The sequence below is a fragment of the Rhodovulum sp. DZ06 genome (assembly GCF_050586345.1).
In the GTDB taxonomy this organism is placed as follows: domain Bacteria; phylum Pseudomonadota; class Alphaproteobacteria; order Rhodobacterales; family Rhodobacteraceae; genus JBOCEF01.
This window is the reverse complement of sequence record NZ_JBOCEF010000032.1, coordinates 1-55,706: the sequence shown is the minus strand read 5'-3', so window position 1 is coordinate 55,706 and position 55,706 is coordinate 1. Positions and strand designations below refer to the sequence as shown.

The following is a 55,706-nucleotide window of genomic DNA, read 5'->3' as shown; positions in this document are numbered from 1 at the left end:
GGTGCTGCCGGCGGCGCGGATGCTGGTGCATGACCGCACCGGCTCCCCGGCGCCGCAATCGGACAAGTTCCGGTTCCGGATGCTGGCCGCGCATCCCGGCGTGGTCTGGGCCGATACCGACGCCTATGTGCTGCGCCCGCTGCGGCCCACGGCGGGGCGGCTCTATGGGTGGGAGAGCGCCAGCCGCGTCAATTCCGGCGTGATCGCCCTGCCCCCGGACAGCCCGACGCTGGCGGCGCTGATCGCCTTCACCGACGATCCCGCGCCGATCCCGCCCTGGTTCCCGGAGGAGGAGCAGGCCGCGCTGCGCGCCGCCCGCGACGCGGGCCGCCCGGTTCCGGCCGAGGCGCTGTCCTGGGGCCTCTGGGGCCCGCAGGCGACCACCCATTTCCTGCGCGAGACCGGCGAGATCGCCCATGCCCTGCCGACCGAGGCGCTCTATCCCGTGCCGTTCAAGGACCGGCGGGTGATGCTGAAAGCCGCGCGCAAGACCGAGGCGTTGCTGACCGAGCGGACCATGTCCGTCCACCTCTATGGCCGCCGGATGCGCGCGCGGCTGCGGGAGAAGGAAGGCGGCGTCCCCCCGAAGGGCAGCTGGCTGGCCGGGGCGATGGAGAAGCACGGCATCCGGGCCGAGGACGCGCCGCTGGCCCCGGCGCGGGGGGCGGCGGCGTGAGGGAGGGGGAAGGGGGCGGCGGACGGCCCCGCGGCCCCGCGGCCCCGCGACACAGCGGCGGCGGCCCACAGATCGGCGACAAGGAGCAGGTCTTCTCCTCGAAAGCCGTGTCATGCCCATAAAAGCCCTCAGAGACATTTCCGAGAAAGCAGAATTCGCCCTTCAGGTTGCGCAGGGGCTGGAGTCCACGCAGCTCAGCCGTGCGGCCCTTTGGCGCCATGCCATGGGCCTTCTCAACGCGTTCTACGCGCTCAACGAAGAGCTGAAGAACCGCACTCAGAACACGGGCGACGACACGCTGAAACGGATCATCCAAGCCTGGCGGAGCGCTAATTCGAGCAGGTTGGGGCAGTTTTTCGGAACGGCCCGCAACACGCTGCTCCACCAGGGCGCCGTGCAGCTGACCGCTGCGACCGAGTGGGAAGAGGACGTGTGGCATGACACCGAGCGGCCGATCTCCCGCAGCTTCATCAGCATCCAGTCTTCAGCGATCTCGGACATGCCCGCCGAAGACTTCATGGCGACGTGCCGGGACGCCCTGGAGTTCATGCAGGCCGGCATCGCGGAGATCCACGAGACCTACCGGGCGGCCCGACCGGAGCTGTTTCCCGCGCAGCAGCCCGCGTCCCCCTTCGACGAGCCTCTCTGAGCGCGGCGCCATCCCCGGCGCCCCGGAAGCGCCTCCGCCTGCTCCGGCTGCGCAGGCGCTCCGTTCCCACCGGCGCCCCGCCCGCCGCGCAGCCGCGGCCGGGCGGCGCGGGGGCCTTGCGCCCCCCAAGCCCGGCCGCCCCCCGCGCAACGCCCGCCAAACCCGACCCAAACCAAAACAAGGGGGGTGCAGGGGGTCGCCCCCTGCCAGGGGGGCATCGGGGGGACTGGTCCCCCCGACATCCACGCCCCGAAACCATGCGAAACGCCCGCCCCTCACTCCGGCGGCGGCGGCATTCCCCTCCGATCAAAGCTGATCGACTTGACCAGCGCGAAGACCTCCGCGCCCACGGCCAGCTGCAACTCCGCCGCGGCCTCGCGCGTCACGCGGGCGCGCACGAGCTGCCCGCCGAGGTCCACCGCCAGTTCGGCGAAGGCGGTGTCCTCCTCGACCTCCATCTCCGCCACCCGACCGGCGAGGATGTTGCGGATCGAGACCCCCTCGGGCCGCCGCACCGCCAGCGCCACGTCGCGGGCGCGCACCCGCAGGCGGACCTTCGTCCCGGCCTCGAGCGCGCCCAGCATCGGCATCGAGAGCGGCTGGCCGCAAAGCGTCAGCCGCGTCAGCCGCACCGCGCGGTCATGCCCGGTCACCTCGGCCTCGACCAGGGCGCCGGCCTCGAACCGGCCCGCGGCATGTTCGAAGGCGGGGCCGGAGAGGATCTCGCCCGCCGGGCCCTCGGCGGTCACCCGCCCGTCCTCCATCAACAGCACCCGGCTCGCCAGCTGCGCCACCTCGTCCACCGCGTGGGTCACGTAGAGCACCGGCGCCCCGGACAGCGCCGCGGCCTCGGCGATATGGGGCAGGATCGCCGCCTTGCGCCGCCGGTCGAGGGCCGAGAGCGGCTCGTCCATCAGCAGGAGCCGCGGGCGGGTCAGCAGGGCGCGGGCGATGGCGACGCGCTGGCGCTCGCCCCCCGACAGGCCCCCGGGGCGGCGGCCCAGCAGCGGCCCGAGGTCCAGCGCCTCGACCGCCGCGGCGCGCTCGGGCGCCGAGGCGCGGGACCGGCGGGCGGCGTAATCGAGGTTCCCCTGCACCGACAGGTGATCGAACAGCCGCGCGTCCTGGAACACGTAGCCGACGCCGCGCTTATGGGTCGGGACGGGCCGCGCCCCGCCCAGCCAGGCCTCGGCGCCGAAACGGATATGGCCCTCCGCCGGCTCCAGCCCCGCCAGCGCCCGCAGCAGCGTCGACTTGCCCCCGCCCGAGGGACCGAACACCGCCGTCACCCCCTTCAGCGGCAGGGCGGCGGCGGCGTCGAAGGCGAAGCCCGGGAAGTCCCGGCGCAGGGCGAAATCGAGACGCTCAGACATGCGCGCGCCTCCGGCCCCGCGCCATGTAGACCGCGGCGAGGGCGAGGAAGGAGAAGACCAGCATCCCCGCCGACAGCGCGTGGGCCGAGGCGTAGTCCAGCGCCTCGACATGCTCATAGATGGCGATGGAGATCACCTGGGTGCGCCCCGGGATCGCGCCGCCGACCATCAGCACCACGCCGAACTCCCCCACCGTGTGCGCGAAGGACAGCACCGCGGCGGTCAGGAACCCGCGCCCCGCCAGCGGCGCCGCGACGGTCAGGAAGGCGTCGAGGGGCGAGGCCCCGCAGGTCGCCGCGGCCTCCATCGGCTTCGGCCCCATCGCCTCGAACGCGTCCTGGAGGGGCTGGACCGCGAAGGGCAAGGAATAGAGCATCGACGCGATCACCAGCCCGGTGAAGGAGAAGGTCAGCGTCTCGCCCGTCACCTCGACCCAGAAGCCGCCGAAGGCCGAGGTCGGGGACATCAGCACCAGCAGGTAGAAGCCGAGCACCGTCGGGGGCAGCACCAGCGGCAGCGCGGTGATCGCCTCGACCGCCGGGCGGATCCGCGCGCGCGTGGTCGCCAGCCACCAGGCCAGCGGCGTCGCCAGCAGCAGCAGCAGCACGGTGGTGGTCCCGGCCAGCGCGAAGGTCAGGCGGATGGCCGAGAGGTCGGCGGCGGAGATCATCGCTCGGTCCCGGCGCTCAGCGGCTGGAGCTCGGCGTGCCGTAGCCCGCGTCGCGGATCAACCCGCGGGCATAGCCGAGGTCGAGATAGGCGAGGAACCCCTTCGCCGCCTCGTTCTGCGCGCCGCTCCGGAGCAGCACGGCGTCCTGGCGGATCTCGTCATACATCTCGGGCGGCGGCGCCCAGGCGGAGCCCTTCGGTCCCGCCCCCGCCTGCGCCGCGGCGACGAAGCCCAGCGGCGCGGCGCCCGAGGCGGTCATGGCATAGGCCTGGCCGATATTCTCGCCCCGCGCCAGCTTCGGCTGCAGCGCGTCCCAGAGGCCGAGCTTCTCCAGCACCTGCTGCGCGGCGAGGCCATAGGGCGCGAGGCGCGGGTTGGCGATGGCAAGGCGCGGGTAGTCCTGCGCCGAGAGGGTGGCGGCGCCGTCGGGGCCGATCCGCTCCGGGTCGGCGGACCACAGCACCAGGCGGCCCAGCGCGTAGGTGAAGCGGCTGTCGGGCACGGCGAGGCCCTCTTCGACCAGCAGGCGCGGGCGCTCGGCATCGGCCGAGAGGAAGGCGTGGAACGGCGCCCCGGCCTTGATCTGCGCGTAGATCTTGCCGGTGGAGCCGGAGGCGATGGTGACCTGGTGGCCCGAACGCGCGCCGTATTCGGCGGCGAGGAACCGGGCGGTGTCGGCGAAATTGGCGGCGACGGCGACCAGCGCCTCGGCCGCGAGGGACGGGGCGGGGGCCAGCGCGGCGGGCAGCAGCAGGGTCAGCGCCAGCAGCGCGGCGCCGAGGCGGTGCAGGGATGGCCGGAGGGGGAACGCCCGGCGGCGACCCGCGCGGCGCGGGGCGGCGCGGCCGGCATGGCGGGGGGCGGAGGGGGCGCGCCGGGCGGGGCCGGTCTGAATCGGTCTCTTCATGGGCGCGAGCATCGCCCGCCGGGCCGCGCACAGGCAAGCGCAAGCGGCGGCGCGGGGCGGCGACCTTGGCGCCGGTTGCGCGCCGCGCGGCGGGGCCGCGGCGCCCCGCCGGACCGGGCGCGCCGCGACGCCCCCTTTCCCCTCCCCCCCCTGCCGCGCCTGCCCCGCCTGCCGCTCCCGGCCTTCCCCGCCGGCCCGGAAGCGACGCATCTGCGCGCGTCAATGTCGTTTTCGAACCTTCCCGCGTTCCATTCGGCGCCGCGACCGCGTAGGCTCTGCGCAGTTGCAACAAAGACGGGTGAGAAGATGACGCTGCTGACCAGGGCCGAGGAAGTGTCGGAGGTCGCGTTCGGGTTCATGGGGTCCAAGGCCCTGTTCGCCGCGCTGCACCATGGGCTGTTCACCGCCCTGTCGGGCAAGTCGCTCACCGCCGAGGAGGTCGGCGCCGCCACCGACCTGCACCCCGAGCGCGCGCGCACGCTGCTCACCGCCCTCGCCGGGCTGGGGCTGGTGTCGGTCGAGGACGGCGTCTTCGCCAACGCCCCCGCCGCGGAAGCCTTCCTGGTGAAAGGCGCCAAGTACGATTTCGGCGACTACCTGCGCCTGCAGGTGGACCGGCAGATGTACCCGCTCCTCCACCAGATCGACGACGCGCTGGCCGACCAGCTGCCCGAGGAGGCCACCGCCTCCTATGCCGAGTGGTTCTCGGACCCCAAGGAGGCGGAGCTCTATTCCCGCTCGCAACACGCGGGCAGCCTCGGGCCGGCGCTGGGCCTGGCGCGCTCGATCGACCTGTCGGGGGCGAAGACATTCCTCGATGTCGGCGGCGGCACCGGCGCCTTCGCCATCACCTTGTGCCAGTATTTCCCCGAGCTGACCGCCACCGTGGTCGACTTTCCCAACGTCGCCAGGCTGGGCCGCGAATACGTGGCGGAGGCCGGGCTGTCGGACCGCATCACCTATATCGACGGCGACGCGCTGAAGACCGAGTGGCCGGGCGGGCAGGACGCGATCCTGATGTCCTATCTCTTCTCCGGCGTGCCGGGCGACGAGCACGCGGGCCTGATCGAGGGCGCGTGGAACAAGCTCGCCCCCGGGGGACGGCTGATGATTCACGACTTCGTGGTGGATGCCGACCGCTCGGGGCCGCGGCTCGCCGCGCTCTGGCAGCTCCAGCACACCGCCTTCACCCCGACGGCGCGCTCGCTCGACGACGCCTGGCTTCAGGAAACCCTTGAAAAGGCGGGATTTAGGGACGTCACCGTCGGCCCGATGATCCCCGAGATGACGATGCTCGGGACCGGCGTCAAACCCGCCTGAGCCCCCGGCGGGGGCGCCGCCCGACGCGGCGCCCCCTGCTTTCGCCCCCCTGCTTGCGGCCCCCTGCTTGCGGCCCCTTGCCTACGGGCCCCCTTGCTTTCAGGACCGGGCGGTCCAATATCCATGCCCATGGACCTGACCCGCCCCCTCCGCTGCGCGCCGATCTGCCACGCGCCCGCCGGCCCCGGCCGCCCGCGCGGCTTCGACCGCGACGCCGCCGCCGCGTCCATGGCGGGCGTATTCCAGCGCCGCGGCTACGAGGGCGCGAGCCTGTCGGAGCTGATCGACGCCGCGGGCCTCGCCAAGTCCAGCTTCTACTGCTGTTTCCAGTCCAAGCGCGGGGCGCTGCTCGCCGCGGTCGAGGCGTATTCGAAGGGGTCCATCGCCCGGCTCGAAGCCGTCGCCGGGGACCGGACCGGCCCCGAAGCCGCCCTCGCCATCCTCTCCGCCGTCGCCCGCGCGCCCATCGCCCAGGGCGGCTGCTTCGCCATCAACGCCGCCGCCGAGCTGGCGGGCGACGACCCCGAGACCGCCGCCGCCCTCTCGGCCCATTTCCGCGCGCTGGAGCGGCTGGTGGCCGCGCGCCTGTCCCCGGAAGACCCCGGGGCGGCGATGCCGAAGGCCGCCGCGCTCATGGCGCTCGCCATCGGCGCGCTGACTCTACGCAAGGCGGGGATGGGCGACGGCGCCGCCGACGACGCGATGGAGGCCGCGGCCGCGCTCCTCTCCACCTGATCCCCCCATCCGCGCGCGCCCGCTGATCCCGGCGCGCGCCCATTTACGGACCGAATGGTCCAGAACCTACAGGAGGCTCCCATGTCCGATCCGAAACTCTTCACCCCGCTCGCCGTCGGCGACATCCAGCTCGCCAATCGCGTGGTGATGGCCCCGCTGACCCGCAACCGCGCCGATCACGCCACCGACGCGCCGACCGAGATGACGGCGACCTATTACGAACAGCGCGCCTCGGCGGGGCTCCTGATCACCGAGGCGAGCCAGATCTCCCCCCAGGGCAAGGGCTACGCCTTCACCCCCGGCATCTACTCGGACGAACAGATCGAGGGCTGGCGCAAGGTGGCCGACGCGGTCCACGCGCGGGGCGGCAAGATCGTGATCCAGCTCTGGCACGTGGGCCGCATCTCCCACAACGTGCTGCAGCCGGGCGGGGCCGACCCGGTGGCGCCCTCGGCGATCAACGCCCATGGCAAGACCTTCGACGGGACCGCTTTCGTCGAAACCCCCACGCCCCGCGCGCTGGAGGCGTCCGAGATCCCCGGCATCGTCGCCGACTACGCCCAGGCCGCGAAGAACGCCATCGCGGCGGGCATGGACGGGGTCGAGATCCACGCCGCCAACGGCTACCTGATCGACCAGTTCATGAAGACCGGCGCCAACGCCCGCACGGATGAATATGGCGGCCCGGTCGAGAACCGCGTGCGCTTCCTGGACGAGGTCGTCGGCGCCGTCGCGGGCGCCATCGGGGCCGGGCGCACCGGCATCCGCATCTCGCCCTTCTCGCCCGCCAACAACATCGACGACGCGAACCCGCAGGAGACGGCGGAGGCCGCCGTGGCGGTGATCGAGAAGCACAAGCTCGCCTACCTGCACATGGTCGAAGGCTCCACCGGCGCGAATCGCGACCTGCCGCCGGAGGCCGACATGGACAAGCTGCGCGGCATGTATTCGGGCGCCTGGATGGTCAACAACCTCTACACCCGCGACATGGCGCTGGAGGCGGTCGAGAGCGGCCGCGCCGACCTCGTGGCCTTCGGCCGCAGCTACATCTCCAACCCCGACCTGGTGGAGCGGCTGAAGGCCGACGCGCCGCTGAACAAGGCGAACTCGGCCACCTTCTATGGCGGCGGGGCCGAGGGCTATATCGACTACCCGGCGCTCGAGACGGCCTCCTGAGCCGCGCCGCGCCGCGCCCCCCGGGCCCCGCCGCCCGGGGGGCGCTTGACGCTTTCTTCACCTCGCCCGCGCATCCTGCGCGGCGGTCGGATCGCTTTCCCGCCGACGCCGTGCATGCCCGTCCGGGACGCGCGCGGGCGCAGGGGAAGGGTCCGCCCGTTCGCATGGATTTCGCACGCACGAGGCCCCGCATGACCCTTCCCGCCGCTCTCAGCCGCCGCGCCGCGGCGCTGCTGGTCGCCGCCCTGTCCGTCTCCGCCCTGTCCGCCCCCCTGCCCGCGCTGGCCGAGGACGCCGTCCTGACCGTCACCGGCGCCGTGGAGGGCGGGAGCCGCAGCTTCACCCTGTCGGAGCTCGAGGCGCTGGGCGAGGAGGAGTACCGGACCGCCACCGTCTGGACCGAGGGCGAGCACAGCTTCACCGGCGTGCCGCTGGGCGCGATCCTCGAGGCCGTGGGCGCCGAGGGCGAGACGCTGCACATGGTCGCCATCAACGACTACGCCGTGACCGTCCCGATCGAGGACGCCGCGCCCGGCGCCGCGCTGATCGCCTACCGGCTCGACGGCAAGACCATGTCGGTGCGCGAGAAGGGGCCGCTCTGGCTGGTCTACCCCTATGACGCCGACAGCAAGTGGCGGGCCGAGGCGGTCTACGCCCGCTCGATCTGGCAGCTGAGCCGCATCGAGGTGAAGCGCTGAGCGCCGCGCGGGGCCGGGAATGTCCTGGGGCGGACGACAGGCGGGGCGTCCCCGCGCAGGCTGGAAAAGCTGGGCGAGCTCGGCCCTCGCGCCCGCGGCGCTGTTCGCCGCGGCGCTCGCCGTCGCGTTGCTGGCGACGGAGCTGAACCGGCGGCTCGACGTCATCCGCAGCGCCCCGGCCGACGACGTGCGCTGGACGCTGCTGCAGCTCGAGGTCGACGTGATCGCCCTGCAATCGGCCTCGGCCGAGGCGGTGGCGGCGGCCGCCCGCGCCCGCGCCGACGCCGCCGAGATCCGCCGCCCCGCGGACCTGGAGACGCTGGCCGAGGCGCCGCAGGTGCCCCAGGCCCTGGCCCAGCTGCGCGGCCGCTTCGACATCCTCTGGAGCCGCGCGGACGTCCTGACCAAGGGCCGCGCCTTCGAGGAGATCCGCAAGGTCGAGAACGTGCATGGCGCGCTCTCGACCATCCGCGGCTTCCTGACCGACATGGTGGTGCACGTGGACGGCGACGACGCGCGGCTGCTCGGCGCGCTCGACGACCTGCATGCCCGCGCGCAGGAGCTGCGCCCCGCCGCCCGCGCCGCCTCGGTCGAGGGGGTCGCCTTCTTCGCCGGGTTCTCGGACCAGCGGCGCGAGGATTTCTCGGACCTTCTGCGCACCACCGGCCTCGCCGCGCTGGGGCTGATCGTGGCCCTGGCCGCCGCCCTGGCCGGGCTGCGCCGGCAGCTGCGCATCTCGGCCGAGCAGGGGCGCGAGGCGGCCGAGACCCGGCGCCGCTTCGCCTCGGCGATCAACGCCTCGCTCGACGCCATCGTGGTGGCCGACGCCTCGGGGCGGATCATGGTCTGGAACCACGCGGCCGAGCAGGTGTTCGGCTATTCGCGCTCCACCGCCGTGGGCGCGAACATGGACGAGCTGATCGTGCCCGCCAACCTGCGCGCCTTCCACCGCCGCGGGATCGAGCGTTACGTGAAGACGGGCGAGCGGCGGCTGATCGGCGCCGGGCGGCAGGAGACGCGGGCCCTGCGCGCCGACGGCTCCGAGGCCCCGGTGGAGATCTCGGTGGCCGCCGCGCATGGCGATGACGGGCCGATCTTCATCAGCTACATCCGCGACATCTCCGAACGGATCGAGGCCGACCGCGCCCTGATGCGCGCGCGCGACGAGGCGATGGCCGCCGACAAGGCCAAGTCCGAGTTCATCGCGGTGATGAGCCACGAGATGCGCACGCCCCTGAACGGCGTGCTCGGCACCCTCGACCTGATGGCGCGCACCGCGCTGACCCCGGTGCAGGACCGGTACCTGAAGACCGCCGTCGCCTCTGGCGAGATCCTGCTGCGCCACGTCAACGACGTGCTCGACATCGCCCGGATCGAGGCGAAGCGCTTCGCGCCCGAACCCGCGCCCTTCCTGCCCGAGGAGCTGCTGGACTCGGTCGCCCTGGTCAGCCGCCCGCTGGTCGAGGGCGGCGGCAACCGCTTCCGCGTGGTGACCGACCTGCCCCCGGGCGCGCTGGTCGGCGACGCGCGGCGGATCCAGCAGGTGCTGATCAACCTGCTGGGCAACGCCGCCAAGTTCACCCGCGGCGGAGAGGTCGCGCTGGAAGCCCACGCGCTCGAACACAGCCGCGACTCGGCCCTGGTGGAATTCGCCGTGCGCGACGACGGCCCCGGCGTGTCCGAGGCCGACCAGGCCCGGATCTTCGACGATTTCGTCACCCTCGACGCTTCCTATGACCGCAAGAGCGGGGGGACCGGCCTCGGCCTGGGCATCTGCCGCCGCCTGATCGAGGCGCTGGGCGGCGAGATCGGCGTCGACAGCCGCCCCGAGGAAGGGGCGCGCTTCTGGATCCGGCTCGACATGGGCCGCGCCTCGGCCGACGCCGCCGTGCCGCTGACCGACGCGCCCGAGCTGGACGCGCCCGGGGGCGCGCCGACCCATGCCGGCGGGCTGCGGGTGCTGGTGGTCGAGGACAACGAGACCAACCGCTTCGTCGCCAACGAGATGCTGAGCGCGCATGGCCACCACGTCTCGCTGGCCGAGGACGGCAAGGCCGGGGTCGAGGCGGCGCAGGAGGCGCGCTACGACCTGATCCTGATGGACATCTCCATGCCCGGCATGGACGGCGTGGCCGCGACCCGCGCGATCCGCGCCCGCGGCGGCCCCTCGGCCGCCGCGCCGATCGTTGGGCTGACCGCCCATGCCCTGCCCGAGGAGCAGGAGCGCTTCCGCGCCGCCGGCATGGACGGCTGCCTGACCAAGCCGCTGCGCATGACCACGCTGGTCAGCGCGCTGGACGGGATGGGCCTGACCCCCGGCGTCCCCGCCCCCGCCCCGGAAGCGGAGGAGGAGGCGGAGCTCGCGGCCTGGGAGGAGGACGAGGACGACGAGGACATGCTCGACCCCGAGGTCCTCGCCGACCTGTCGACCGCGCTGGACGGGCCGGACCTGGCGCAGCTTCTGCGCCGCGCCGCCGCCGACCTGGCCGAGGGCGCGGCCGAGGTGCGGCGCCTGGAGCAGGCGGGCGACGTGATCAATTTCTGCCCCACCGCGCATCGCGTGGCCGGGGCGGCGGCGCTGGTCGGGGGCAAGCGGCTGCACGCCGTGCTCGCCGCCGCCGAGGCCGCCTGCAAGCGCGAGGACCCGGAGACGGCGCGCCGGGCGCTCGAGTGCCTCGAGGAGGTGGTGGCCGCGACCCTGCCCGTGCTGGACGAGATCGCCGCCGGGGCCGAGGCCCAGGCCGAGGCGGAGGCCGCCGCCCCCCCGCCCCCCCGCCAGGCCGGCTGAGCGGCCCGGCGCAAGGCGCCGCGGCGGAGGGCGCCGCGGGGCGCTGCGCCGGGGCGAGGCCCCGGGCGGACGGCGCAGCCCCGCGGCGCCGCTTTCAGCCCGCCCGCTCGGGGAAGGCCGCGGCCAGCGCCTCTTTCGTCGCCGCCACCAGGCCGCGCTCGGTCGCAAGGCCGGTGACCAGCCGCGCCGGGGTCACGTCGAAGCCGTGGTTGCGCGCGGGCGCCCCCTCGGGGGTGATGCGCACCGTCGTCTCCACGCCCTCCGGGGTGACGCCGGGGATGTGGGTCACCTCCTCGGGCGCGCGCTCCTCGATCGGGATCTCGTCGCCCGAGGCGAGGGTGAAGTCGATGGTCGGCGAGGGCAGGCAGACATAGAACGGCACGCCATTGTCCGCCGCCGCCAGCGCCTTCAGGTAGGTGCCGATCTTGTTGCACACGTCGCCATTGGCGGTGGTGCGGTCGGTGCCGACGAAGCAGATGTCCACCTCGCCCCGGCGCATCAGGTGGCCGCCGGAATTGTCCGGGATCACCGCGTGCGGGACGCCGTGGCGCCCCAGCTCCCACGCCGTCAGCGCGGCGCCCTGCAGGCGGGGGCGGGTCTCGTCCACCCAGACATGCAGCGGAATGCCCGCGTCATGCGCCATGTAGATCGGCGCCGTGGCGGTGCCCCAGTCGACGGTGGCGAGCCAGCCGGCGTTGCAATGGGTGAGGATGTTGACCGGCGCGCCGCCTTTCGCCTCGGCGATGGCCTCGATCAGCGGCAGCGCGGCCCGGCCGATGGCCTGGTTGATCTCCACGTCCTCGTCGCAGAGCGCGGCGGCCTCGGCCCAGGCGATCTCCGCCCGGTCCCCCGGGGCCGCCCTGGCCAGCTTCGCGCGCATCCGCTCCAGCGCCCACATCAGGTTGATGGCGGTGGGGCGGGTGGCGCCGAGCTGCTCGACCGCCGCCGCAAGCGCCGCGTCCGAGGGATCGCGCGCCATCTCCAGCGCCACGCCATAGGCGGCGGTGGCGCCGATCAGCGGCGCGCCGCGCACCAGCATGGCGCGGATCGCGTGCGCGGCCTGGCCGATATCCATCAGCCGCACCGTGGTCAGCCGATGCGGCAGGCGGGTCTGGTCGATGATCTCCACCCCCTGCCCCGGGCCGTCGCCCGCGGGCCAGATGGTGCGCATGGGAACGCCGTCCACTTTCACCGGAATGCTCCTTGCAGCCTGCGCCGCCTGGCCGCGACATGCGGGGGGGCGGCGAAAGAAACCCCGCCCCCGGGGCGTCCGGGGGCGGGGCGTTTATCCTGGACATGGGCCGGGGCCTTGCAAGCCCAAGCGGTCAATGCGCGCGCAGCGAGGCCTTGGCGCCCTCGGCTTCCGCGGACGCGGCGGCCGCGGCGGCCTCCGCCTCCTCGTCCCACTCGATGGGCTCGGGCGTGCCGGTCAGGGCCACCTTCAGCACCTCCGCCACGGTCTTGACGGGCACGATCTCCAGCCCCTCCTTCACGTTGTCGGGGATGTCGCGCAGGTCCTTCACGTTCTCATCGGGGATGATCACGGTCTTGATGCCGCCGCGATGGGCCGCGAGCATCTTCTCCTTGAGGCCGCCGATGGGCAGCACGTTGCCGCGCAGCGTCACCTCGCCCGTCATCGCCACGTCCTTGCGCACGGGGATGTCGGTCAGGACCGAGACGATCGAGGTCACCATGGCGATGCCGGCCGAGGGCCCGTCCTTGGGGGTCGCGCCCTCGGGGACGTGGACGTGGATGTCGATCTTCTCGAACACCGGCGGCTTCACGCCGAGCTCGGGCGATTTCGAGCGCACGTAGCTCGAGGCCGCCTCGATCGATTCCTTCATCACGTCGCCCAGCTTGCCGGTGGTCTTCATCCGGCCCTTGCCCGGCAGCTTCAGCGCCTCGATGGACAGCAGGTCGCCCCCGACCTCGGTCCAGGCGAGGCCGGTGGTGACGCCGACCTGGTCGGTCTCCTCCGCCAGCCCGTACTTGAACCGCGGCGCGCCGAGGTAATCCTCGAGCTTCGCCTCGTCCACGGTGACCTTCTCCAGCCCGTCCTTGACGATCTCGGTGATCGCCTTGCGGCACAGCTTGGCCAGCTCGCGCTCCAGGTTCCGCACGCCCGCCTCGCGGGTGTAGCGGCGCACGATGGTCTGCAGCGCCTCGGGCGTCAGCTCGAACTCGCCCTTCTTCAGGCCATGCGCCTTCTCCTGCTTGGGCAGCAGGTGACGGCGCGCGATCTCGGCCTTCTCATCCTCGGTGTAGCCGGAGATCGCGATGATCTCCATGCGGTCCAGCAGCGGCCGGGGCATGTTGTAGCTGTTGGCCGTGGTGAAGAAGAGGACGTTGCTGAGGTCGTACTCGACCTCGAGATAGTGGTCCGCGAAGGTCGCGTTCTGCTCGGGGTCCAGAACTTCAAGCATCGCCGAGGCGGGATCGCCGCGGAAATCCTGGCCCATCTTGTCGATTTCATCGAGCAGGACGAGCGGGTTGATCGTCTTGGCCTTCTTCATCGACTGGATGATCTTGCCGGGCATGGAGCCGATATAGGTCCGGCGGTGGCCGCGGATCTCCGCCTCGTCCCGGACGCCGCCGAGCGAGATGCGGATGAACTCACGCCCCGTCGCCTTGGCGACCGACTTGCCGAGCGAGGTCTTGCCGACGCCCGGCGGGCCGACGAGGCAGATGATCGGCCCCTTCAGCTTCGACGAGCGCGCCTGCACCGCGAGGTATTCGACGATGCGTTCCTTGACCTTCTCGAGCCCGAAATGGTCGTCGTCGAGCACCTTCTGCGCGAGGTTCAGGTCCTTCTTGACGCGCGACCGCTTCGACCACGGGATCGCGGTGATCCAGTCGAGATAGTTGCGCACCACCGTCGCCTCGGCCGACATCGGGGCCATCTGGCGCAGTTTCTTGAGCTCCTGGATCGCCTTGTCGCGCGCGTCTTTGGGAAGCTTCGCCTTGGCGATCTTCTCCTCGTATTCCGCGCTCTCGTCCCGGCCGTCCTCGCCTTCGCCAAGTTCACGCTGAATGGCCTTCATCTGCTCATTCAGGTAATACTCGCGCTGCGTCTTCTCCATCTGGGTCTTGACGCGGGACTTGATCTTCTTCTCGACGTTGAGGACCGAGATCTCGCCCTGCATCAGGGCGTAGATCCGCTCCAGCCGCGTCTCGACCGACAGGGTCTCGAGCAGCGACTGCTTCTCGTCGAGCTTGACGCCGAGATGCCCGGCGATGGCGTCGGCCAGGCGCGCCGGGTCCTCGATGTCCGCGATGGCGCTCAGCGCATCATCCGAGACGTTCTTGTTGAGGTTCACGTAGCGCTCGAACTCGTCGCCGATCGAGCGGGTCAGCGCCTCGACCGCCGCCGGGTCGCCCAGCTCTTCCTCGAGCAGCTCGGCCGTCGCTTCGAAATACTCGTCCTCGCGCGTCCACTCGGTGATGCGCGCGCGGCCGGCGCCCTTGACCAGCACCTTCACGGTACCGTCGGGGAGTTTGAGCAGCTGCAGCACGTCGGCGATCACGCCCACGGCGTGCACGTCCTCGGGGCCCGGATCGTCGAGGCCCGGGTCCTTCTGGCTGGCCAGCATGATCTGGCGGTCGGTGTTCATCACCTCTTCGAGCGCGCGCACGGACTTGTCGCGCCCGACGAAGAGGGGCACGGCCATGTGCGGGAACACCACGATGTCGCGCAGCGGCAGGACCGGGAGGGTCGGCCGGGCGGAGGTGTCGGCGTCGGTCATAAGCAATTCCCTTTCAGCAAGGCCCCATGCCCCCTTTCAGGCGGGCGGCGCGGGGCCTCCACGGGGTGTCGGTTCCCATCAACTTGTACCCCGGACCGGCGGGTTTCAAGGCCGCGCGCCTGCTCCCTTGGTCCAGATTTTGCGCCCGACCCCGCGCGGCGCCCGAAATGTCGGCCCGGGCGGCCGACGGGCGGGGCGCGGAATCGAACGGGGCGGCGCAGCCTGGGCCGCGCCGCCCCGGATCATGGGCGCAAGCGTGTCTCGCGCGCGGCGGATCAGGAGGCGCTGGCCCCCGCCTCCTCGCGCTTCTGCTCGGCATAGATCAGCAGCGGCTTGGCGTCGCCGAGCACGGCGTCGTCCTTGACCACGACCTCCTGGATCGACTCGTCGCCCGGCAGCTCGAACATGGTGTCGAGCAGCACGTTCTCGAGGATCGAGCGCAGGCCGCGGGCGCCGGTCTTGCGCTCGATCGCCTTCTGCGCCACGGCCTTCAGCGCCTCGTCGGTGAAGGTCAGCTTCACCTCCTCCATGTCGAAGAGGCGGGCGTACTGCTTGACCAGGGCGTTCTTCGGCTCGGTCAGGATGGTCACCAGCGCGTCCTCGTCGAGGTCGCGCAGCGTGGCGACCACGGGCAGACGGCCGACGAATTCCGGGATCAGGCCGAATTTCAGCAGGTCCTCGGGCTCCAGCGCCTCCAGCAGGTCGCCGATGCCGCGGTCGTCTTCATGCTTCACGTCGGCGCCGAAGCCGATGGCCGACCCCTTGCCGCGCTGGGCGATGATGCGGTCGAGCCCGGCGAAGGCGCCGCCGCAGATGAAGAGGATGTTGGTGGTGTCGACCTGCAGGAATTCCTGCTGCGGATGCTTGCGCCCGCCCTGCGGCGGCACGGAGGCGACGGTGCCTTCCATGATCTTCAGCAGCGCCTGCTGCACGCCCTCGCCCGACACGTCGCGGGTGATCGAGGGGTTGTCCGACTTGCGGCTGATCTTGTCGACCTCGTCGATATAGACGATGCCGCGCTGCGCCCGCTCGACATTGTAGTCGGCGGCCTGGAGCAGCTTGAGGATGATGTTCTCGACATCCTCGCCGACATAGCCCGCCTCGGTCAGCGTGGTGGCGTCGGCCATGGTGAAGGGCACGTCGAGGATGCGGGCGAGCGTCTGCGCGAGCAGCGTCTTGCCGCAGCCGGTCGGGCCGATCAGCAGGATGTTGGATTTGGCCAGCTCCACGTCCGTCTGCTTGGCGGCGTGGTTCAGGCGCTTGTAGTGGTTGTGCACGGCCACCGAGAGCACGCGCTTCGCGCGCGCCTGCCCGATGACGTAATCGTCGAGCACGCCGCAAATCTCCTGCGGGGTCGGCACGCCGTCGGAGGACTTCACCAGCGAGGACTTCGTCTCCTCCCGGATGATGTCCATGCACAGCTCGACGCACTCATCGCAGATGAACACGGTGGGGCCCGCGATCAGCTTGCGCACCTCGTGCTGGCTCTTCCCGCAGAAAGAGCAGTAGAGGGTGTTCTTGCTGTCCGATCCGGTCGTTTTGGTCATTCGCGTCTCCCGCCGCGGCAGGGCATGGGGGGTCACTATTGGACGAGAGGTCTTAACGAACCCTTCCGTCCGCGCGACCCGAATCCGCCGCATGTGTCAATCGTAGGCTCCACAGCGGCGGGTGCAAGTCGCATCTGGCGTCGCGGAGCCTGCGCGCCCCCAACCTTTGAAGGGGGCCGCGCGCTGCGGCAAGGGGCCTCGGCGGGGATTCACCCTGATCGCCTTCGGCCGGGAAAAGGACGAGGGGGCGGCCGCAGCCGGCGCCCCCTCGCGTCATCGTCGTGGCCTTGCGCCGAGGGGCGGCGCGTCAGCTGTCGCCGTCGGTCGGAACCCGGTGGGACACGATCTCGTCGATCAGGCCCCAGTCCTTCGCGGTCTGCGGCGACATGAAGTTGTCGCGCTCCAGCGCCGCCTCGACGGTGTCGTAGTCCTGGCCGGTATGCGTCACGTAGATCTCGTTCAGGCGCTTCTTCAGCGCCTCCGTCTCGCGCGCGTGGATCAGGATGTCGGTGGCCTGGCCCTGGTAGCCGCCCGAGGGCTGGTGGACCATGATGCGGGAGTTCGGCAGCGAGTAGCGCTGGCCCTTGGCGCCCGCGGTCAGCAGCAGCGAGCCCATGGAGGCGGCCTGGCCGACGCAGAGCGTGGCGACGTCGGGGCGGATGTACTGCATCGTGTCGTAGATCGACAGGCCCGAGGTGACGACGCCGCCCGGGCTGTTGATGTACATGAAGATTTCTTTCTTCGGGTTCTCGGCCTCGAGGAACAGCAGCTGCGCCACGATCAGGGTGGACATGCCGTCATGGACGGGGCCGGAGACGAAGATGATCCGCTCCTTCAGGAGGCGGGAGAAGATGTCGTAGGCGCGCTCGCCCCGCGCGGTCTGTTCGACGACCATCGGGACGAGGGTGTTCATGTAGTGCTCGACGGGATCGTGCATGGCGTGCGCCTCTTCTTCGCGCCCGCGCCGCGGTCTGGGCCGGGTCGCGGATATTCTGGTCGGCCGCCGGGGCGGCCCCTGTCGGGTCGGGGCGTCCCTGCCCCGGTCGGAGGCGGGACGGGATGTCCTTCCGGGGCCCGCGAACGGGTCCGTCCCCAAATGAGTAGGGCTTCCCGTCAGGGGCTTCAAGGGACCGCGCGCAAGACGGGGCGGCGACGCGGGCGCGCGCGGCCCCGGGACGCGGGGGGCCGTAAACCCGGCGGCAACCATTCGCCCCCCGTCCCGCGCGCGCCGAGTCGCACACGCAAACGTGAGGCCTTCGAACGCGAACCGCCCGCCGCGCGGGGGCGCGGCGGGCGGCGATGTCTGCCTGCGGGCCCGGGGGCCCGCGGCGCCGGATCAGGCGTCGGCGGTCTCGCCCTCGGCGGCCTTCGAGTCCTCGTCCAGGGCCTCGAGGCGCTTCTGCAGCTCGTCCTTGGTGATGGTCTCGTCGGTCATGTCCACCAGCTCGAGGATGTAGTCGACGACCTTCTCCTCGAACAGCGGGGCGCGGAACTGCTGCAGCGCCTGCGGGTTGTTCTGGATGAACTCGAAGAACTGGCGCTCCTGGCCCGGGTACTTGCGGGCCTCGGCGAAGACGGCCTGCTGCAGCTCCTGCTCGGAGACCTCGATCTCCTGCTTCTGGCCGATCTCGGCCAGCAGCAGGCCAAGGCGCACGCGGCGCTCGGCGAGCGAGTTGTGCTCGTCGGTCGGCTCGATCTCCGGGTGGTCATGGCCGTGCACGTCCGGGTTCTCGTCGTGCCACAGCTGGTGGGCGATCTGCTTCGCCTCCATCTCGACCAGGGTCGGGGGCAGGTCGAACTTGACCGCCGCGTCGATGGCGTCGAGCAGGTCGCGCTTGATCAGGGTGCGCGCGGCGCCCTTGTACTCGGCCTCGAGGCGCTCGGTGACCTGCTTCTTCAGGTCCTCGAGGTTCTCGGCGCCGAATTTCTGCGCCAGCTCGTCGTCGATCTCGGCCTTGGCCGGGGCCTTCACGCCCTTCACGGTGACCGAGAAGACCGCGTCCTTGCCCGCGAGGTGCTCCGCGCCGTACTCGGCCGGGAAGGTCACGTTCACGTCCTTCTCGTCACCCGTCGACACGCCGACCAGCTGGTCCTCGAAGCCCGGGATGAAGGAGTTGGAGCCGAGCTCGAGCGGGTAGTCCTCGGCCGAGCCGCCCTCGAAGGCCTCGCCGTCCACTTTGCCGACGAAGTCGATCACGACCTGGTCGCCGGTCTCGGCGGCGCCGTCCTTGTCGGCGAAGGTCTTGGCGTTCTCGGCCAGGTTGCCCAGCGCCTCGTTCACGTCCTCATCGGCCACGGCGGCGACGGGGCGGGTCAGCTTGATCGCCGCGAAGTCGGCCTCGGGCACGTCGGGGAGCTTCTCGTAGGAGACCTCGACCACCAGGTCCTGGCCTTCCTTGAAGTCCTCGTTGGCGATCTTCACGTCGGGCTGCAGCGCCGGGCGGTCGCCGGTCTGCTCGAAATGCGCGCGCACGGCGCCGTCGACCGACTCCTGCAGCACTTCGCCCAGCAGCGACTGGCCGAACATCTTGCGCAGCAGCGGCAGCGGGGCCTTGCCCTTGCGGAAGCCCTTCATCTGCACGTCGGCGCGCGCGGCCTCGAGCTTCTCGGTCATCTTGGCTTCCAGCGCGTCCGCCGGCAGCGTCATGGTGTAGCCGCGCTTGAGGCCGTCGGAAGTGGTTTCGGTGACCTGCATGCTCATCCTCGCGTCGTCATATGTCCCGATGTGGCCACGGGCTTGATGGTGGTGCGGGCGAAGGGACTCGAACCCCCACGCCTTGCGGCACGAGAACCTAAATCTCGCGTGTCTACCAGTTCCACCACGCCCGCATGGCCGGGCCCGGAGCTGTCCGAACCGCGATCGCGGGACGGTTTCCGGGCCGGAATTCGCGCGCTTCCTAGCAGGGCGGACGCGAGGGCGCGAGTCGAAAAATGCACGGTCAGGGGGGCGGATTCGCAAAAATCCGCCCGCCCCGGCGCGACGGGGCCGGAACGGCGCGCGGATGCTGCGGCGCAGCGCGCCCCGCCCGCCCCTGCGCCGCCCCGGCCCGCCCCGCGTCGTCAGCGGGCGAGGACGCGCGGGATCATCTCGGGCAGGTCCTCGGCCACCAGGCCGGGGCCGAAGGCGCGCGCCGCCTCGGCATGGAGCCATGCGCCCCGGCAGGCCGCGTCATGGGGCGCCGCGCCGCGCGCCAGCAACGCGGCGATGATCCCGGCCAGAACGTCCCCCGCCCCCGCGGTCCCCAGCCAGGGCGCGGCGCGCTCATAGGTGGCGGCATGGACCGAGGCCCGGGTCGCGTCGCCCCCGCGGTGAGTCGCCACCACCGTGTCCGGGCCCTTGAGCAGCACCGTGCAGCCCGCCCGCCGCGCCGCCGCCCGCGCCGCGTCCACGCGGCTGAAGGCCGGGCCCGCGTCGGGCGCGGCCTCGTAACGCTCGGCGATGTCGGGGAAGAGGCGCCGGAACTCGCCCCAGTGCGGGGTCAGCACGCAGCCGGGATGCAGCAGGTCGAACAAAGCCCCCGGCCCGTCGCGCCAGGCGGTCAGCGCGTCGGCGTCCACCACGGCGGCCCGCCCGGCCTTCAGCGCCACCGCGGCCAGCGCCTTCAGCCGCGCCTTGGCGTCGCCGGTGGCCCCGAGACCCATGCCGAGGGCGATGGCGTTGATCCGCGGATCCTCGAGGATCTCCGACAGGTCCTCGGCGTCCTTGCAGCGGCGCAGCATCACCGCGTCGAGCCGCGACGCGTTCTCGATCAACGCGGAAGGCGGCGGCGCGACGGTCACCAGCCCCGCCCCGGTGCGCAAGGCCGCGCGGGCGGCGAGGCGCGCCGCCCCCCCCTTGCCCACGCCCCCCGCCAGCACCAGCGCGTGACCGTGGTCGTACTTGTGCTGGTGGGGCAGCTTGGCGAAGGCGGCGGGCAGCAGCGGGTCCTCCGCCGCCGACAGCACGCCGTCCTCCTCCGGCGGCGGGGCGGCGAGGCCGATATCCGCCACCGCCAGCGCGCCGCAGACGGCCGGCCCCTCGGCCAGGTGATGCCCGAGCTTCGGCCCGTGGAAGCTGACCGCCAGGTCCGCCCGCAGCGCGAGCCCGCCCAGCGCCCGCCCCGAGTCGGCGCAAAGCCCCGAGGGAATGTCGACCGAAAGGACGAAGGGCCGGGCGCCGGGGCCGATGGCGTTCAGCGCCTCGACCAGCGCCGCCGCCTCGCCCGACAGCGGCCGCCCGAGCCCGGTGCCGAACAGCGCGTCGATCACCGCGGTGCGCGCCATGCTCCCGTGCGAGATCTCTCGCAGCGCCCCCCGCGCGGCGCCGAGCGGGACCGCGACGCCCCCGCCTTCGACCCAGGCCGCCCGGTTGGCGGCGGCGTCGGGGGCGGCGGGCGAGTCGGTCATCTCGAACACCTCCGTCATCACGCCCCGCGCGGCCAGCATCCGCGCCGCCGCATAGCCGTCGCCGCCATTGTTCCCCGGCCCGCACAGCACCAGCGCGCGGGCGATTCCCGCCGGGACCTGCGCCGCGACGCCGGCCGCCGCGCGCTCCATCAATTCAAGGCCCGAGACGGCGCCGGACTCGATCTCCGCGCCCTCGATCGCGCGCATCCGCGCCGCGCTCAGAAGCTCCATTCGCGCCTCTCCTTTCATCCATCACGCGCCCTGATTTTGAGCATGCTGCACAAAAAACAGGCTATAATCCGGGAATCGACGACGCCGATCGTCGCCCCCGATGCGGCCACCATTGAAATGCCACGGGCGGCGTGTTTGGCATACACCCTGCAAGGACAGACGCAGGCCGCCCCCACGGGCGCGAGCCGCGCACAGACACGACGGGAGCCGACCGCTCATGAAGAAGATCGAGGCCATCATCAAGCCGTTCAAGCTCGACGAGGTGAAGGAGGCCCTGCAGGAACTGGGCGTCCAGGGCCTGAGCGTGATCGAGGCCAAGGGGTTCGGGCGCCAGAAGGGTCATACCGAGCTCTACCGCGGCGCCGAATACGTCGTGGACTTCCTGCCGAAGATGAAGATCGAGGTGGTCATCGACGACGACCAGGTCGAGGGCGCGGTCGAGGCCATCGTCGGCGCCGCTCGCACCGGCAAGATCGGCGACGGCAAGATCTTCGTGACCAATGTCGAGCAGGCGATCCGCATCCGCACCGGCGAGGACGGCCCCGAGGCGCTCTGACGCCTTCCCCGTTCCCGCCTGAACCCACAAGGTCCTGACCGCGCCGCGCCGGACGGGACCCGCCGCCAGAGAAGCGCGCGCACACCTACCAGAGAGGACAGCCGAATGAGCGATTTCGCATCCGTGCTCAAACTGATGAAAGACGAAGAGGTCGAGTACCTGGACCTGCGCTTCGTCGACCCCCGTGGCCGCCTGCAGCACGTCACCGTCATCGCCGACATCGTCGATGAGGACTTCTTCGAGGACGGCTTCATGTTCGACGGCTCGTCGATCGCCGGCTGGAAGTCGATCGACAAGTCGGACATGAAGCTGGTCTTCGATCCGGAATCGGTCTACCTGGACCCGTTCTACGCGGACAAGACGCTCTGCATCCACTGCTCGGTGGTCGAGCCCGACACCGGCGAGCTCTATGACCGCGACCCGCGCGGCACCGCGATCAAGGCCGAGGCTTACCTGAAGTCCTCCGGCATCGGCGACGCGTCGTTCTGGGGCCCCGAGGCCGAGTTCTTCCTGTTCGACAACGTCAAGTTCTCGAACACCATGAACAAGGTGTCCTTCGAGGTCGACGCGGCCGACGCCGCGTGGAACACCGACGCCGACTTCGAGATGGGCAACATGGGCCATCGTCCGGGCGTCAAGGGCGGCTACTTCCCGGTCAACCCGACCGACGCGGCCCAGGACCTGCGCGCCGAGATGCTCTCGACCATGAAGCGCATCGGCATGAAGGTCGACAAGCACCACCACGAGGTGGCGTCCTGCCAGCACGAGCTGGGCATGATCTTCGGCACGCTGACCGAGCAGGCCGACAACCTGCTGAAGTACAAGTACATCATCCACAACGTCGCGCATGCCTACGGCAAGTCGGCCACCTTCATGCCCAAGCCGATCGCCGGCGACAACGGCACCGGCATGCACGTGAACCAGTCGATCTACAAGGACGGCAAGCCGCTGTTCGCGGGCGGCAAATACGCCGACCTGTCGGATGAGGCGCTGTGGTACATCGGCGGCATCCTGAAGCACGCCAAGTCGCTGAACGCCTTCACCAACCCGTCGACCAACTCCTACAAGCGCCTGATCCCGGGCTTCGAGGCCCCCGTGCTCCTCGCCTACTCGGCGTCGAACCGCTCCGCCTCGATCCGCATCCCGTGGACCGACTCGCCCAAAGCCAAGCGCGTCGAGACCCGCTTCCCGGATCCGGCGGCGAACCCCTACCTGGCGTTCTCGGCCCTGCTGATGGCCGGCCTCGACGGCATCGAGAACAAGATCGATCCGGGCGAAGCGGCCGACAAGGACCTCTACGACCTGCCCCCCGAGGAGCTGGCCGGCATCCCCACCGTCTGCGGCTCGCTGCGCGAGGCCCTGCAGGCGCTGGAGGCCGACCACGAGTACCTCCTGAAGGGCGGCGTGTTCACGAAGGGCCAGCTCGAGGGCTACATGGAGCTCAAGTGGGAAGAAGTGTACGCGTTCGAACACGCGCCGCACCCGGTCGAGTACCAGATGTACTACTCCTGCTGATTTTCAGCGGACGCGTGGAAATTGGGAAGGGCGGCCGAGAGGCCGCCCTTTCTTTCTAGGTCTAGGTGCTTTGCCACTATGGCTTTGCGACGGGCCTTAACTCGAACTGGCTTCGCCGTCCGCATCCCCTACAGGCCCAGCCCCGAGCATCCGCCACTTCATCCAACCAGATAGTCGCGACTTCCGTGCAATCGCTATGCGCGCACTCAAAATGCATGAAGTGGGCAAAAAGCTGGTCGCCTCCCTCGTCAGCAGACCATTTGAGCGTGTATGGAGCGTGACAGCGATCACAGAACACTGAAAACTCACCGCTTCCAGCAATCGGCCGCTTGAAGCGGTTAAGGTGACCGCAGCGCGCGCAATCTCGCTCGTAAACCGATACTGCGACCAGCCCCCAGTTGGGCGACAACAGCACGGCATCTGCCACGGACAGGGCATCTTCAACATACTGACGGATGCTCTCGAGATTTACTGGCTTTAGCGCCCGTCGCCCCGTCGCGCGCTCTGGTGGAGGTACGTGCAAGATTGAACCAAAGCGGTCGTAGGTCTTTTTGAGGTCATTCAGAACCAACGCACGCTCCTCGAAGACGTGTGTTGCCGATCTGGTGCGTAGTCTCATTGTTGCACCTGAGCCTCCCAACGCAGGCGACAGGTCCATTAGAGCTCGCAGGACACGACGTGGCTGCCAATCCGGTATTTGCTCCAAATCCGGAAGCGCGTCGTATGCCGTTGCTAGCCGCTGGCTTGCCATCGCTTCGAGGGCCATCCGCGCATATAGCGCCGCTAAGAGGTGATCAGGTTCATCGCCCTGCGCGAGACATGCGCGCGCCCTTGACACGGCCTCCCGTGCTTGTTGGCGGTACGCGCCTGCCAGCTCCTCAAACGCTCGCCTCACCCCCGCGCCGCCTCCCCGAACGCCCCATAAATCTTCACGCTCACCGGGTCCCGGTCCGCGTTCCACTCGCAGTGCCACTGCACGCCCATCGCAAAACCCTTCGCGCCCGCGATCACCAGCGCCTCCGCCGTGCCGTCCTCGGCCCGGCCCTCGATCCGCACCCGGTCCCCGGCGTCGATCACCCCCTGGCCGTGGAGCGTGTTGGTCATGATCTCCGTCGCGCCCATCAGCTTCGCGAACGCCCCGCCCTCGGACAGGATCACCTTGTGGCGGATGGCGAATTTCTCCTCGAGCGTGCCGTCGGGGGGCATGCGGTGGTTCATGCGGCCCGGAAGCTCGCGGATCTCGGGGTGGAGCGTGCTGCCATAGGCCACCGCCATCTCCTGGAAGCCGCGGCAGATGCCCAGCACCGGCTTGCCCGCGTCCACCGCGCCGCGGATCACCTCCAGCGCCACCGCGTCGCGGTCGAGGTTGAAGGGCCCGTGGGCCTCCGTCTCCTCGTGGCCATAGAAGGACGGGTGCACGTTGGGCCGCCCGCCGGTGAACACGAAGCCGTCGAAGGCGCTCACCAGCTCGGCGGCATCGGCGATCCCGGGCAGCGCCGCGAACATCACCGGCAGGCAGTCCGCCGCCTCGGCCACCGCCCGCATGTTGGTCTCGCCCACCGCCTGCACGGGGTACTGGTCGTTGATGAGCGAGGCGTTGCCGATCACGGCGATGACGGGGCGATGCATGAGCGTGGCGGCCTTTCATGTACGTGGCGGCGCAGCATAAATCCGGAGCGCGGCCGGGTGCAAACCCGGATCCGTTTCGCGCTTGATCCATCTCAAGGACCGGGCGCGAGTCGGGGCGTATTGCTGTCAGGCAAACAGGAGGAAACCCATGTCCCACACCCCGCACGCGCTCGCCGACCAGCTGCCCGACCAGGCCGAGGCCATCTCCGCCCGCAAGCAGTCCGATCCGCATTTCGCGCGCCTCGCCGATGAATATCACGAGCTGAACCGTGAGATTCACCGCGGCGAGACCAATGTCGAACCGATGGACGACATGCACCTGGAGGAGCTGAAGAAGAAGCGGCTGGCGCTGCTCGACCAGATCAAGGGCATGCTCGAGGCCGCCTGAGGTCGACAGCCCCCTTCGCCGCCCGCGCCCACTCGCCCCCCTGCGGGGCGCGGGCGAGGGCGGCGACAGGCCCGCCGCCCCGATGTTTCCCCAGGGGGTCGGGCGGGCCTCTTCCGCGGCCGGATCCGCGCAGTGCATCGGTCTCCCTGCCGGCGCCCTGCGCGGCCCGGCCGCACTACGTTTCGGGGCGGCCCCGGCGCACCGGAGAGACCCCGTGTCCACCATCGTCCACGTCCCTGCAGCGCGGATACGCAGCCGCTCGGGGTGTTCTCGGAGCCGCGCCGCGCGGTCGACCACGCCGTCGCGCGCGGGATCAGCGCCGGCGTCGCCGATTATCGCCTCGATGTCGGCAATATAGAGCGGCACGCCGAGGACGGCATCCGCCTGCCCAGGGCGCAGACCGGCGGCCCGTCCTGGATCGAACGCTTCGCGTCGGAACACGCGCGAATGGTCGAGATCGACGCCGAAGAAGACCGCGTGATCTGTTGGCGGATGCCCGGCCTGACCGGCAGCGCAGGCTTCACCTTCGATGGGCGCGCCGCTATGGGTCCGCGACTGACGCCCCCCGCCCCCAGAAACGCCCACCTGAAACGACAGCGCCCGCGCGCCGGTCCTGCGGCGCGCGGGCGGGTGGGTGGGGCGCCGCCGCGGGGGCGGCGCGCGGGCGCGGGCGACGTACCGTCCCCCGCCTGGCCTCAGCCGGTGACGCCGGCCAGGCCCGCGGCCTCGATCCCGGCGACGCAGGCCGCCTCGTCATTGTCCGAGGAATCCCCCGAGATGCCGACCGCGCCGATCACCGCGCCGCCCGCATCCTTGACCAGCACGCCGCCCGGCACCGGCACCAGCTTGCCGTCGAAGGCGGCGCCCGCGGCGGCGATGAAATAAGCCTGCTGTTCCGCCCGGTTCATCAGCGCGCGAGAGCCCATGCCCAGCATCACCGCGCCATAAGCCTTGCCCGACGCGATCTGGAACCGGCCCGGGGAGGCGCCGTCCTGCCGCTCATACGCCACCAGGTGGCCGCCCGCGTCCAGCACCGCCACGGCCAGCGGGTTCATCCCCGCCTCGGCGCCCTTGGCCAGCGCGCCGTCGATGATCTTGCGGGCCTCGCCCTGGGAAATGTTCGACATCTCTCGTCTCCTTGTCTCGGTCCTGCGAAGGCGCCGGGCCGCTCAGGCCGCTTTCGCCTTCAGCGCCAGGCGGTGCTTGTGCAGCAGCGGCTCGGTATAGCCCGAGGGCTGCGCATGCCCCTCCATCACCAGCGCCACGGCGGCCTTGAACGCCTCGCCGTCGAAACCGGGCGCCATGGGGGTGTAGGCGGCGTCCCCGGCGTTCTGGCGGTCGACCACGGCGGCCATCTTCTTCATGACCTCCATGACCTGTTCCTCGGTCACCACGTCATGATGCAGCCAGTTCGCCATGTGCTGCGAGGAGATGCGGCAGGTCGCGCGGTCCTCCATCAGGCCCACGTCGTTGATGTCCGGCACCTTGGAACAACCGACGCCCTGGTCCACCCAGCGCACGACATAGCCCAGGATCCCCTGCGCGTTGTTCTCCAGCTCGGCCTGGATCTCGTCTTCGGACCAGTTCGCCCCGCGCGCCAGCGGCACGGTCAGGATGTCGTCCAGCGAGGCGCGGCGCCCGCCCGCGACCAGCTCGGCCTGCCGGGCCAGCACGTCGACCTTGTGGTAATGCGTGGCGTGCAGCGTCGCCGCGGTCGGCGAGGGCACCCAGGCGCAGTTGGCGCCCGATTTCGGGTGGCCGATCTTCGCCTCGAGCATGTCCGCCATCAGGTCCGGCATCGCCCACATGCCCTTGCCGATCTGCGCCTTGCCCTGAAGGCCGCAGGCGAGCCCGGTGTCGACGTTCCAGTCCTCATAGGCCGAGATCCAGGGCTGGGCCTTCATGTCCGCCTTGCGGATCATCGGCCCCGCCTCCATCGAGGTGTGGATTTCATCGCCCGTGCGGTCGAGGAAGCCGGTGTTGATGAACACCACCCGCGATTTCGCCGCCCGGATGCATTCCTTGAGGTTCACCGTCGTCCGGCGCTCCTCGTCCATGATGCCCATCTTGACGGTGTTGCGCTTCAGGCCCAGCGCGTCCTCGACCTTGTCGAAGACGGCCGAGACATGCGCGACCTCTTCCGGCCCGTGCATCTTGGGGTTCACGGTGTAGATCGAGCCGGCGCGCGAGTTCGCCCCCCGCCCCGGCGCGCCCTTGTCATGCATGGCGCAGAGGACGGTGATCATGGCGTCGAGCTGCTCTTCCTGGATCTCGCGCCCCTCCTGGTCCAGCACCGCGGGGTTGGTCATCAGCAGGCCCACGTTGCGCGCCAGCATCAGCGCGCGGCCATGCAGCGCGATCTCGCCCTCTGCCGTCATGCAGGTGCGGTCGGCGTTGAGGGTGCGGGTGAAGGTCTTGCCGCCCTTCTCCACGCTCTCCGCCAGGTCGCCCTTCATCAGGCCGAGCCAGTTGCGATAGGCCAGCACCTTGTCCTCCGCATCCACCGCGGCGACGGAGTCCTCGAAATCCATGATCGCCGAGACGGCGGATTCCAGCACCACGTCCGCGACCCCCGCCGGGTCGTCGCGGCCGATCGGGCTTTCGCGGTTCACCACGATGATCGCGTGCAGGCCGTTGTTCTTCAGCACGATCTCGGACGGGGAGCCCGCATCGCCGTTCCAGCCCACGAAGCGGGTCGGATCGGCCAGACCGGTCTCGCCGCCCTCGCGGTCGATGCAGAACAGCACGCCGCCGCGGACCTCGTAGCGCTTGATGTCGGCATGCGAGCCCCCGGCCAGCGGCGCCGCCGCATCGAGGAAGCCCTTGGCCCACTGGATCACCTTCGCGCCATGCTCGGGCGAATAGCCGCCCGCGGGGGCCTGCCCCAGGGCGTCGGTGCCGTAGAGCGCGTCATAGAGCGAGCCCCAGCGCGCATTGGCGGCGTTGAGCGCGTAGCGCGCGTTCATCACCGGCACCACCAGCTGCGGCCCGGGCAGCGTGGCGATCTCGGGGTCCACATCGGCGGTCTCGACGCTGAAATCGGGGCCTTCCGGCAGCAGGTAGCCGATCTCCTCCAGGTGCGCGCGATAAGCGGCGGCGTCCCAGTCCTTGTCCCGGTTCTCCCGGTGCCAGGCGTCGAGATCGGCCTGGATCTCGTCCCGCTTCGCCAGCAGCGCGCGGTTCTTCGGCCCCATCTCGGCCGCGAGGCCCGCAAGCCCCGCCCAGAAGGCGTCCGAGGACACGCCGGTCCCCGGCAGCGCCTCGGTTTCGATGAAAGCGTGCAGCTCGCGCGCGACCTGAAGGCCGGCGACCTCGATGCGGTCGGTCATGGGGCGCCCCTCGTGGCTATGGGTGTGCTTTGGGAAAACGGCCCGCGCGCGGCGCGGCGGACCCTTTCGCTTGGTCTCGAACATAGGGCGCGGGGCGGCAGGCTCCATCAAAATGATTTTCGTTTTCACAAGATGGAAATCGCCCGACGCCTTGCGCAATGATCGAACGGGGATAAGTTCCCGGTAACCGAAAATGACGCAGGACTGCCCGCATGCGCACCGACACCGCCCGCACCGTCAAACTCGCCGAGTACACGCCCCCCGCCTGGATCGCGGAGACGGTGCGGCTGGAGTTCGACCTGGCCCCGACGGCGACCCGCGTGCTGGCGCGCATCCGCTTCCGCAAGGGGACGGGCGGCAAGCTGCGCCTGGACGGCGAGGCGCTGGCGCTCAAATCGGCCTTCGTGGACGGCGAGGACGTGCGCAAGCGGCTGGAGATCGACGGCGAGGGGCTGACCCTGTCCGGCCCCCTGCCCGACGAATTCACCTGGGAGGCCGAGGTCGAGATCGCGCCCGAGGGGAACACCGCGCTCGAAGGCCTGTACCTTTCGAACGGCATGTACTGCACCCAGTGCGAGGCCGAGGGCTTCCGCAAGATCACCTATTTCCCCGACCGCCCCGACGTGATGGCCACCTACGAGGTGCGGATCGAGGCGCCGAAATCCCTGCCCGTGCTGCTCTCGAACGGGGAGAAGATCGACGAGGGCGCGCTTGAAGGCGACCGCCATTTCGCCGAGTGGCGGGACCCCTGGCCCAAGCCCTCTTACCTGTTCGCGCTGGTGGCAGGCGATCTCGTCTCCCATGACGACCAGTTCGTGACCGAGAGCGGCCGCGAGGTGGAGCTGAAGATCTTCGTGCGCCCCGGCGACGAGGACCGCTGCGCCTATGCCATGGACGCGCTGAAACGCTCGATGCGCTGGGATGAGCGGGTGTATGGCCGCGAATACGACCTCTCGATCTTCATGATCGTCGCCGTCGACGACTTCAACATGGGCGCGATGGAGAACAAGGGGCTGAACATCTTCAACTCCAAATACGTTCTCGCATCGCCCGAGACCGCGACCGACCGCGACTACGCACTGATCGAGGGGATCATCGCGCACGAATATTTCCACAACTGGACCGGCAACCGCATCACCTGCCGCGACTGGTTCCAGCTGTGCCTGAAGGAAGGGCTGACGGTTTACCGCGACCAGCAGTTCAGCGCCGACGCGCGCTCCCACGCCGTGCAGCGGATCGAGGACGTCGCCCAGCTGCGCGCCCGCCAGTTCCGTGAGGATGCGGGGCCGCTCGCGCACCCGGTCCGGCCCGAAGAATATATCGAGATCAACAACTTCTATACCGCCACGGTCTATGAGAAGGGGGCCGAGGTGATCGGCATGCTCCGCCGCCTCATCGGCCATGACGAGTACCGCAAGGGCGTCGAGCTCTACTTCAACCGCCATGACGGCCAGGCCTGCACGATCGAGGATTGGCTCGGCGCCTTCCAGGACAGCACCGGGCGCGACCTGTCGCAGTTCGCGCTGTGGTACAGCCAGGCGGGCACGCCGAAGCTGACCGCGACCTCCGCCTGGGATGCGGAAGCGGGCGAGTACAGCCTGACCCTGCGCCAGGACATCCCCGCGACCCCGGGCCAGGACGTGAAGATGCCCATGGTCATCCCCGTCGCCTACGGCCTGCTGGGGTCCGAGGGGCAGGAGCTGGTCCCGCCGGGGCTCCTCGTGCTCGACAAGACCGAGGAGACCTTCACCTTCCGCCTGCCGGAGGAACCCGTCCCCTCGCTGCTGCGCGAATTCTCCGCCCCCGTGATCCTCGAGCGGGAAACGTCGGAGGCGGAGCGCGTGTTCCTGCTGGCCAACGACACCGACGCCTTCAACAAGTGGGAGGCGGGCCGCGCCTGCGCCCGCGCCGCGCTGATGGAGGGGGCCGACCCGGCCGCCTATCTCGACGCGCTCGCCGCCGCGGTGACGGATGACCGCCAGGACCCGGCCTTCCGCGCGCTGCTGCTCGGCTTCCCCTCGGACGAGGAAATGGCCGCCGCGACCCATGCCGCGGGCAAGCCGGTGGATCCCGACGCGATCCACGCGGCGGGCGAGGCGCTGCGCGAGGCCGCGGCCGAACGGCTCGAGGCGCCGCTGCGCGATCTCTACGCGGCGATGGAGGTGACCGAAGCCTATTCCCCGGATGCCGAGCAGGCGGGCCGCCGCGCCCTGCGCGCCGCCGCGCTGCGCCTGCTGGTGCGCCGTCCGGGCGGGGCCGACCTTGCGCGCGCCGCCGCCGCCTCCGGCCCGCTGTCGGAACAGCTTCCGGCGCTGACCGCGCTGGCGCATTCGGGGGCCGAGGGGGCCGACGCGGCGATGGAAGCGTTCCGCGCCGCCTGGGCCCATGACCCGCTGGTGACCGACAAGTGGCTGATGATCCACGCGATGTCGCCGCAGCCGGATGCGCTGGACAAGGTGAAGGCCATCGCGGGGTCCGATGACTTCCCCTGGCGCAACCCCAACCGCTTCCGCTCGCTGATCGGCGCCTTCGCCGCGGGCAACCCGGTGCGCTTCCACGACGCCTCGGGCGCGGGCTACCGGTTCTTCGCCGACTGGGTGCTGAAGATGGACGGGGTGAACCCGCAGACCGCCGCGCGCACCGCCGGCGCGTTCGAGACCTGGCGGCGCTACGACGTCAAGCGCCAGGGCCTGGTGGCGGCCGAGCTGGACCGGATCCTCGCCGCCCCGCGGCTGAGCAAGGATCTCGGGGAGATCGTCGGGCGCATCCGCAAGGCTTGAGCCGCTTGCGGCGGCGGCCCCTGCGCCCCCGCCCGGGGGGAGGGATCGCCGCCGCCCGCGGCGCCCCCGCCGGGGGCCGTGCCGGGCCACGTCCCGCGGACGCGGGGGGGGAAAGAGGGCCGCCGCGGCCATCCCCCTTCGCCCGGACGGGGGCGTCCATGGTCGGGCCCGGCCGGGCGGATGATCCGGGCGACGACAGGCGGCGACGACACGCGGCGACGACACGCGGCAGCCACAGGGCGGCGGCGACAGGGCGGGACGGAAGCAGGCGCGGACGGGGCAGGCGCGGACGGGGCATCGGCGACGCGGCATCGAGGCGCCCGCCCGGACCTCCCCGCCCGCGCCCCCACGCCCTTGCCGCGTCGCCTCCGCCCCGCCGCCTCCGCGATGCCGCCGCAATACCGCCCCGGGGGGCCGCGCACCCTGCCGCCCGGCGCCCCCCCCTCCCGCGCGCAGACGCCCTGTTGCGGCAGGCGCCCGCGCGCTCCTATCCTCGCCGCGGGAGCGCCCGCAGCGGCGCAGCACGAAGGCCCCCGAAAGGCGCATGACACACAGCCCCCGCCCCTCAGAAGCCGCCCCGCGCCGCGCCGCAGCCGCGCTCCTGCTCGGGGCCGCGCTCAGCGCGCTGGCCGCCGCCCTGCCCGCCGCCCCCGCCCGCGCCCAGCAGGCGCCCGCCGCGGCCGCCGCCCCCGGAGACGCGGTCCCCGCCCCCCCGTCGGCCGAGGCCCCGCCCCCCGCCGACCGCAGCGCGCCCGCCTTCCTGCGCGAGCTGCCGCCCTTCGCCCAGGCCCGCCTGCGCGCCCGGCTCGACGCCGTTTCCGCCAATATCCGGCGCGGCGACCAGGCCGGCGGGGCGGCCGAGCTGATCGGCCTCGCCAACAGCTACCCGCACCTGCTCGACCTGCGCCTCTCGGCCGCCGCGCTGCTGCTGCGCTTCGGGGCCGTGGAACAGGCGCTCGACTCGGTCGAGGCGGCGGTCGACGGCGGCTTCTCCAACGCCGGGGCGCTGGAAAGCTCGCCCGAACTCGCCGCCCTCGCCAGCCATCCCCGCTTCCGCGCCGCCATCGCCGCGGCGCGCGAGAACCCGCCCCTCGGGTCCCTGCCCCCGCACCAGGCCACGCCCGCGCCGATCGAGGACGGCGCCGCGCCGATCTCGCTCTCCAACACCGCGTGGTCCGAGCGCGCGGGCGCCCTCGTCAGCCTGTTCGAGCCGCGCGCCCGCCCCGAGGACCCGGGCGAGGTGACCGGGCTCGAGGGACCGGGGGCCGAGCTTCTGACCCGCCTCGTGCAATCGGGACAGGCCGCCGGGCCCTGGGGCGATTTCTACGAGAACCGCGACGCCGGGCACTCGATCCTGCCCATCGCCACGCTGCATGACCTGGCGCGGATCGCCTGGCCGAAGCGCCTCGCGCGCACGCAGCTGGCGCGCGGGGTCAAGGGCGCGCACCTGTTCGGCGGGCCGACCTTCGGCAACGCCTCGGTCGCCATCACCGGGCGCGACAACCCGCTGTGGCGCTCGATGGGGCGGCTGGCGCTGACCTCCCCCGGCGGGCCCGAGCAATTGTTCCGCCAGTACCGGCGCAACCAGCTCTACGTGTACCCCGAGCACAAGGACCACGACCCGTTCTTCGGCGACGTGGCCACGGCGATGACGCCCTATTTCCTGCTCAGCCAGGGGTCGTCCGGGTCCGACCGGCCGCTGCTGGTGGGCCTCGCCATGGCGCTTTCGGCGCTGCGCCCCGAGGTGAAGGCGGCGCTGACCGAGAAGGGGCTGATCGCGCCGACCCTGCAGATGCTGATCCGCCGCTCGATGAAGGGGATCGAGAGCGACGCGGACTACCTCTCGCCCGCCGCGCACAAGGTCGCCTTCCCGGCGGAGGAGCTGGATTTCGAGGCGCTGGTGGCCCGCGCCAACGCGCTGACGCTCGGGGACATCCCCGGCCCCACCACGTTGCGGGTGATCTCGGAGATGCGCCCCGACAAGCGGATCGAGGAGTTCGGCGACGCCTATGACGAGCGCTGGTTCACCACGCCGCACGCGATCTCGCGCATCGCGCGGGGGGCCTATCGCACGCGGGTGTTCCACCTGACCGCCGGCGCGCCGGACCCGAACGGGCGCAAGCTGAAGATCCACTGGACCGTGTTGTCCGGCGGCGCCCGCGGCGTGCGGATCGAGGAGCTGAAGCCCGACGGGTCCGAGGTGAAGGTGCATGTCCCCTGGCAGCGCGGCATGACCGCGCCCGGGCGGCCCGACCTGCGCACCTTCCGGCTCGACGTCATGGCGGTGGCCGACAACGGCGCGCAGCTTTCGGCCCCCGCCTTCCTGTCGGTGCTGTTCCCGGCCCGCCGGGTGGTGGAATTCGACGGGGAGCGGCCGCTCTCGGTCGTCTATGACGCGCGCACGCGGCTCGATGAATACCAGGACCCGATGGTGTTCCCGGTCCGCCGCTGGCGCGACGATTACGCCTGGACCGAGGGGGGGGAGATGCTGGGCTGGACCCGCACCCATGCCGACGGCCGGGTCGAACGCTTCACCCGCCACGGCGCGCTGGTCGAGGAGGCGGACGCGCAGGGCCGCCCGCTGCGCGCCCGGGCGATGTCCTATCCCACCGGGCGCCCCGACGACGGCGCCCGGCTGATCGCCCCCACGCCGCTGGACGCGGTGCTGGTCTACGGCTACGACGGCCCCGAAGACCGGCTGGGCGAGGCCCGGCTGGAACGGTGACGGCCCGCCCCCGGGCCGCGCCCGGCACGGGGAATTGCGCCATGGACCGGACCGAGAACGACGAGTTCGACGACGACGACGCGCCGGGCGGCGAGGCGGAGGAGCGGATCGGCGCCCTCTACAGCCAGGCGCTGGCGCAGGAGAAATCCGGCGATACGGACGCCGCCGCCGCGTCCTGGGAGGCGCTTCTGGCGCTCGACCCCGAGGACCGGGTGGGGGCCGCGATGCGCCTCGCCGCGCTCGGCCGGGCCGAGGCGCCGGGCCGCGCGCCCGACGCCTATGTGGCGCTCCTGTTCGACCAGCACGCGGCGGCGTTCGAGGACATCCTGGCGGGCAAGCTGGGCTACCGCGCCCCGGAGCTTGCGCGCGCGGCGGTCGAGGCGGCGGCGCCGGGCTATCGCGACAAGATGCTGGACCTCGGCTGCGGCACCGGCCTCGCGGCGCGGGCCTTCGACGACATGGTCGGGCGGATCACCGGCGTGGACCTCTCGGAGGGGATGCTGGAGGAGGCCGACGCGGCCGAGCTTTACGACGCGCTGTATCTCGGCGAGGCGGTGTCCTTCCTGCAGGCCGAGGCGACCGAGGGCGAGGAGGACGAGGACGCCGAGTTCGACAGCCCCTGGGACCTGGTCGTGGCGACGGACGTGCTGCCCTATCTCGGCGACCCGGCGCCCCTGTTCGCCGCCTGCGCCAGGCACGCGGTTCCGGGCGGGCTGCTGGTCTTCACCACCGAGACGCTGCCCGAGGAGGCGTTCGGCGGCAAGGACTGGGTCGTCGGCGCCCATCACCGCTATCACCACCGCGGCGCGGGGGTGGCGGCGGCGCTGGAGGCGGCGGGCTGGACGCCCCTGTCGATGGAGATCATCACCGTGCGCACCAACGAGGGACGGCCCGAGCCGGGGCATCTCGTGGTCGCGCGCAAGGCGGGCTGAGGCCGGGCAAGCCGCGCGTCGGGCCAACCGCCCGTGGCGGGCCTTGCGCCCGCGCGGCGCGGCGGGCCGGGACGCTTGCGGCGGGGCGTCTGCGTGGCGGAGGACGGCGCGTCAGGACCCGCCGCGCATGGTCTTCCAGGCCGCCAGCAGCGCGCGGTTGAGGGCGGCGGCCTCCTGCTCGGCCCGCTCGCGGCCCGCGGCCTCGGTCGCGGCGGCGACGCGGGCGGCGCTGATCGCCTGCTGCGCGGCGGAGAGCTTCTCGGTCAGGGCGGCGAGCTCGGCCGCCGACGGCCCGGCGGGCGCGGCGGCGACGGGGGCCATAGCGGGCGCCGGGGCGGGCGCGGGCGCGGCGGCGGCCGGGGCGCGGTCCCAGCACCGCTCCAGCATGCAGCGGATCGCGGCGACGCGGTCTTCCTCGGGCAGCGCGGAGAGCTGCGCCGCGGCCGGGTCGCGCGGCGCGGCCTGCGTCTCGGGCGCGGTCACGCCGCGGGTGGCGGCCAGGCGCTCGCGCGCGCTCACCGCCTCGTCCCGCTCCCGCGCCAGGACCGCCTTCGCTTCTTCAAGCGCGGCGCGCCGGGCCTCGGCGGCCTCCAGCGCGGCCTGCGCGGCGCGGGCGGCGGCCTCGGCCTGCTCCAGCTTCGCGAGCAGCTCCGGGTCCGGGGCGGAGGCGGCGGGGGCGGCGGCGGGCGCGGCCTCGATCTGCGCGCGCAGCTCCTCGGCCCGGGCCCTGGCGCGCTGGTAGCTGCCGGACACGGCGTCGAGCGAGGCGCGCAGGCGGTCCCGCTCGCGCCCCAGGTCCGCGGCCCTTGCGGCGGCGTCCCCGGCCTCGGCCTTCGCGGCGTCGAGGGCGGCCTGAAGCGCGTCCCGGTCGGCCTCCGCGGCGGCGGCGGCCTGCCCGGCCTCGGCCGCCGCGTCGCGCGCATCGGAGAGGGCGGCGAGCTGCGGCGCCGCCTGCTTCTGCGCCGCCATCCAGCCGCCGGCGCCCGCGCCCGCCGCCGCGACAGCAAGGGCCGCGCCCCAGATCACACCATTCGCCATGTTCAGATCCCCGTCAGCCGCGCGTGTTCTCCCGCGCCTTTGCGCAAGGCTCCCATGTCGAGGCCAGGCGGGCAAGCCGCGCCTGCCCCCTGCCGCCCCCGCACGAGGCCAGGCGCGGCGAGGGCGCCACGCCGGGGGGCGGGGGGGAAGGGCCGGAGGCGGGGAAGGCGGCGCCCGGCGGCTCAGCCCTTGCCGCGCAGGATCATCCCCTGCGCATAGGCCACCCCCAGCAGGATCAGAACCAGCGCGAGGCCGAAACGCCAGGACAGCGCCTCGGACAGCAGCAGCGCGCCGAACACCGTGGCCCAGACCGGCACCATGTAGTTCACCAGGCTCAGGAACGGCGGGCCGACCCGGTTGACGATGGTCACCAGCAGCAGCGCCGCGGCGCCGGTGGGAATCGCGCCCAGGTAGGCGGCGGCCAGCCAGGCGTCGAGGCCGGGCGACAGCGGCGCCGGGCTTTCCACCGCGAAGGCGATGGGGGTCAGCACCAGCGCCCCGATCAGCACCGACCCGGCCGAGAACGCGGCCATCGGCGCCGGGGGGCTGAGCCGGGTGACGATGGAGCCGCCCGCGTAGCACAGCGCGGCCCCGAGGCAGGCGAGCCGCGCCCAGCCCTCCATCGGCGCGCCGGTCGCGCCCAGCACCGCCGGGCCGAACAGGATCGCGACGCCGACGAAGCCCATGGCGAAGCCCACGAGGCGGCGGCGGGTCAGCGCCTCGCCCGGCACGAAGACATGCGCCAGCGGGAGCACGAAAAGCGGCATGGCCGCCATCGAGACCCCGGCATAGCCCGCGGTGACATGCTGCTGCGCCCAGGTCAGCAGGGTGAAGGGCACCGCGTTGGACAGCACCGCCAGCCCCGCGATATGCGCCCAGATCCGCCGCTTGAGCGGCGTGTCGACCCCCGGCAGCGGCGCGCGCAGCGCGTAGGCGAGCGGGATCAGCAGCGCCGAGGCCAGCGCCAGCCGCAGCGCCACCAGCAGGAAGGGCGAGAAGCCGCGCAGCGCGAATTCCGAGGCGACGAAGGACCCGCCCCAGATCATGGCGAGCAGGCACAGCATGCCCCAGTCGAGCGGGGCGGCGCGGGGGGCGGACATGGGCAGGCTCCGGGAAGGTCTCCCGGACGGGTTCCGGGGGGCGCGGAAGGCGCCGGGGCGGTATTCCTGCCCCGGCGCGGCGCGGCAGGCAAGGGCGGGGCCGCGCTGGGGCGTCGCGGAGGACGGGCTGGGCGAAAGCGGGTCGGGCGACCGGGCCGGGGCGCTGCGGGCGGGCCGGGGGCGCTGCTAGCGGGGGCGAGGACCAGGACGAAGGGTTGGGCGGGACAAAGGCGTGGCCGGGGCGGAGGCATGGGCGGGGCGGAGGCATGGGCGGGGCCGAGGTGGGGCGAAGGCGGAGGCGTGGACATGGGCGGCCGGATCGCGTGGGTCCGACCCGGGCGCCCGATCCCGAAACCGCGCGGCCCCGCGCCTTGCCCGCCCGCCGGGATGCCTGGATGCGGCGCGACGGGGCCGGGCGCCCCGCCGCGATGGGCCGCCCCCCGCCGCCCGCGCGCGGCGCGGTCCCCGGGGCCGCGGCGCCGACGGGCGCAGGCGGCGGACGCCCCCCTCGCCCGCCCTCGCGCAGGGCGCGCGCAGACCCGCGCCCCGCCGCGCGCCGCTTGCCCGGGCCGCGCCCGCGTGCCATCGCTGCGGGGAGGCGCCGACGACGCGCCGACCTCGCCGCCCCCTCCCAGCCCCGAGCCGCCCATGCCCAGCCTCGAGACCCTGCTCACCTTCATCCCCGTCGCCCTCGCGCTGAACCTCACGCCCGGGGCCGACATGCTGTTCTGCCTTGGACAGGGCGCGCGGTCCGGGCCGCTCGCCGGGATCACCGCCGCCCTCGGGATCGCGCTCGGGGGGATGGGGCACGCGCTGGCGGCGGGTCTCGGCCTCGCCGCCCTGATCGCCGCCAGCCCGGCGGCGTTCGAGGCGCTGCGCTGGGCGGGGGTCGCCTATCTCTCGTGGCTCGGGATCAAGGCCCTGCGCGCCCCTGCCCCGGACCCGCAGGCGGCGACGCGCACCGGCCACGCGCCCTTTCGCCCGCTGCATACCCTGCGCGAGGCGCTGGGGGTGAGCCTTCTGAACCCCAAGGTCGCGGCCTTCATGCTCGCCCTCGTGCCGCAGTTCATCGTGCCCGCCGACGGGCCGGTCTGGAGCCAGTTCCTGGCCTTCGGCGCGGTGATCGGCTGCGGCGGCGTGCTGGTGAACGGGACGGTCGGGGCGATGGCGGGGCGGATCTCGGCCGCGCTCGCCCGGCGCCGCGGCGCGGGCGGGGGGCGCGCGATGCAGCGCCTGTCGGGGGGCGTGTTCCTCGCCCTCGCCGCCACGCTGGCCTTCACCAGGCGCGCCGGGGCCTGAGCCGCCGCGCCCGGCGCACCGCCGCCGCCCGGCGCACCGCCCGGGGGGCGCGGCCGGGCGGGCGAGCGGGGGGCCCCGCGCCCCCCCGAGCCCGCCCGCCCCTTCAACCGGCCGCCGGGGGGGCCCATCAGGCCCGCGGCGCGCCCGGCCGCAGCGGCGCCAGCACCCAGGCGTCGAGCGCCGCGGCCATCGCGCCGCCTACATCCGTCGCCGCAGCCTCCACGGGGCCGTTCCCCGCATCGCCCGCCGCCCGGCCCGGCCCGCGCAGCGCCTCCTGCACCGCCGCGCCCATGCCGCGGATCGCGCGGTCCACCGCCACCGCGCTCCCGGCCGAGAATCGCCCGCCCCGGTCGATCCGCGCCGCCAGCAGGCAAGCCGCCGACCCGGCGGCCCGGCGCACCTCCTGCGCAGCCTCGCCGCGCAGCCGCACGCCCCGGCGCCCGGCCACCGACACGGCCCGCGCGATCAGCGCGTCCTGCAGCGCGGGGGCGGAGCGGGGATAGTCGCCCGGCTCCCGCCGCGGATGGGGAAAACCGCTCATTCAAGGCCTCCTGCACGGGTCGTCATCCGCCCGCAGGAGGCCCCCGCCCTGCAACGCCGGCGCGACGTCCGCGCGACATTTGCATGACCGCCGGGCGGGCCTTTCCCCCCCGCCGAACGCCCGTCGCAGGGGAACATTCAAACGTCGCATTTTCCCACTTGACCAGACTCGGGGGACAGGAGTAATCCGGCTGCGGGCCACGTGGTCGGCAAGGGTGAACGCCGCGTGTCTCAGGAAACTCACCCTGACGTTGGAGCGCGTCCATGACGTTCCCCCAGAAGCCCGCGGCCAAGCCCGCGCGCCCTGAATTCTCTTCCGGTCCCTGCCCCAAACGCCCCGGCTGGTCCTTCGAGGCCGTCGCCGAGAAGGCGTTCCTCGGCCGCTCGCACCGCGCCTCGGGACCCAAGGCCCAGCTGAAAGACTGCATCGACCGCACCGCGGCGCTGCTCGGCGTGCCCGAGGGCTACAAGGTCGGCATCGTCCCCGGCTCGGACACCGGCGCCGTGGAAATGGCGATGTGGACCATGCTCGGCGCCCGCCCGGTCGACGTGCTGGTGTGGGAGTCCTTCGGCGCCGGCTGGGCGACCGACGTGCAGAAGCAGCTCAAGCTCGACGACGCCCGCGTGCTGAAGGCCGAGTACGGGGAGCTCCCCGACTTCGCCGCCGTCCGCCCCGAGGCCGACGTGGTCTTCACCTGGAACGGCACCACCTCGGGCGCCCGCGTGCCGAACGGCGACTGGATCGCCGCGGACCGCGAGGGGCTGACCATCTGCGACGCCACCTCGGCCGCCTTCGCCCAGGACCTGCCCTGGGACAAGCTCGACGTCGTCACCTTTTCCTGGCAGAAGGCGATGGGCGGCGAGGGCGCGCATGGCGTGCTGATCCTCTCCCCCCGCGCGGTGGAGCGGCTCGAGACCTACACCCCCGACCGCGCCCTGCCGAAGATCTTCCGCCTGACCAAGGGCGGCAAGCTGATCGAGGGCGTGTTCAAGGGCGAGACCATCAACACCCCGTCCATGCTCTGCGTCGCCGACGCGGTGGACGCGCTGGAGTGGATGGAGGGCCTCGGCGGCCAGGCGGCGGTGAAAGCCCGCGCCGACGCCAATTTCGAGGCGCTGCAGTCCTGGGTCGACGCGACCGACTGGGTCGAGAACCTGGTCCCCGCGCCCGAGGCCCGCTCCAACACCTCGGTCTGCCTGAAGGTGGTGGACCCGGCGGTGGCGGGGCTGGACGACAAGGCCCAGAAGGCCTTCGTGAAGTCCATGGTCACGATGCTGGACAAGGAAGGCGTCGCCTACGACATCAACGGGTATCGCGACGCCCCGGCCGGCCTGCGCATCTGGTGCGGCGGGACCGTCGACACGGCGGACGTCTCCGCCCTGACCCCGTGGCTCGACTACGCCTTCGCCGCGGCCAAGGCCGAGCTCTGAGCTGATCCCGGGTGGCGGACGCCGCCCCCCAACTCCCCTGATTTCCCCGATCCCGCGGCCTGCGTCTCGCGCCGCGACGGGACCATTGCACCCAAGGAGCATCCCATGCCCAAGGTTCTCATCTCCGACGCCCTCTCGGAAGCCGCCGTCCAGATCTTCCGCGACAACGGCGTCGAGGTCGACTTCCAGCCCGCCCTCGGCAAGGATCCGGCCAAGCTGGCCGAGATCATCGGCGATTATGACGGCCTCGCCATCCGCTCGGCCACCAAGGCCACCGCGGAGCTGATCGCCAAGGCCGACAACCTGAAGGTCATCGGCCGCGCCGGGATCGGCGTCGACAATGTCGACATCCCCGCCGCCTCGGCCAAGGGCATCGTGGTGATGAACACGCCCTTCGGCAACTCGATCACCACCGCCGAGCACGCCATCGCGATGATGTTCGCCGCCGCCCGCCAGATCCCCGAAGCCGACGCCTCGACCCGCGCCGGCAAGTGGGAGAAGTCGCGCTTCATGGGCGTCGAGGTCACCGGCAAGACCCTCGGCCTGATCGGCTGCGGCAATATCGGCAAGATCGTCGCCAACCGCGCCCTGGGCCTGAAGATGAAGGTCGTCGCCTTCGACCCGTTCCTGAGCCACGAGAAGGCCGCCGAGATCGGCGTGACCAAGGCCGAGGAGCTGGACGAGCTGCTGGGCAAGGCCGACTTCATCACCCTGCACCTGCCCAAGACCGAGAAGACCGCGAACATCCTCTCGGCCGAGGCGCTGAAGAAGACCAAGCCGGGCGTGCGCATCGTCAACTGCGCCCGCGGCGGGCTGGTCGATGAAGAGGCCGTGGCCGAGGGCCTGAAATCGGGCCACATCGCCGCCGCCGCCTTCGACGTCTTCGCGGTGGAGCCGGCGAAGGAGAACGTGCTGTTCGATTGCCCGAACATGATCTGCACCCCGCATCTCGGGGCCTCGACCTCGGAGGCGCAGGAGAACGTCGCCCTGCAGGTCGCCGAGCAGATGTCGGACTACCTGGTGCGCGGCGCCATCTCCAACGCGCTCAACGCCCCCTCGGTGACCGCCGAGGAAGCGCCCAAGCTCAAGCCCTGGATCGCCGTGGCCGAGGTGCTGGGCGGCTTCGCCGGCCAGGTGACCGAGAACGCGATCAAGGAGATCGAGATCGAGTTCGTCGGCGCCGTCGGCAACCTCAACCTCAAGCCGCTGGTCTCGGCGCTGACCGCCAACCTGCTCAAGCCGCTGGTCGGCGAGGGCGGCGTGAACATGGTCTCGGCCCCGATCGTGGCGCGCGAGCGCGGGATCAAGATCTCCGAGACCCGCAAGGACGCGCAGGGCGCCTACGGCACCTACATGCGCCTGGTGGTGACCACCGAGAAGCAGACCCGCGCCCTGGCCGCCACCGTGTTCTCGGACGGCAAGCCGCGGATCCTGCAGATCAAGGGCATCGGCCTCGAGGCCGAGCCGCAGCAGCACATGCTCTACACCACCAACAACGACCAGCCGGGCTATATCGGCGCGCTGGGCGCCAAGCTGGGCGAGCTGGGGATCAACATCGCCTCCTTCGCCCTCGGCCGCGCCGACAAGGGCGGCGAGGCGATCGCGCTGCTGGGCGTGGACGAGGAAGTGTCGGCCGACGCGCTCAAGCAGATCGCGGCCCTGCCGCAGATCGTGCAGGCCAAGGCGCTGACATTCGACATCTGATCGCGAAAAAAGCGTCAGAAGACCGGGAGGCGGGCTGGAAACGGCCCGCCTTCTTCGTGCGCGCCCGCGGGCGATGTTGACCCCCCGTCCCGGCCCGGCCACTGTCCCCGGCGACGCGCCGCCGGCGCGCAGTTTGGAAGGGCCTGCCGCCATGGGATTCATCGAAGCCGTCAAGACCTGCCTGATCGAGAAGCCGGTCACCATGCAGGGCCGCGCGCCGCGCAGCGAGTACTGGTGGTACTTCCTGTTCCAGATGATCCTCGTGGGGGGGATGAGCGCGTACAACTACGCCGCCATGACCGCCGGCCCCGAGGCGGCGGCGCTGCAGGGCGGCCCGCTCTCGCTCGCGATCCTCGCGGTCGGGACGGTGCTGATCATCCCGGCCTGGTCGGTCTCGGTGCGCCGGATGCATGACCGCGGCCGCAGCGGGCTGTGGATCGCGCCGCTGTTCCTCTACAACATCGTCACCTCGCTGATGCAGATCTACATCCAGACCACCGGCGATTTCTCGCTGATGCTGGACGGCGCCGTGGTCCTCGGGATCGGCGGGATGATCTTCGGCCTCGGCGCGCTGGTGATGATCGTCTACTTCATGTTCCGCGGTACGCCGGGCCCGAACGCCTACGGGCCCGACCCGCTGGGCGCGCAGGCTGACGCCGAGATCTTCGCCTGACGCGGGGGACACGCGCATGACCCTCGCCGAAGCCGCCCGCACCGGCCTGTTCGACAAGCCCTTCACCTTCGCGGGCCGCGCCGCGCGGTCCGAGTTCTGGTGGATCTTCGTGATGACCGGGCTGATGTCGACCGTCATCGAGGCGGCCTGGCCGTCCGGGCCGGACGCGTCGCCCGCCCTGCTCTGGACCTGTTTCGCGCTCTATGCGCTGGTCAGCATGATCTGCTGGTCGGCCTGGGCGCGGCGGATGCATGACCGGGGCTGGAGCGCGATCTGGATCGCGCCGGCGAACATCATCGGCATCCTCAGCGCCCTGCCCTGGGCCGAGGACGCGCTGGACGGGGTGATCGAGGCCGCGACGGGGCCCGAATTCGGCGGCGGGTTCTTCGACCCGGCGGCGGCGCCGCTGATGGGTCCGGGGATCGCGCTCGGCCTCCTCGGCGCCGCGCTGCTGGCGGTGCTGGTCGCCGTCCTGTTCCTCGTGCTCATGGCCTGGCCCGGCACGGCGGGGCCGAACCGCTACGGCCCGGACCCGCGCGCGCGCGCGGCCGACGCCGAGATCTTCGCCTGAACGCAGCGTTTCCGCGCCCCGCGCCCCCTCCGCCGCGTTTCGTGAGGGATCGACGCTTGCGGAATGATACGGACGCCTTACGTTCTGGACCGAGCGGTCCGCAATCGCCCGGACCCCATGCGCATATCCGAACGCGAGAGGCCGAGATGACCGACACCTACACCCCGCCCAAGGTCTGGACCTGGAACCAGGCCGATGACGGCAACCGTTTCGCCAGCATCAACCGCCCCATCGCCGGCCCGACCCATGACAAGGAGCTGCCCGTCGGGGAACACCCGTTCCAGCTCTACTCGCTGGCCACGCCCAACGGCGTGAAGGTCACGGTGATGCTCGAGGAGCTGCTGGCCGCCGGTCATGCCGGGGCCGAGTACGACGCCTGGCTGATCAAGATCGGCGACGGCGACCAGTTCGGCTCGGGCTTCGTCGACGTGAACCCCAACTCCAAGATCCCGGCGCTGATGGACCGCTCCGGCGACAAACCGGTGCGCGTGTTCGAGAGCGGCGCGATCCTGCTGCATCTCGCCGAGAAATTCGGCGCCTTCCTCGGCCCGCAGGAGAGCCGCGCCGAGATGCTGTCCTGGCTGTTCTGGCAGATGGGCTCGGCCCCGTATCTCGGCGGCGGCTTCGGGCATTTCTACGCCTACGCGCCCGAGAAGTTCGAATACCCGATCAACCGCTTCACGATGGAGGCGAAGCGCCAGCTCGACGTGCTGGACCGCCGCCTGGGCGAGAGCCCGTATATCGCGGGCGACGCGTACACCATCGCCGACATCGCGATCTGGTCCTGGTACGGGCAGCTGGTGCTCGGGCGGCTCTATTCCGCGGCCGAGTTCCTGGATGTCGAGAGCTACACCAACGTGATGGCCTGGGCGAAGAAGATCGACGCGCGCAAGGCGGTGCAGCGGGGCCGCATGGTCAACCGCACCTTCGGCGAGCCGGAGACCCAGCTGCACGAGCGGCACTCGGCGGAAGACTTCGACACGAAGACCCAGGACAAGGTCGAAGCGGCGGAGTGATCGCGCGCCGCGGCGAGAGACAGGAGGGGGCGGCCCGGCGGGCAGCCCCTTCTGCGTTCCGGGCGGGGCGCCCTCGCACCGCCGCCCGCGCGCCCTAGAACAAGGGCATGACCGCATCCGATTCCCCTCCCCCGCGCGCGCGGCCCGGGGCCTCCGGCGACGCGCCCGACCCAGCCGCCGCGGCGCCGTCCCCCGGCGGACGCGCCGCGCCGCCCGGCACGGGCGCCGCCCGCGCCCCCGCCGACGCAGGCGCACCCGCCCAATCCGCCGCCCCGCCCCGCGGCGGGCGGCTGCACCGGCTGTCCGAGCGGCTGTTCGACGCCTTCTCCTCGGGGCGGCGCGGGCTGGCCGCGACCGCCTTCGCCTCGTTCCTCGAGGGGACCGTCGTGCCGCTGCCGGTGGAATCCGTCACCGCCCCGATGATGGTCAGCCGCCCGAAACGGGCCTGGCGGGTGGCGGCGGCGATGATGCTCGGCTCGTTGCTCGCCGCCGCGGCGATGTACGCGCTGGCCTGGGGGATCGCCGACGCCGCCCCGGCGCTGGCCCGGGCGGCGGGCGTGGCGGGCGAAGCCGGTGCGGCGCTGGAGGCGCTGCGCGCCCGGCTGACGGACGAGGGGGTGTTCTGGGCGGTGTTCCTCGCCTCGGTCAGCTTCGCGCCGATGCAGCTCGCCGCATTGGCGGCGGGCGCGGCCGGGGGGAATTTCGCGGTGTTCATGGCCGCCATCGCCGCCTCGCGCGCGATCAGGGCCTTCGGGCTGGCGGCGCTCTGCATCGCCTTCGGCGCGCAGGCCGAACGGATCATGGGCTCTCGCGCGCTGCTGGCGCTGGGGCTGCTGCTGACGCTGGGGGCGATCTGGGCCGCGCGGCTGGCCCTGGGGGGCTAGGCGGGGGTTCAGGCGCGCCGCGCCCCGCGCGGCCGGGCGGAGGAGCGGGAGGGCCCGCCCCTCCCCGACGACGGCCGCACCGGCGGCGCCTTGCGGCGGGATCCGGCCGCTCAGGGGGGACAAGCCCCCCATTCGCGGCCGGAGGGCGGCTGCGCCGCCCGGGCCGCGATCCGCGCCGGGGCGCCAGGCGCCTCAGCCGTTCGCGCCCATGCCCATCTTCATCACCGCCCGGCGCACCGGCGCGGTCCCGTGGATGGCCGCGAGGCCCAGCGCCCGCAAGTCGCGCAGCGGCTGCGCATCGGCCTGCGCCGCGCGGTTGAGCGCGTCGATCCCGCCGACCCGCGCCGCCATCCCGGGCCAGCGCGCGCGCGAATAGCGCGACAGGACCCCGGGCGCGCCGATGTCCTGGCCCTTGCCGCGCGCCACGGCCAGGATCTGCGCCAGCGCGGCGGCGTCGGCGATGGACATGTTCAGCCCCTGCGCCCCGATGGGCGGCACGACATGCGCCGTCTCGCCCACCAGCGCCACGCGCGGCCCGTCCAGCCGCTCGGCCAGCTGGCTGACGATCGGCCACATCGCCCGGCGCGAGGCCAGCGTCAGCTCGCCCAGCACGCCGCAGCTGCGGGCGGTGGCGGCGGCGGAGAACGCGGCCTCGTCCATCTCCAGCAGCGCATGGGCCTTGGGGCCGTCCTCCATCCACACGACCGAGGAGCGGTGCAGGCCGCCGCGATCCGGCAGCGGGACCAGCGTGAACGGCCCGCCGGTGCGGTGCAGCTCGGTGCTCACCCCCTGGTGCGGGCGGGGATGCGAGACGGCGAAGACCAGCGCCTTCTGCGCATAGCCCCAGCGATGCGCCTTCAGCCCGGCCATCTCGCGCGTCGGGCTGTCGCGCCCGTCGGCGGCCACCACCAGCTTCGCGCGCACCCGCGCGCCGCTCTCGAGCCGCGCCAGCGCCTCGCCCGTCCGCAGCGTCAGGGCCGCCAGCCCGTCGGGCGCGCGCAGCGTGGCGCGCGGATCCTCGGCCAGGTGGTCGATCAGCGCCTTGCGGATCACGGTGTTGGGCAGGTTCCAGCCGAAGGGGCGGTCCTGCATCTCGCCCGCCTCGAAATCGGCGCGGCGGCGGACCTCTTCCTCCTGCCCGCCGCTGTCGAGCAGGCGCATGGTCCAGAGCGGCGCGGCCTCGGGCGCCAGCCGCGCCCAGGCCCCCGCGGCGTCGAGCGCGTCGGCCGAGGGGGTCATCAGCGCGGCGGTGCGCAGGTCCGCCCCCGGCGCGTCCTGGTCCACCACGGGCGCGGCGAGGTCGACGCACAGCGTCTCGAACCCTTCGGCGGCGAAGATCGCGGCGGCGGAGAGGCCGGCGGCCCCGCCGCCGACCACCAGGATGTCGGTCTCGATCAGCTCGGTCATGAAGCTTGGTCCTCGAGCAGCCCCTCCTGCCCGAAGCGCGTGGGCGCCGGGGCGGCGGGATCGGTCAGGTCGGCGAGAAAACGCGGCAGGTCCCGGGCGACGAAGGCCACGTGGTCCGGGACCTCTTCCGCCGGGGGGCGGATGGGGGCGCGGCGCGCGGCCTGCGCCACCTCCTCGGCCAGCGCGGCGGCGGTCTCGGGCGGGGCGGGCAGCGGGCCGCCCGCGGGCTCGGGCGCCTCGGCGGCGGTGCGTTTCGGCGCGGCGCCGGGGCGGACCAGCACGCCGATCACGCCGAGCGCGGCGGGCACGGCGAGGTTGCGCGGGTCGTCCTCGAAGAACGCGGCGTGGCGCGGATCCAGCCCGTCCTTGCCGAAGATCCGCTGGAAGGCGGAAGCGCGGGGCTTCGGCTCGTAGAACGCGTCCTCGATCGACCAGGTGCGCTCGAACGCGCCGCCCAGGCCCAGCGCCGAGAGCGCGCGGCCCGCATAGCGCCGCGCGCCGTTGGTGTAGACGATCTTGCGCCCCGGCAGCCGGTCGATGGCCTTGCGCAGCAGGGGGTCGGGATCGAGGCGGGAGAAGTCGATGTCGTGGACTTCCTCGAGGAACGGCTCCGGGTCGATCCCGTGGTTGAGCATCAGCCCCGCCAGGGTCGTGCCGTGGTCGTGCCAGTAGGCGCGGCGCAGGCGGTGGGCCTCGTCCTCGTCCACCCCCAGTTCGCGCTGCACATAGGCCGAGATGCGCGCCTCGATCTGCGAGAACAGGCGTTCATGCGGGGGGTAGAGAGTGTTGTCGAGGTCGAAGATCCAGGTTTCGACCCCATCGAAGGGAGGGTGGATCATGCCTCCAGACATAGACCCGCCCGCGGGGCCGGTCCATCGCCGGATGCGGGTTGGGAGGAGATGCCGCGGGGGGCCCCGCCCCCGCCCTCGCCCCACGGGTTTGCGAGGTGACGCCCGGCGCGCTTGCCCCTAAACCTGTCCCCCCGCGCCCCCGGGCGCCCCGATGACAGGCGAGACCTTCCATGGCGACCAAGGATCAATGGGCCGGCGCCCTCGGCGCGCGCTGGGCGCAGCACGTGGACGCGCAGGAGCGGATGATGGCCGCCCCGGGGCGCGAGACGATGGACGCGCTCGGGCCGCTGGACGGGGCGCGGATCCTCGACATGGGCTGCGGCGGCGGCGCGACGACGCTGGAGCTCGCGCATCGCGCGGGGCCGGTGGGCACGGCGACCGGGCTCGACGTCTCCACCGACGTGCTGGCGGCGGCGCGCGCGCGCCGCGCCGATGCGGCCGCGCGGGGCGAGGCCCCGGCGGCGGCGGTCGAGTTCATCCATGGCGACGCCGCGCAATGGACCGCCCCCGCGCCGTTCGACGCGCTCTATTCACGCTGCGGGGCGATGTTCTTCGACGACCAGCGCGCCGCCTACGCCCATATCCGCGCGCAGATGGCCCCCGGCGGGCGCATGGCCCTGTTCGCCTGGGGCCGGCGCGAGGCCTGCGCCTGGGGCTGGCTGCCGCGCAAGGCGCTGGGAGAGCTGCTGCCCCCCGCCCCGCAGGCGGAGGAGGCCGCGCCCGGCCCGTTCCGCTGGGGCGAGATCGAGCCGGTGCTGGAGATGCTGGCGGCGGCGGGCTGGCAGGACCCGGCGGCCCGCAAGATCGCGCCGCTCACCCCGCTCAGCCACGGCGACGACCCCGACCCGCTGGCCCGCGGCATCGCCCATTGCTTCGCGCTCGGGCCGGCCTCCGGCCCGCTGGGAGAGGCGGACGAGGCGACGCGCGCCGCGGCCCGCGACCGGCTGGCCGAGGCGCTGGCGCCCTATGTGAAGGACGGCGCCGTGCAGCTTCCGGCCGAGGCCTGGATCGTGACCGCCCGCGCCTGAGCGCGGGCGGCCGCGGCCCCTGCCCGGCCTCACTCTTCCTCGAATTCCAGCGCCACGCCGTTGATGCAATAGCGCAGGCCCGTGCCGGTCGGCCCGTCGTTGAACACGTGCCCGAGATGCGAGTCGCAGCGCGAACACAGCACCTCGGTGCGGATCATCCCGTGCGACAGGTCCCGCGCCTCGTCGATCGCCACCTCGTCGGCGGGGGCGTCGAAGCTGGGCCAGCCGCAGCCCGAATCGAACTTGGCCGCCGATTCGAACAGCGGCGCCCCGCAGCCCCTGCAGCGGTAGGTTCCGGGCCGGTTCGGAAAATCATCATGGGTGAAGGGGCGCTCGGTCCCCTTTCTGCGCATCACCTGGAAGGCGAATTCGCCGAGTTCTTGCATCCATTCTTCGTCGGACTTGACGATCTTGTCGGACATACCGTCTCCTTTTCGCAACCGACGCCGCGTCATCCCCCGCAAGGGTCATCAACACGTCACCTTACAGTGCCTATCTAAGGCGACGCGCAGGCATTTGGAGGGCCCGTCGATGCATCATCGCGAGATCGCCGCGAGCGAGGACCACGGACGGTTCCGCGCCCGGTTCAGCAACGCCCCCGAGGACATCGAGGCGGCGCAGCGCCTGCGCCACGCGATCTTCATCGCCGCGCGCCCGGGCGCCGACGCCGCGGCGGGGCCGCGGGCGCAGGGGCTCGACGCCGACGGGTTCGACGCGCGCTGCACCCATGCGCTGATCGAGGAGATCGCCACGGGACGCCTCGTGTGCTGTTTCCGCGTGATGCATCTCGCCTCCGGGGCCGAGATCGCGAACAGCTACTCGGCGCAGTATTACGAGCTCGAGAGCCTCAAGGATTACGACCGCCCGATGGTGGAGATGGGGCGCTTCTGCGTGGACCCGGCCTTCAGCTCCCCGGACGTGCTGCGCGTCGCCTGGGGCGCGATGACGGAATACGTGGAGGAGAACGGCGTCGGCCTGCTGTTCGGGTGCTCGAGCTTCGAGGGCGTCGAGGGCGACGCCTATGCCGACGCCTTCGCCTACCTGACCGCCCGCCACATCGCCCCGCCCCGCTGGCTGCCGCGGGTGAAGGCGCCGGCGGTGTTCCGCTTCGCCAACCTGCTGAAGCTGCGGCGCCCGGACATGAAGCTGGCGATGAAGCGGATGCCGCCCCTGCTGCGCACCTACCTGACCATGGGCGGATGGGTGTCGGACCACGCGGTGATCGACCGCGACCTCAACACCCTCCACGTCTTCACGGGGGTGGAAATCGACCGCGTGCCGCCCGCCCGCCGCAAGCTGCTGCGGATGGGCGCGCCGCGGGCGCGCACGGCGTGACGTGGGGGGGCTGATGCGCCCCGCACTCAACGGCCGAACCGACCGGGCCCATATCCCGGCGCCCGATGCGCGAGGAGCAGGGTAACGCGGCAAGCCCCGGCACGCCAGCGCCCCATCCGCATACGGGTGGCGCGCAGAACCCCCGTCATTCCGTTGGGTCAGCGTTGGCGCTGCCGCCCCGGCCTGTCAGTCTGCGCCCGAACGCTCCCACCTCAGAGGAGCGCGGGAGGATCACAGATGACAGACGCCAGCCCCGTTCCCAGCGGCCCCGAGGCCGTGCGCATCGCCGATGACGGCCCGGTGCGCATCGTCACGCTCGACCGCCCCGCCCGCCGCAACGCCGTGGACCCCGCCACAGCCGACGCCCTGCGCGCGGCGTTCGAGGGGTTCGAGGCCGACCCCGCCCTGCGCGTCCTCGTCCTGACCGGCGCCGGGGGCGTGTTCTGCGCAGGCGCCGACCTCTCGGCGGTGGCGGAAGGCGGCTTCACCTATGATCCCGAACAGCCCCACGGTCCCCTCGGGCCCAGCCGCATGGCCCTGTCCAAGCCCGCCATCGCGGCGGTCGAGGGCCACGCCGTCGCGGGCGGGCTGGAGCTGGCGCTGATGTGCGACCTGCGGGTCGCTTCCGACACGGCGGTGTTCGGCGTGTTCTGCCGCCGCTGGGGCGTGCCCCTGATCGACGGCGGCACGGTGCGCCTGCCCCGGCTGATCGGGCAGAGCCGCGCCATGGACATGATCCTCACGGGCCGCCCGGTGGCCGCGCAGGAGGCGCTGTCCTTCGGCCTCGCCAACCGCGTGGTCCCGGCGGGCGAAGCGCTGGAGGCCGCGGTCGCCCTGGCCCGCCAGATCGCCGGTTTCCCGCAGCTGTGCCTGGCAACCGACCGCGACAGCGCCCTTGCGCAATGGTCCCTGCCCCTGGCGCAGGCGCTGGCCGAGGAGGGCCGCCGCGGCGCCGCCCCCCTGGCGCAGGAGGCCGCCAACGGCGCCGCCCGCTTCCGCGACGGCGCGGGCCGGGCCGGATCCTTCAAGGACTAGGCGCACCCCCTTCCTCTCCCCCCACGGTCCGGGCGACCCGCCCCCGGCGGGGCGCGCCCTTACTTCTCGCGCACCATCATCTGGTTGCCGTTCGAGCGCTTCATCTCGAACTTGCCGGTGCGCCGGATCAGGTCCGACAGCTTGCCCGAGCCATAGGAGCGCGTGTCGAAATCGGGCGCCATGTTGCCGATCCGGCTGCCGAGCGCCCCGAGCGGGGCCCAGCCGTCCTCGTCCGCCACCGCTTCCATCGCCTGGCGGATGATCGGCGCCGCCGCGGCCGGGTTCTCGGTGGTCGGCCCCCCGCCCCCGCCCGCGGCCGAGGCCGGCTCGGCGCCCGAGAGGTTCTCGGTGAAGATGAACCGCTTGCAGGCCTGGCGGAACGCTTCCGGGGTGGTGCGGCGGCCGACGCCGTAGACATCCACCCCCTCCTCCCGGATCCGGCTCGCCAGCCGGGTGAAATCGCTGTCCGAGCTGACCAGCACGAAGCCGTCGAAGCGGCGCGAATGCAGAAGGTCCATCGCGTCGATCACCAGCGCGATGTCCGAGGAGTTCTTGCCCACCGTGTAGGCGAATTGCTGGTGCGGGATGATCGCGTGGCGCGACAGCACCCGCGCCCAGCCCTTGAGCTGGTCATCCGAGAAATCGCCGTAGATGCGCCGCACCGAGGCCTCGCCGATCTTCGCGATCTCGAGGAACAGGTCCTCGGCGATCTTGGACGAGGTGTTGTCGGCGTCGATCAGAACCGCGAGGCGCGCGGGATCGTCCTTGCTCATGTCGTCTCCTCGGGCCGCGCCCCGGATCACCCGCGGGGGGCGGCGTAATGCTCCGCACCCTCGACGGTACGCGCCATGACGCCCCGAGCCAACCGGCGCCGCTGCGGAAATCCGCGCGCGGGGACGAAACGTCCCGTCCGCCGGGTGAAACAATCGCGCCGCGGGGTCAGAGGAAGGCGAAGGCCCGCTGCAGGAAGCCCTGCGCATCCGCCTCGACCGGCGTTCCGTGCGCCATCAGCACCCGTTCGGCGGGCCAGTCCAGCACCCGCGCCAGCGACGCGCGCGCCGCCTTCCGGTCATTGAACCCGATGCGGTAGAGGCGCGGGACCGCGGGTTCCGGCCCCGTCTTGTAATCGAGCTTCGCCACCACCCCGCGCCAGCCGGTGAACCAGTCCTTGCCGAATTGCTGCACGAGGTCGGTGAACAGCACCGTCCCCGAGGGGCGGTGGAAGAAGATCGCCTCGTCCGTCACCCGGTTGCCGCGCAGCAGGACCTGGTCGATGTCCCGCGCCCAGGCGGGGTCCGGCGCCTCGCCCAGCACGCCGTCGAAGGCGAGGTCCTCGCGCTTGAACACCAGCGCCTCGGTCCCCAGCAGCCTTGCGGCGGGGAAGGCTTCGACCCAGTCGGCCAGCGACAGGTGATGCAGGTGGTTCGGCCCGATGATCTGCGTGACCTCGCCCAGGGCGGCGAGCTCGCCCGCCAGCGCATCGGTCAGCGGGATCGGCGACCAGGCCAGCAGGCCGCCGCCCGACAGGCGGATCGCCGCCATCCGGGTGGGAAAGCTGAAGCCCATCGCGCCTTCCACGGCCGGACCCTCGGCGATCCAGATGTCCGGGCCGAAGGGGATCAGCATGGCGGGCCTCCGCGGATGATTGACCTTTGCGTCATGAAAACACGGATCCCGGTTGCGGTCCATGGAGCGGCCGTCGCCCGACACGCGCCGCCCGACATGCTCCGCCCGACATGCGCCGCCCGAGCTGCGCCCCCGACATGGAACGGGGCGGACCCGAAGGCCCGCCCCGCGTCTTCCGCGCCGCGCCGCCGCCGCCGCGCCCTGCTCCGGCGCGGCGACGGCGACGGGCGGCGGGCGGCGTCGCTCAGACCCGCACGCCGATGGGCATGTCGCGCATCCGCTGTCCGGTCGCGTGGAACAGCGCGTTGGCGATGGCGGGCGGGACCGGCGGCACCCCCGGCTCGCCCAGCCCGCCCGGATGCACGCCGAAGCCATGCTTCACGAGATGGGTCTGCACGATGGGGTAATTGTCGGACCGCACGACGTCATAGTCGTAGAAGTTCGACTGCTGCACCGCGCCGCCGGCATAGGTGATCCCCGAATGCAGCAGCGTGGTCATGCCCATGACCGCCGCGCCCTGCATCTGGGACTCGGCCCGCTCGGGGTTGGCGATGTAGCCCGCATCGACCGCGAGGTGCATCTCCGGCACGGTGATCCGCCCGCCATCGACCTTCACCCGCACCGCGCAGGCGACATAGGTGACGAAGGAGCGGTGGACGGCGAGGCCGATCCCCTCGCCCTCCGGCAGGTCCTTGCCGTAGCCGATGGCGTCCGCGGCGATGTCGAGCACGTTGGCCAGCCGCCCGGTGTCGATGGGGAAGGCGCCGTAGGGTTCCCCGTAATCCCAGTAGCTGTCGGGATAGCCCTCGGCCTTGGGGTCCACCACCCGCGGCGCGCCGATCAGCTCGCGCCACATGGTCTTCTCGTCCTTCCCGAGCTCCTCGGCCAGCTCCGAGACGAAGGAGCCGATCGCCCAGGCCCGCGGGATGTTGGAGACGGAGCGGAACCAGGCGATGCGGGTATGGGCCATCGCCTTGCCGTTCTCCACCAGCACGTTGGGGATGGCGAAGGGCATGTCCACGAGGCCCATCCCGTGCTCGACCGGGAACTGCTGACCGCTGTCGGGCGCGAAGATCGACAGGATCGACGGGGCGGTGGAGTTGTGCCGCCAGCCGGTGACCTTCCCGTCCGCATCCACCGCCGCCTTGATGTGCTCGGCCGAGGTGGTGTGCATGAAGGAATGGCGGATGTCGTCCTCGCGCGTCCACTGCACGCGGACGGGCGCGCCGACCTTCTGCGACAGGACCGCGGCCTCGATGGCGAAGTCATGCTGCGACTTGCGCCCGAAGCCCCCGCCGAGGAGCGTGACATGGACGGTCACGAACTCCGGGTCCAGCCCCAGCGCCTTGGCCACGTCGGTGCGGCACTGGTAGGGCGACTGCACCGGGGCCCAGACCTCCGCCCCCTCGTCGGTGACGTTGGCGAGGGCGACCGGCGGCTCCATCGCCGCGTGGGCCATGTGGGCCTGGGTGTAGGTCCGCTCGATCACCTTCGCGGCGCCGGCGAAGGCCGCGTCGGGTTCCCCCTGCGTGCGCAGCGCCACGCCGGGCTGGGCGGCGGTGGCCTTCATCTCCTCCATGTAGGCGCCGCTTTCATAGGCGGCATGGGGGCCGTCCTCCCACTCGATCTTGAGAAGGTCCCGCGCGTGCATGGCGTTCCAGGTGTTGTCCGCCACCACCGCGACGCCGCCGAGGGGGAAGAACCCGCCCGGAAGGCCGACGCCCCCGAGCTGCTCGACCGCCGAGACCCCGGCCGAGGCGCGGGCCGCCGCGTCATCCACCGATTTCACCACGCCGCCGACCACGGGCGGGCGGGCGATGACCGCGTATTTCATGCCCGGCAACGAGACGTCGGCCCCGTAGACCGCCTTGCCGGTGGTGATGTCATGGAGGTCATAGATCGGCACTTCGCCCTTGCCGATATAGCGGAACTGCGACGGGTCCTTGAAGGACAGGTCCCAGTCGTCCGGCACCGGGCGGGCCATCGCCGCCTCGGCCAGCTCGCCGAAGCCCATGGTCTTGCCGCCATGGAGCGCCTGGTGCATCTCCACCTTCACCTCGCCCGGGGGCACGCCCCAGGCCTCGGCCGCAGCATCCCGCAGCATCCGGCGCACCGAGGCGCCGATCACCCGCGCCGCCTGGATGTGGTGGCGCATCGAGCGCGAGCCGTCGGTGTTCTGGTTGCCGTATTTCGGCTCATCCCCCGGGGCCTGCATGATCTTCACGCGGGCCCAGTCGGCCTCCATCTCGTCCGCCATCACCATGGGGAGGGAGGTGCGGGAGCCGGTGCCCATCTCGGAGCGGTGGGCCACCAGCGTGACGGTCCCGTCCGGGTCGATGGACACGAAGACGAGCGGGTCCTGCACCACGCCATGCGCCATGCCGTGTCCGCCATGGGCCCAGCGGGGGAACGCCTCGGCCCGCGGCGCGACGGCGAGCGCGAGGCCCGCGGCGGCGCCGCCGAGGAACATCCGGCGGGAGACTTTCTGGACCGCGAGATCGCGGAGCGGGGCGGGCGCCTTGCCGAGGAAGGCGTCGATCTGGTCGCGCATCATCGCTCAGGCCCCCGCGCTCGCCAGCCGCACCGCGTCCACGATGCGCTGGTAGCAGCCGCAGCGGCAGACATTGCCGCGCATGGCCGCCAGGATCTCGTCATCCGAAGGCTCGGGGTTCTGCGCCAGAAGCGAGGCCGCCTGCATGATCTGCCCTGACTGGCAGAACCCGCACTGGGGCACGTTCAGCTCGCGCCACGCCGCCTGCACCGGGTGGTCGCCGGTGGGGTGCAGCCCCTCGATGGTGGTGATGGACTTGCCCTTCGCATCCCCCACGGTCATCTGGCAGGACCGCTGCGCGACCCCGTCCACATGCACCGTGCAGGCCCCGCACAGGCCCGCGCCGCAGCCGAACTTGGTGCCGGTCATCCCCGCGATGTCCCGGATCGCCCACAGCAGGGGCATGTCGTCCGCCGCATCGACCTCGGTCGACGCGCCGTTGAGCATCAACGCCGTCATCAGTCTTCCTCCCCTTGGCGGCGCGCCCGTCTTGAGGCGGATCTGCGCCGGGCCGCGCCGTCATGGGCGCGACATCCTGTCCAGCCTTGCGCCGGGGGGGATCGGTTTCAAGGAAAAAGAAAACGGCGTTCAGGGGTGTTCGCCTTTTGCGCGAACCCTGAAGGGGCCTGAAGACGGGTGGACGAAGCGGGTAGGCGCGGCAGGAATCGAACCCGCAACCAAGCCGTTATGAGCGGCCTGCTCTGACCGTTGAGCTACGCGCCCACCCGTGGGCGTTAGCTATCCGCCCCGGGCCGGGCGGGTCAATCGCAAGCGGCGCCGCGGGAACGCAAAACCCCCCGCCGTTCCCGGCGGGGGGCCTCATCTTCACCGTCTCGCGCCGTTTCAGGCGGCGCCCGCGACCGC

At 72.2% G+C, this 55,706-nt stretch carries 45 protein-coding genes and 2 tRNA genes (1 of these 47 running past the window's edge); 23 read left to right on the top strand and 24 right to left on the bottom strand.

From position 1 onward, the window contains the following. On the top strand, window positions 1–676 hold the 3' portion of the coding sequence (locus tag ACQ5SO_RS14195) for a hypothetical protein (RefSeq protein WP_430942271.1). 173 nt of this gene lie to the left of the window's left edge; 676 of the gene's 849 nt are visible here — the last part of the coding sequence; its start codon lies off the left edge, out of view; its stop codon occupies window positions 674–676. Window positions 677–788: 112 nt separating this feature from the next. Continuing rightward, the gene (locus ACQ5SO_RS14190; protein ID WP_430942270.1) at window positions 789–1,325 is read left to right on the top strand and encodes a hypothetical protein; all 537 of its coding nucleotides are present in this window, start codon (window positions 789–791) and stop codon (window positions 1,323–1,325) included. Window positions 1,326–1,600: 275 nt separating this feature from the next. Here ACQ5SO_RS14190 and modC read toward each other — a convergent pair whose 3' ends face one another. The 3 genes from modC to modA are packed head-to-tail and all read right to left on the bottom strand — an operon-like array spanning window position 1,601 to window position 4,275. Next, window positions 1,601–2,698 (bottom strand): molybdenum ABC transporter ATP-binding protein, encoded by a 1,098-nt coding sequence (gene modC / locus ACQ5SO_RS14185; RefSeq protein ID WP_430942269.1) that lies wholly within the window; start codon window positions 2,696–2,698, stop codon window positions 1,601–1,603. After that, window positions 2,691–3,368, bottom strand: coding sequence for a molybdate ABC transporter permease subunit (gene modB, locus ACQ5SO_RS14180; RefSeq protein ID WP_430942268.1), 678 nt, complete (start codon window positions 3,366–3,368; stop codon window positions 2,691–2,693). Before modB ends, modC begins: the two co-directional genes overlap by 8 nt. 16 nt (window positions 3,369–3,384) lie before the next feature. Beyond that, window positions 3,385–4,275, bottom strand: a complete 891-nt coding sequence (gene modA / locus ACQ5SO_RS14175) for a molybdate ABC transporter substrate-binding protein (protein WP_430942267.1) — start codon at window positions 4,273–4,275, stop codon at window positions 3,385–3,387. Between the two features lie 306 nt (window positions 4,276–4,581). Here modA and ACQ5SO_RS14170 point away from each other — a divergent pair, with 306 nt between their 5' ends. The 5 genes from ACQ5SO_RS14170 (at window position 4,582) to ACQ5SO_RS14150 (ending at window position 10,992) form a co-directional block, all read left to right on the top strand. Further along, window positions 4,582–5,595, top strand: coding sequence for a methyltransferase (locus ACQ5SO_RS14170; RefSeq protein ID WP_430942266.1), 1,014 nt, complete (start codon window positions 4,582–4,584; stop codon window positions 5,593–5,595). 123 nt (window positions 5,596–5,718) lie between these two features. Then, on the top strand, window positions 5,719–6,330 hold the full coding sequence (locus ACQ5SO_RS14165) for a TetR/AcrR family transcriptional regulator (protein ID WP_430942265.1): 612 nt from the start codon (window positions 5,719–5,721) through the stop codon (window positions 6,328–6,330). 81 nt (window positions 6,331–6,411) lie between these two features. Beyond that, window positions 6,412–7,506 (top strand): alkene reductase, encoded by a 1,095-nt coding sequence (locus ACQ5SO_RS14160; protein WP_430942264.1) that lies wholly within the window; start codon window positions 6,412–6,414, stop codon window positions 7,504–7,506. Between the two features lie 191 nt (window positions 7,507–7,697). After that, window positions 7,698–8,204 carry a molybdopterin-dependent oxidoreductase gene (locus ACQ5SO_RS14155; RefSeq protein WP_430942263.1) on the top strand — a complete coding sequence of 169 codons (507 nt, stop codon included), beginning with the start codon at window positions 7,698–7,700 and terminating at the stop codon, window positions 8,202–8,204. 19 nt (window positions 8,205–8,223) lie between these two features. Then, window positions 8,224–10,992: an ATP-binding protein gene (locus ACQ5SO_RS14150; protein WP_430942262.1), complete on the top strand. Its 2,769-nt coding sequence runs from the start codon at window positions 8,224–8,226 to the stop codon at window positions 10,990–10,992. Between the two features lie 94 nt (window positions 10,993–11,086). Here ACQ5SO_RS14150 and mtnA read toward each other — a convergent pair whose 3' ends face one another. The 7 genes from mtnA to ACQ5SO_RS14115 all read right to left on the bottom strand — a co-directional run bounded on the left by mtnA (window position 11,087) and on the right by ACQ5SO_RS14115 (window position 20,899). Further along, on the bottom strand, window positions 11,087–12,184 hold the full coding sequence (mtnA, locus tag ACQ5SO_RS14145) for an S-methyl-5-thioribose-1-phosphate isomerase (RefSeq protein WP_430942261.1): 1,098 nt from the start codon (window positions 12,182–12,184) through the stop codon (window positions 11,087–11,089). A gap of 133 nt (window positions 12,185–12,317) precedes the next feature. After that, complete coding sequence (lon, locus tag ACQ5SO_RS14140) at window positions 12,318–14,735, bottom strand: endopeptidase La (RefSeq protein WP_430942260.1); 2,418 nt, start codon at window positions 14,733–14,735, stop codon at window positions 12,318–12,320. Between the two features lie 275 nt (window positions 14,736–15,010). Beyond that, a complete protein-coding gene (clpX, locus tag ACQ5SO_RS14135; protein ID WP_430942259.1) occupies window positions 15,011–16,282 on the bottom strand; it encodes an ATP-dependent Clp protease ATP-binding subunit ClpX in 1,272 nt (423 codons plus the stop codon). A gap of 307 nt (window positions 16,283–16,589) precedes the next feature. After that, window positions 16,590–17,219, bottom strand: a complete 630-nt coding sequence (locus ACQ5SO_RS14130; protein WP_430942258.1) for an ATP-dependent Clp protease proteolytic subunit — start codon at window positions 17,217–17,219, stop codon at window positions 16,590–16,592. A 399-nt stretch (window positions 17,220–17,618) separates the two neighbouring features. After that, window positions 17,619–18,977: a trigger factor gene (gene tig / locus ACQ5SO_RS14125; protein ID WP_430942257.1), complete on the bottom strand. Its 1,359-nt coding sequence runs from the start codon at window positions 18,975–18,977 to the stop codon at window positions 17,619–17,621. 49 nt (window positions 18,978–19,026) lie between these two features. After that, window positions 19,027–19,111 (bottom strand) — tRNA-Leu (locus ACQ5SO_RS14120). A 231-nt stretch (window positions 19,112–19,342) separates the two neighbouring features. Continuing rightward, a complete protein-coding gene (locus ACQ5SO_RS14115) occupies window positions 19,343–20,899 on the bottom strand; it encodes an NAD(P)H-hydrate dehydratase (RefSeq protein ID WP_430942256.1) in 1,557 nt (518 codons plus the stop codon). Window positions 20,900–21,116: 217 nt separating this feature from the next. On the opposite strand from ACQ5SO_RS14115, the gene ACQ5SO_RS14110 reads away from it, so the two are divergent. Further along, window positions 21,117–21,455 (top strand): P-II family nitrogen regulator, encoded by a 339-nt coding sequence (locus ACQ5SO_RS14110; RefSeq protein WP_430942255.1) that lies wholly within the window; start codon window positions 21,117–21,119, stop codon window positions 21,453–21,455. Between the two features lie 105 nt (window positions 21,456–21,560). Next, the gene (glnA, locus tag ACQ5SO_RS14105; protein WP_430942254.1) at window positions 21,561–22,970 is read left to right on the top strand and encodes a type I glutamate--ammonia ligase; all 1,410 of its coding nucleotides are present in this window, start codon (window positions 21,561–21,563) and stop codon (window positions 22,968–22,970) included. Window positions 22,971–23,861: 891 nt separating this feature from the next. Here the strand turns inward: glnA and ACQ5SO_RS14100 are convergent. Continuing rightward, on the bottom strand, window positions 23,862–24,599 hold the full coding sequence (locus ACQ5SO_RS14100) for a gamma-glutamyl-gamma-aminobutyrate hydrolase family protein (protein WP_430942253.1): 738 nt from the start codon (window positions 24,597–24,599) through the stop codon (window positions 23,862–23,864). A gap of 148 nt (window positions 24,600–24,747) precedes the next feature. Here ACQ5SO_RS14100 and ACQ5SO_RS14095 point away from each other — a divergent pair, with 148 nt between their 5' ends. Further along, a complete protein-coding gene (locus ACQ5SO_RS14095) occupies window positions 24,748–24,987 on the top strand; it encodes a YdcH family protein (protein WP_430942252.1) in 240 nt (79 codons plus the stop codon). Between the two features lie 695 nt (window positions 24,988–25,682). On the opposite strand, the gene ACQ5SO_RS14090 is transcribed toward ACQ5SO_RS14095, so the two are convergent. Continuing rightward, window positions 25,683–26,114 (bottom strand): GlcG/HbpS family heme-binding protein, encoded by a 432-nt coding sequence (locus ACQ5SO_RS14090; RefSeq protein ID WP_430942251.1) that lies wholly within the window; start codon window positions 26,112–26,114, stop codon window positions 25,683–25,685. Window positions 26,115–26,156: 42 nt separating this feature from the next. After that, window positions 26,157–28,316, bottom strand: coding sequence for a malate synthase G (locus ACQ5SO_RS14085; protein ID WP_430942250.1), 2,160 nt, complete (start codon window positions 28,314–28,316; stop codon window positions 26,157–26,159). A 212-nt stretch (window positions 28,317–28,528) separates the two neighbouring features. On the opposite strand from ACQ5SO_RS14085, the gene pepN reads away from it, so the two are divergent. The 3 genes from pepN (at window position 28,529) to ACQ5SO_RS14070 (ending at window position 34,753) form a co-directional block, all read left to right on the top strand. After that, window positions 28,529–31,096, top strand: coding sequence for an aminopeptidase N (gene pepN / locus ACQ5SO_RS14080; RefSeq protein ID WP_430942249.1), 2,568 nt, complete (start codon window positions 28,529–28,531; stop codon window positions 31,094–31,096). Window positions 31,097–31,640: 544 nt separating this feature from the next. Then, window positions 31,641–33,821, top strand: a complete 2,181-nt coding sequence (locus tag ACQ5SO_RS14075; RefSeq protein WP_430942248.1) for a hypothetical protein — start codon at window positions 31,641–31,643, stop codon at window positions 33,819–33,821. A gap of 41 nt (window positions 33,822–33,862) precedes the next feature. Further along, complete coding sequence (locus ACQ5SO_RS14070) at window positions 33,863–34,753, top strand: class I SAM-dependent DNA methyltransferase (protein ID WP_430942247.1); 891 nt, start codon at window positions 33,863–33,865, stop codon at window positions 34,751–34,753. A 111-nt stretch (window positions 34,754–34,864) separates the two neighbouring features. On the opposite strand, the gene ACQ5SO_RS14065 is transcribed toward ACQ5SO_RS14070, so the two are convergent. Together ACQ5SO_RS14065 and ACQ5SO_RS14060 are read right to left on the bottom strand one after the other, a co-directional pair. Further along, window positions 34,865–35,791: a hypothetical protein gene (locus ACQ5SO_RS14065; RefSeq protein ID WP_430942246.1), complete on the bottom strand. Its 927-nt coding sequence runs from the start codon at window positions 35,789–35,791 to the stop codon at window positions 34,865–34,867. 182 nt (window positions 35,792–35,973) lie between these two features. Beyond that, window positions 35,974–36,891, bottom strand: a complete 918-nt coding sequence (locus tag ACQ5SO_RS14060) for a DMT family transporter (protein WP_430942245.1) — start codon at window positions 36,889–36,891, stop codon at window positions 35,974–35,976. Between the two features lie 648 nt (window positions 36,892–37,539). Here ACQ5SO_RS14060 and ACQ5SO_RS14055 point away from each other — a divergent pair. Beyond that, window positions 37,540–38,190: a LysE family translocator gene (locus tag ACQ5SO_RS14055; protein WP_430942244.1), complete on the top strand. Its 651-nt coding sequence runs from the start codon at window positions 37,540–37,542 to the stop codon at window positions 38,188–38,190. 127 nt (window positions 38,191–38,317) lie between these two features. Here the strand turns inward: ACQ5SO_RS14055 and ACQ5SO_RS14050 are convergent, their stop codons facing one another. Next, window positions 38,318–38,731, bottom strand: coding sequence for a hypothetical protein (locus ACQ5SO_RS14050; RefSeq protein WP_430942243.1), 414 nt, complete (start codon window positions 38,729–38,731; stop codon window positions 38,318–38,320). A 263-nt stretch (window positions 38,732–38,994) separates the two neighbouring features. Between ACQ5SO_RS14050 and ACQ5SO_RS14045 the strand changes: the two genes are divergently transcribed. The 6 genes from ACQ5SO_RS14045 (at window position 38,995) to ACQ5SO_RS14020 (ending at window position 45,009) form a co-directional block, all read left to right on the top strand. Next, window positions 38,995–40,161, top strand: a complete 1,167-nt coding sequence (locus ACQ5SO_RS14045; RefSeq protein WP_430942242.1) for a phosphoserine transaminase — start codon at window positions 38,995–38,997, stop codon at window positions 40,159–40,161. A gap of 105 nt (window positions 40,162–40,266) precedes the next feature. After that, complete coding sequence (gene serA / locus ACQ5SO_RS14040; RefSeq protein WP_430942241.1) at window positions 40,267–41,865, top strand: phosphoglycerate dehydrogenase; 1,599 nt, start codon at window positions 40,267–40,269, stop codon at window positions 41,863–41,865. 151 nt (window positions 41,866–42,016) lie between these two features. Continuing rightward, the gene (locus ACQ5SO_RS14035; protein WP_430942240.1) at window positions 42,017–42,538 is read left to right on the top strand and encodes a DUF805 domain-containing protein; all 522 of its coding nucleotides are present in this window, start codon (window positions 42,017–42,019) and stop codon (window positions 42,536–42,538) included. Between the two features lie 16 nt (window positions 42,539–42,554). Further along, complete coding sequence (locus tag ACQ5SO_RS14030) at window positions 42,555–43,109, top strand: DUF805 domain-containing protein (RefSeq protein ID WP_430942239.1); 555 nt, start codon at window positions 42,555–42,557, stop codon at window positions 43,107–43,109. 146 nt (window positions 43,110–43,255) lie between these two features. After that, on the top strand, window positions 43,256–44,125 hold the full coding sequence (yghU, locus tag ACQ5SO_RS14025; protein WP_430942238.1) for a glutathione-dependent disulfide-bond oxidoreductase: 870 nt from the start codon (window positions 43,256–43,258) through the stop codon (window positions 44,123–44,125). 107 nt (window positions 44,126–44,232) lie between these two features. Continuing rightward, the gene (locus ACQ5SO_RS14020) at window positions 44,233–45,009 is read left to right on the top strand and encodes a hypothetical protein (RefSeq protein WP_430942237.1); all 777 of its coding nucleotides are present in this window, start codon (window positions 44,233–44,235) and stop codon (window positions 45,007–45,009) included. 192 nt (window positions 45,010–45,201) lie between these two features. Here the strand turns inward: ACQ5SO_RS14020 and ACQ5SO_RS14015 are convergent, their stop codons facing one another. Together ACQ5SO_RS14015 and ACQ5SO_RS14010 are read right to left on the bottom strand one after the other, a co-directional pair. Then, window positions 45,202–46,416, bottom strand: coding sequence for an FAD-dependent monooxygenase (locus ACQ5SO_RS14015; RefSeq protein WP_430942236.1), 1,215 nt, complete (start codon window positions 46,414–46,416; stop codon window positions 45,202–45,204). Next, on the bottom strand, window positions 46,413–47,255 hold the full coding sequence (locus tag ACQ5SO_RS14010) for a pyrimidine 5'-nucleotidase (RefSeq protein WP_430942235.1): 843 nt from the start codon (window positions 47,253–47,255) through the stop codon (window positions 46,413–46,415). Before ACQ5SO_RS14010 ends, ACQ5SO_RS14015 begins: the two co-directional genes overlap by 4 nt. Before the next feature lie 182 nt (window positions 47,256–47,437). On the opposite strand from ACQ5SO_RS14010, the gene ACQ5SO_RS14005 reads away from it, so the two are divergent. Continuing rightward, window positions 47,438–48,295: a class I SAM-dependent methyltransferase gene (locus ACQ5SO_RS14005; protein ID WP_430942234.1), complete on the top strand. Its 858-nt coding sequence runs from the start codon at window positions 47,438–47,440 to the stop codon at window positions 48,293–48,295. A 29-nt stretch (window positions 48,296–48,324) separates the two neighbouring features. On the opposite strand, the gene msrB is transcribed toward ACQ5SO_RS14005, so the two are convergent. Next, window positions 48,325–48,717 carry a peptide-methionine (R)-S-oxide reductase MsrB gene (msrB, locus tag ACQ5SO_RS14000; RefSeq protein WP_430942233.1) on the bottom strand — a complete coding sequence of 131 codons (393 nt, stop codon included), beginning with the start codon at window positions 48,715–48,717 and terminating at the stop codon, window positions 48,325–48,327. 109 nt (window positions 48,718–48,826) lie between these two features. Here msrB and ACQ5SO_RS13995 point away from each other — a divergent pair, with 109 nt between their 5' ends. Both ACQ5SO_RS13995 and ACQ5SO_RS13990 read left to right on the top strand, forming a co-directional pair. Then, window positions 48,827–49,630, top strand: coding sequence for a GNAT family N-acetyltransferase (locus tag ACQ5SO_RS13995; protein ID WP_430942232.1), 804 nt, complete (start codon window positions 48,827–48,829; stop codon window positions 49,628–49,630). 237 nt (window positions 49,631–49,867) lie between these two features. Beyond that, window positions 49,868–50,665, top strand: a complete 798-nt coding sequence (locus ACQ5SO_RS13990; protein ID WP_430942231.1) for a crotonase/enoyl-CoA hydratase family protein — start codon at window positions 49,868–49,870, stop codon at window positions 50,663–50,665. Window positions 50,666–50,724: 59 nt separating this feature from the next. On the opposite strand, the gene ACQ5SO_RS13985 is transcribed toward ACQ5SO_RS13990, so the two are convergent. The 5 genes from ACQ5SO_RS13985 to ACQ5SO_RS13965 all read right to left on the bottom strand — a co-directional run bounded on the left by ACQ5SO_RS13985 (window position 50,725) and on the right by ACQ5SO_RS13965 (window position 55,565). After that, window positions 50,725–51,438, bottom strand: coding sequence for an NYN domain-containing protein (locus tag ACQ5SO_RS13985; RefSeq protein WP_430942230.1), 714 nt, complete (start codon window positions 51,436–51,438; stop codon window positions 50,725–50,727). Between the two features lie 166 nt (window positions 51,439–51,604). Beyond that, complete coding sequence (locus ACQ5SO_RS13980) at window positions 51,605–52,291, bottom strand: DUF4336 domain-containing protein (protein WP_430942229.1); 687 nt, start codon at window positions 52,289–52,291, stop codon at window positions 51,605–51,607. Between the two features lie 244 nt (window positions 52,292–52,535). Further along, window positions 52,536–54,842 carry a molybdopterin cofactor-binding domain-containing protein gene (locus ACQ5SO_RS13975; protein ID WP_430942228.1) on the bottom strand — a complete coding sequence of 769 codons (2,307 nt, stop codon included), beginning with the start codon at window positions 54,840–54,842 and terminating at the stop codon, window positions 52,536–52,538. Window positions 54,843–54,848: 6 nt separating this feature from the next. Further along, window positions 54,849–55,301 carry a (2Fe-2S)-binding protein gene (locus ACQ5SO_RS13970; protein ID WP_430942227.1) on the bottom strand — a complete coding sequence of 151 codons (453 nt, stop codon included), beginning with the start codon at window positions 55,299–55,301 and terminating at the stop codon, window positions 54,849–54,851. 191 nt (window positions 55,302–55,492) lie between these two features. After that, window positions 55,493–55,565: transfer RNA gene (locus ACQ5SO_RS13965), tRNA-Ile, on the bottom strand. Window positions 55,566–55,706: the final 141 nt, after the last annotated feature.

What these genes read in the sequence shown, in the direction of transcription:
- ACQ5SO_RS14095 (WP_430942252.1), top strand. Translation starts at nt 24,748, where the DNA reads ATGTCCCACACCCCGCACGCGCTCGCCGACCAGCTGCCCGACCAGGCC.
- ACQ5SO_RS14015 (WP_430942236.1), bottom strand. Translation starts at nt 46,416, where the DNA reads ATGACCGAGCTGATCGAGACCGACATCCTGGTGGTCGGCGGCGGGGCC.
- ACQ5SO_RS14045 (WP_430942242.1), top strand. Translation starts at nt 38,995, where the DNA reads ATGACGTTCCCCCAGAAGCCCGCGGCCAAGCCCGCGCGCCCTGAATTC.
- ACQ5SO_RS14160 (WP_430942264.1), top strand. Translation starts at nt 6,412, where the DNA reads ATGTCCGATCCGAAACTCTTCACCCCGCTCGCCGTCGGCGACATCCAG.
- ACQ5SO_RS14130 (WP_430942258.1), bottom strand. Translation starts at nt 17,219, where the DNA reads ATGCACGATCCCGTCGAGCACTACATGAACACCCTCGTCCCGATGGTC.
- ACQ5SO_RS14085 (WP_430942250.1), bottom strand. Translation starts at nt 28,316, where the DNA reads ATGACCGACCGCATCGAGGTCGCCGGCCTTCAGGTCGCGCGCGAGCTG.
- ACQ5SO_RS14035 (WP_430942240.1), top strand. Translation starts at nt 42,017, where the DNA reads ATGGGATTCATCGAAGCCGTCAAGACCTGCCTGATCGAGAAGCCGGTC.
- ACQ5SO_RS14050 (WP_430942243.1), bottom strand. Translation starts at nt 38,731, where the DNA reads ATGAGCGGTTTTCCCCATCCGCGGCGGGAGCCGGGCGACTATCCCCGC.
- modC (WP_430942269.1), bottom strand. Translation starts at nt 2,698, where the DNA reads ATGTCTGAGCGTCTCGATTTCGCCCTGCGCCGGGACTTCCCGGGCTTC.
- serA (WP_430942241.1), top strand. Translation starts at nt 40,267, where the DNA reads ATGCCCAAGGTTCTCATCTCCGACGCCCTCTCGGAAGCCGCCGTCCAG.
- modA (WP_430942267.1), bottom strand. Translation starts at nt 4,275, where the DNA reads ATGAAGAGACCGATTCAGACCGGCCCCGCCCGGCGCGCCCCCTCCGCC.
- ACQ5SO_RS13990 (WP_430942231.1), top strand. Translation starts at nt 49,868, where the DNA reads ATGACAGACGCCAGCCCCGTTCCCAGCGGCCCCGAGGCCGTGCGCATC.
- glnA (WP_430942254.1), top strand. Translation starts at nt 21,561, where the DNA reads ATGAGCGATTTCGCATCCGTGCTCAAACTGATGAAAGACGAAGAGGTC.
- ACQ5SO_RS14115 (WP_430942256.1), bottom strand. Translation starts at nt 20,899, where the DNA reads ATGGAGCTTCTGAGCGCGGCGCGGATGCGCGCGATCGAGGGCGCGGAG.
- clpX (WP_430942259.1), bottom strand. Translation starts at nt 16,282, where the DNA reads ATGACCAAAACGACCGGATCGGACAGCAAGAACACCCTCTACTGCTCT.
- ACQ5SO_RS14075 (WP_430942248.1), top strand. Translation starts at nt 31,641, where the DNA reads ATGACACACAGCCCCCGCCCCTCAGAAGCCGCCCCGCGCCGCGCCGCA.
- yghU (WP_430942238.1), top strand. Translation starts at nt 43,256, where the DNA reads ATGACCGACACCTACACCCCGCCCAAGGTCTGGACCTGGAACCAGGCC.
- ACQ5SO_RS14190 (WP_430942270.1), top strand. Translation starts at nt 789, where the DNA reads ATGCCCATAAAAGCCCTCAGAGACATTTCCGAGAAAGCAGAATTCGCC.
- modB (WP_430942268.1), bottom strand. Translation starts at nt 3,368, where the DNA reads ATGATCTCCGCCGCCGACCTCTCGGCCATCCGCCTGACCTTCGCGCTG.
- lon (WP_430942260.1), bottom strand. Translation starts at nt 14,735, where the DNA reads ATGACCGACGCCGACACCTCCGCCCGGCCGACCCTCCCGGTCCTGCCG.
- ACQ5SO_RS13980 (WP_430942229.1), bottom strand. Translation starts at nt 52,291, where the DNA reads ATGCTGATCCCCTTCGGCCCGGACATCTGGATCGCCGAGGGTCCGGCC.
- ACQ5SO_RS14005 (WP_430942234.1), top strand. Translation starts at nt 47,438, where the DNA reads ATGGCGACCAAGGATCAATGGGCCGGCGCCCTCGGCGCGCGCTGGGCG.
- ACQ5SO_RS14060 (WP_430942245.1), bottom strand. Translation starts at nt 36,891, where the DNA reads ATGTCCGCCCCCCGCGCCGCCCCGCTCGACTGGGGCATGCTGTGCCTG.
- ACQ5SO_RS14070 (WP_430942247.1), top strand. Translation starts at nt 33,863, where the DNA reads ATGGACCGGACCGAGAACGACGAGTTCGACGACGACGACGCGCCGGGC.
- ACQ5SO_RS14090 (WP_430942251.1), bottom strand. Translation starts at nt 26,114, where the DNA reads ATGTCGAACATTTCCCAGGGCGAGGCCCGCAAGATCATCGACGGCGCG.
- ACQ5SO_RS14110 (WP_430942255.1), top strand. Translation starts at nt 21,117, where the DNA reads ATGAAGAAGATCGAGGCCATCATCAAGCCGTTCAAGCTCGACGAGGTG.
- ACQ5SO_RS14165 (WP_430942265.1), top strand. Translation starts at nt 5,719, where the DNA reads ATGCCCATGGACCTGACCCGCCCCCTCCGCTGCGCGCCGATCTGCCAC.
- pepN (WP_430942249.1), top strand. Translation starts at nt 28,529, where the DNA reads ATGCGCACCGACACCGCCCGCACCGTCAAACTCGCCGAGTACACGCCC.
- ACQ5SO_RS14055 (WP_430942244.1), top strand. Translation starts at nt 37,540, where the DNA reads ATGCCCAGCCTCGAGACCCTGCTCACCTTCATCCCCGTCGCCCTCGCG.
- ACQ5SO_RS14155 (WP_430942263.1), top strand. Translation starts at nt 7,698, where the DNA reads ATGACCCTTCCCGCCGCTCTCAGCCGCCGCGCCGCGGCGCTGCTGGTC.
- ACQ5SO_RS13985 (WP_430942230.1), bottom strand. Translation starts at nt 51,438, where the DNA reads ATGAGCAAGGACGATCCCGCGCGCCTCGCGGTTCTGATCGACGCCGAC.
- ACQ5SO_RS14020 (WP_430942237.1), top strand. Translation starts at nt 44,233, where the DNA reads ATGACCGCATCCGATTCCCCTCCCCCGCGCGCGCGGCCCGGGGCCTCC.
- ACQ5SO_RS14010 (WP_430942235.1), bottom strand. Translation starts at nt 47,255, where the DNA reads ATGATCCACCCTCCCTTCGATGGGGTCGAAACCTGGATCTTCGACCTC.
- ACQ5SO_RS14170 (WP_430942266.1), top strand. Translation starts at nt 4,582, where the DNA reads ATGACGCTGCTGACCAGGGCCGAGGAAGTGTCGGAGGTCGCGTTCGGG.
- ACQ5SO_RS13995 (WP_430942232.1), top strand. Translation starts at nt 48,827, where the DNA reads ATGCATCATCGCGAGATCGCCGCGAGCGAGGACCACGGACGGTTCCGC.
- ACQ5SO_RS13975 (WP_430942228.1), bottom strand. Translation starts at nt 54,842, where the DNA reads ATGCGCGACCAGATCGACGCCTTCCTCGGCAAGGCGCCCGCCCCGCTC.
- ACQ5SO_RS13970 (WP_430942227.1), bottom strand. Translation starts at nt 55,301, where the DNA reads ATGACGGCGTTGATGCTCAACGGCGCGTCGACCGAGGTCGATGCGGCG.
- ACQ5SO_RS14030 (WP_430942239.1), top strand. Translation starts at nt 42,555, where the DNA reads ATGACCCTCGCCGAAGCCGCCCGCACCGGCCTGTTCGACAAGCCCTTC.
- ACQ5SO_RS14065 (WP_430942246.1), bottom strand. Translation starts at nt 35,791, where the DNA reads ATGGCGAATGGTGTGATCTGGGGCGCGGCCCTTGCTGTCGCGGCGGCG.
- ACQ5SO_RS14150 (WP_430942262.1), top strand. Translation starts at nt 8,224, where the DNA reads ATGTCCTGGGGCGGACGACAGGCGGGGCGTCCCCGCGCAGGCTGGAAA.
- ACQ5SO_RS14100 (WP_430942253.1), bottom strand. Translation starts at nt 24,599, where the DNA reads ATGCATCGCCCCGTCATCGCCGTGATCGGCAACGCCTCGCTCATCAAC.
- tig (WP_430942257.1), bottom strand. Translation starts at nt 18,977, where the DNA reads ATGCAGGTCACCGAAACCACTTCCGACGGCCTCAAGCGCGGCTACACC.
- msrB (WP_430942233.1), bottom strand. Translation starts at nt 48,717, where the DNA reads ATGTCCGACAAGATCGTCAAGTCCGACGAAGAATGGATGCAAGAACTC.